This window comes from Roseateles sp. FW305-36 (assembly GCF_058787015.1).
Map to the genome: position 1 here is coordinate 659239 of NZ_JBYSZK010000001.1, position 55820 is coordinate 715058.

Consider the following 55820-nt stretch of genomic DNA (forward strand, 5'->3'; position numbering starts at 1 on the left):
ACCGCGTGCTGGAACGCATCTACCACGGCGAGGGCAGGGCAGAGGACATCGACCTGCTGAACTCCGTGGCCGACAACATCCAGGGCCGCACGATCTGCGCGCTGGGCGACGCCGCCGCGATGCCTGTGCGCGCCATGATCAAGAACTTCAAGCACGAGTTCTTGCACCTGATTGAACACAAGAAGCCCCTGGTGGCTCCGACCTGAGCTGCCCAAGGGAAACACCACCATGGTTGAAATCGAACTCGACGGTCAGAAGGTCTCGGTCCAGGAAGGCAGCATGGTCATGCATGCCGCGGAGAAGGCCGGCACCTACATCCCGCACTTCTGCTATCACAAGAAGCTCAGCATCGCGGCCAACTGCCGCATGTGCCTGGTGGACGTGGAGAAGGCGCCCAAGCCCATGCCGGCCTGCGCCACGCCCGTCACGCAGGGCATGATCGTCCGCACCAAGAGCGACAAGGCGATCAAGGCCCAGCAGGGCGTCATGGAATTCCTGCTGATCAATCACCCGCTGGATTGCCCCATCTGCGACCAGGGCGGTGAATGCCAGCTGCAGGACCTGGCCGTCGGCTACGGCGCTGGCAAGAGCCGCTACACCGAAGAGAAGCGCGTCGTCTTCCACAAGAACGTGGGCCCGCTGATCTCGATGGAAGAGATGAGCCGCTGCATCCACTGCACCCGCTGCGTGCGCTTCGGCCAGGAAATCGCCGGCGTCATGGAGCTGGGCATGGCCCACCGCGGCGAGCACAGCGAGATCCAGACCTTTGTCGGCCGCACGGTGGACTCCGAGCTGTCGGGCAACATGATCGACATCTGCCCGGTCGGTGCCCTCACCAGCAAGCCCTTCCGCTACAGCGCCCGCACCTGGGAACTGTCGCGCCGCAAGAGCGTCAGCCCCCACGATTCGACCGGTGCCAACCTGATCGTCCAGGTCAAGAACCACCAGGTCCTGCGCGTCGTTCCGCTCGAGAACGAAGACGTCAACGAATGCTGGATCGCCGACCGCGACCGCTTCAGCTACGAGGCCCTGAACAGCGATCAGCGCCTGACAGCGCCCATGATCAAGCAGGGGGGCGCCTGGAAGCAGGTCGACTGGACGACGGCCCTCGAGTACGTCGCCAACGGCCTCAAGGTCATCAAGGCTGACCACGGTGCTGCCGCCGTCGGCGCGCTGGGTTCGGCCCACAGCACGGTGGAAGAACTGCATCTGCTGGCGCAAGTGGTGCGCGGCCTGGGCAGCGACAACATCGACCACCGCCTGCGCCACAGCGACTTCGGCAATGCCGCGGCTGCCGGCCAGGCCCGTTGGCTGGGCACCAGCATTGCCAGCCTGTCCGAACTGGACCGTGCCCTCGTCGTCGGCTCCAACCTGCGCAAGGACCACCCGCTGTTCGCCGCCCGCCTGCGCCACGCCGCGCGCCGCGGTGCCGCGGTCAGCCGCGTCGGCGTCAGCAATGACGACTGGCTGATGCCCCTCGCCGCCTCGGCCTCGGTGGCGCCCTCGGGCTGGGTGCAAGCCCTGGCCGACGTGGCCGCCGCCATCGGCGCCGGTGCACCGCTGGCCGGCAACGCCACGGATGAGGCCAAGGCCATCGCCGCCAGCCTGCAGTCGGGCCAGCGCAAGGCCATCCTGCTGGGCAACGCCGCTGCCGAGCACCCGCAGGCCGCCAGCCTGCTGGCGCTGGCACAGTGGATGGGCCAGCAGACCGGCGCGAGCGTCGGCTATCTGAGCGCTGCGGCCAACAGCGTCGGCGCCCAGCTGGTGAAGGCCCAGCCCGTCTCCGGCGGCCTGAACGCCGGCCAGATGCTGAACGGCACCTCGCTGAAGGCCGTGGTGCTGCTGAACACCGACCCGGTGCTCGACGCCGCCAACGCCGCCGCGGCCGCCAAGGCGCTGGACGCGGCCGAGATGGTCGTCGTGCTGAGCCCGTTCAAGTCGGGTCTCGAGTACGCCGACGTGCTGCTGCCGATCGCGCCCTTCACCGAGACCTCGGGCAGCTTCGTCAACGCCGAGGGTCGCCTGCAGAGCTTCGTCGGCGTCGTCAAGCCGCTGGCCGAGACGCGTCCGGCCTGGAAGGTGCTGCGCGTGCTGGGCAATCTGCTCGGCCTCGACGGCTTCAACCAGGACAGCTCCGAGCAGGTCCGCGAGCAGGCCCTGGGTGGCGACTTCAGCGGCCGTCTGTCGAACGCTACGTCTGCCGCGCCGCAAGCCGGCACGAAGGGCGAGGGCGTCGAGCGCTTCGCCAACCTGCCCATCTACGCGACCGATGCGCTGGTGCGCAATTCGACCTCGCTGCAGCTGACCACCGACGGCCGCGAAGCCGCCACGGTCGGCCTGCCGAGCAGCCTGTGGGCCCAGCTCGGCCTGGCCGAAGGCGACCAGGTTCGCGTCGTGCAGGACGGCGGCGCCGCTCAACTGCCCGCCCGCCTGGAAGCCGGCCTGCCTGAGGGCGTAGCCCGCGTGCCGGCCGGCCTGGCCCAAACCGCTGCTCTGGGTGCCGCCTTCGGCACGCTGAGTATCAGCAAGGTCTGAGGGAGCCTGAATAAATGATCGACACCCTCTTCGGTTACCTGCTGCAGTTCTGGCACTTCTGGTTGAACAACCCGGTGACCTGGAGCCTGACGAAAATCGTCGCGGTGCTCCTGCCGCTGCTGGGTTGCGTGGCCTACCTGACGCTGTGGGAGCGCAAGGCCATCGGCTGGTCGCAGATCCGCCCGGGCCCGAATCGCGTCGGCCCCTACGGCCTGCTGACCCCCATCGCCGACGCGGTCAAGCTGATCTTCAAGGAGATCATCAAGCCCGCCGCCGCGAGCAAGGGCCTGTTCTTCCTCGGCCCCGTCATGACCATCATGCCGGCCCTGGCCGCCTGGGCCGTCGTGCCCTTCGGCCCGGACGCCGCCGTGGCCAACGTCAATGCCGGCCTGCTGTTCCTGATGGCCATCACCTCGCTCGAGGTCTACGGCGTCATCATCGCCGGCTGGGCGTCCAACTCGAAGTACGCCTTCCTGGGCGCGCTGCGCGCCTCGGCCCAGATGGTCAGCTACGAAATCGCCATGGGCTTCGCCCTCGTCGTCGTGCTGATGGTGACGGGCAGCCTGAACATGACCACCGTCGTGCAGGTGCAGGAAAAAGGCATCTTTGCCAGCTACGGCGTGAACTTCCTGTCCTGGAACTGGCTGCCGCTGTTCCCGATCTTCATCGTCTACTTCATCTCGGGTCTGGCTGAAACCAACCGCCACCCCTTCGACGTCGTCGAAGGGGAATCCGAGATCGTGGCCGGTCACATGATCGAGTACTCGGGCATGTCGTTCGCGATGTTCTTCCTGGCCGAGTACGCCAACATGATCCTGGTGTCGGCCCTGGCCGTCGTCATGTTCCTGGGCGGCTGGAGCGCACCGATCTCCTGGAGCCTGTTCGGCATGGACGTGCCGGGCTTCTTCCAGCACACCATGGCGTTCTGGAACTGGTTCTGGCTGTTCGCCAAGACCTTCTTCGTCGTCACGATGTTCCTGTGGGTGCGTGCCACGTTCCCGCGCTTCCGCTACGACCAGATCATGCGTCTGGGCTGGAAGATCTTCATTCCCATCACGCTGATCTGGCTGGTCGTTGTCGGTGCCTGGATGCAATTGCCGGCTCCGTACAACATCTGGAAGTGAGGCGGCGCTCATGACTGCAATCACGAACTTCGTCAAAACCTTCTTCCTGCTGGAGTTGCTCCGCGGGATGAAGCTGACCGGGCGCCACTTCCTGTCGCGCAACATCACCATCCAGTTCCCGGAAGAGAAGACGCCGCTTTCGCCGCGCTTCCGCGGCCTGCATGCGCTGCGTCGCTACGAGAACGGTGAAGAGCGCTGCATCGCCTGCAAGCTCTGCGAGGCCGTCTGCCCCGCGATGGCCATCACCATCGAGAGCGACGTGCGCGCCGACGGCAGCCGCCGTACGACGCGCTACGACATCGACCTGACCAAGTGCATCTTCTGCGGCTTCTGCGAAGAGAGCTGCCCGGTGGACTCCATCGTCGAGACCAGCATCTTCGAATACCACGGCGAGAAGCGCGGCGACCTCTACTTCACCAAGGACATGCTGCTGGCGGTCGGTGACAAGTACGAGCCCCAGATCGCAGCCCAGAAGGAGGCCGACGCCAAGTACCGCTGATCGCTGCCGCGCCGTCAGGCGCGCAGTGGTCCGGCTCAGCTGGCCTGGATACGTATGGACATCACGACCATCCTCTTCTACGTCTTCTCCGGCATCCTGCTGGTGAGTTCGTTCCGTGTCATCACGGCGCGCAGCACCGTGCATGCCGCGCTCTTCCTCATCCTGTCCTTCTTCACGGCCTCCTGCATCTGGATGCTGCTGAAGGCCGAGTTCCTGGCCATCGCCCTGGTCCTCGTCTACATCGGCGCCGTCATGGTGCTGTTCCTGTTCGTCGTCATGATGCTCGACCTGAACACGGACAGCATGCGCGAGGGCTTCTGGAAGCATCTGCCGGTGGCCGCCGTCATCGGCGCGCTGATCGCCTTCGAGATGGGCATCGTGCTGATGGGCGGCTTCCAGCTGGCCGATGCACCGGTTGCCACCGCGGCCCAGGTTAGCCAAGGCAACACCAAGCTGTTGGGCATCGAGATCTACACCAGCTACCTCTACCCGCTGCAGATCGCGGCCGTGCTGCTGCTGGTCGCCATCGTCGCCGCCATCGCGCTGACGCTGCGCCGCCGCAAGGACTCGCGCGCCATGGATGCCTCCGAGCAGGTCAAGGTCACCAAGGCCCAGCGCCTGAAGATCATCAAGATGGCCCCGACCGTCGCCGCGCCGCCGGCGCCCCCCGCCGCACCCACCGAAGGAGGCCAGGCATGACCGCGATTACCGGACTGGGCGGCCTGACGCTTGGCCACTTCCTGACGCTGGGCGCGATGCTGTTCGCGCTGTCGGTGATCGGCATCTTCCTGAACCGCAAGAACCTGATCGTGCTGCTGATGGCCATCGAGCTGATGCTGCTGGCGGTCAACCTGAACTTCGTCGCCTTCTCCCATTACCTCGGGAATATGGACGGCCAGGTCTTCGTGTTCTTCATCCTGACCGTCGCGGCGGCCGAGTCGGCCATCGGCCTGGCCATCCTGGTCGTGCTGTTCCGCAACCGCGCCAGCATCAACGTCGAAGAGCTCGACGCGCTCAAGGGCTAAGGGCACCCAGATGTCTGCACAACTCTCACAGAACCTGCTGCTGACGGTGCCGCTGGCGCCGCTGGTGGGCGCCATCGTGGCCGGTTTCTTCGGCAAGACGGTGGGCCGCCGCGGCTCGCACATGGTCACCATCCTCGGTGTCCTCGTCGCCTTCATCATCTCGGCCATGACGCTGTACAGCGTCGCCGTCGACGGTGCGCGCTTCAACGCCACCCTTTACGAGTGGATGAACCTCGGCACGCTGAAGATGGAAGTTGGCTTCCTCATCGACGGCCTGACGGCCATGATGATGGTGGTCGTGACCTTCGTGTCGCTGATGGTGCACATCTACACCATCGGCTACATGGAAGAGGACGACGGCTACCAGCGCTTCTTCTCCTACATCTCGCTGTTCACCTTCAGCATGCTGATGCTCGTCATGAGCAACAACATGCTCCAGCTTTTCTTCGGCTGGGAAGCGGTGGGCCTGGTGTCCTATCTGCTGATCGGCTTCTGGTACAAGAAGCCGACCGCCATCTTCGCCAACATGAAGGCCTTCCTGGTGAACCGGGTCGGTGACTTCGGCTTCATCCTCGGCATCGGCCTGCTGGTGGCCTTCGGCGGTTCGCTGAACTACGCCGAGACCTTCGCCAAGTCCGAGTTGCTGTCGCAGATGGTCTTCCCGGGCACGGACTGGTCGCTGATGACCGTCGCCTGCATCTGCCTCTTCATCGGAGCCATGGGCAAGAGCGCGCAGTTCCCGCTGCACGTCTGGCTGCCCGACTCCATGGAAGGCCCGACGCCCATCTCCGCGCTGATCCACGCCGCCACGATGGTGACGGCCGGCATCTTCATGGTGGCGCGCATGTCGCCGCTGTTCGAGCTGAGCGACACGGCGCTGAACTTCGTCATGGTGATCGGTGCCATCACGGCCCTGTTCATGGGCTTCCTCGGCATCATCCAGAACGACATCAAGCGCGTCGTGGCCTACTCGACGCTGTCGCAGCTGGGCTATATGACCGTCGCCCTGGGCGCCTCGGCCTACTCGGTTGCCGTCTTCCACCTGATGACGCACGCCTTCTTCAAGGCCCTGCTGTTCCTCGGTGCCGGCTCGGTCATCATGGGCATGCACCATGACCAGGACATCCGCAACATGGGCGGCCTGCGCAAGTACATGCCCATCACCTGGATCACGTCGCTGCTGGGTTCGCTCGCGCTGATCGGCACGCCGCTGTTCTCGGGTTTCTACTCCAAGGACTCGATCATCGAGGCCGTGCACGCCAGCCATCTGCCGGGTGCGCAGTTCGCCTACTTCGCCGTCATCGTCGGCGTGTTCGTGACGGCCTTCTACTCGTTCCGGATGTACTTCCTGGTCTTCCACGGCAAGGAGCACTTCCACCACAAGCCCTTCCCGGGCGAGCACGACCACCACGACGATGACCATGGCCACGGCCATGACCACACGCCGCACGAGTCGCCCTGGGTCGTCACCGCGCCGCTGGTGCTGCTGGCCATCCCGTCGGTCGTCATCGGCTTCATGACCATCCAGCCGATGCTGTTCGGCGACTTCTTCAAGGACGCCATCCTCGTCAACGGGCATCTGCACCCGGCGATGGAGGAACTGGCTGAAGAGTTCCATGGCGCCGCCGCCATGGCCCTGCACGGCCTGACCTCGCTGCCGTTCTGGCTGGCGCTGTCGGGTGTCGTGACCGCCTATGTGTTCTACATGGTCGCCCCGAGCATCCCCGCCACGCTGGCCAAGGTGCTGCGTCCCGTGATCATCGTCCTGGAGAACAAGTACTTCATGGACTGGATCAACGAGAACATCCTGGCCCGTGCCGCCCGTCTGATCGGTGTCGGCCTGTGGAAGGGTGGCGATGCCGGCCTCATCGACGGCGTCATCATCAACGGCTCCGCCCGGACCGTCGGCGGCATCGCGGGCCTGGTGCGCCGCTTCCAGACCGGTTATCTCTACTGGTACGCCCTCGTCATGATCCTCGGCGTCATGGGTCTGATGACCTGGCAGCTCTGGCCCTATATCAAGCCCCAGTTCAGTTCCCTGTTCGGGTTCTGAGCGACGAGGCGGAGAACAAGAATGTTGCTGAGTCTTGCGATTTTTCTGCCCATCGCCTGCGGCGCCGTGCTGCTGGCGCTGGGGCGTGACGAACAGGCGAATGCCGTGCGCTGGATGGCGCTGGTCGCTGCCGTGGCGAGCTTCCTTGTCACGCTGCCGCTGATCACCGGCTTCGACACGACGACGGCTGCCATGCAGTTCGTCGAGACGCATCCCTGGATCGAGCGTTTCGCCATCCAGTACCACCTCGGCGTGGACGGCATCTCGATGTGGTTCGTGCCGCTGACGGCCTTCATCACCATCATCGTCGTCATCTCGGCCTGGGAAGTCATCGAGACGCGCGTCAACCAGTACATGGGCGCCTTCCTGATCCTGTCGGGCCTCATGGTGGGCGTGTTCAGCGCGCTGGATGGCATGCTGTTCTACGTGTTCTTCGAGGCCACGCTGATCCCGATGTACATCATCATCGGCGTCTGGGGCGGCCCGAACCGCGTCTACGCGGCCTTCAAGTTCTTCCTGTACACGCTGGCCGGTTCGCTGCTGATGCTGATCGCGCTGCTCTACCTGTACTACCAGTCCAACGTCATCAACGGCGCCGGTTCCTTCGACATCCAGACCTGGCACAAGCTGCCGCTGACGGGCGGCGCCCAGACCTATCTCTTCTTCGCCTTCCTGGCCGCCTTCTCGGTCAAGGTGCCGATGTGGCCGGTGCACACCTGGCTGCCCGACGCCCACGTCGAGGCGCCCACCGGCGGCTCCGTCGTGCTGGCGGCCATCATGCTGAAGCTGGGCTGCTACGGCTTCCTGCGCTTCTCGCTGCCCATCGCCCCCGACGCCGCGCGTGAATGGGCCTGGCTCATCATCGCGATGTCGCTGATCGCCGTCGTCTACATCGGTCTCGTGGCCCTGGTGCAGAAGGACATGAAGAAGCTGGTGGCCTACTCGTCCATCGCCCACATGGGCTTCGTGACCCTGGGTTTCTTCATCTTCAACGAGCTGGGCGTCTCCGGCGGCCTGGTGCAGATGATTTCCCACGGCTTCGTGTCGGGCGCGATGTTCCTGTGCATCGGCGTGCTCTACGACCGCGTGCACTCGCGTGAGATCGCCTCCTACGGTGGCGTCGTCAACACCATGCCCACCTTCGCCGCCTTTGCCGTCTTCTTCGGCATGGCCAATTGCGGCCTGCCCGCGACGGCCGGCTTCGTCGGCGAGTGGATGGTCATCCTCGGCACCGTCAAGGCCAACTTCTGGCTGGGCGGCATCGCCGCGACGGCCCTGGTCTTCGGTGCGGCCTACACGCTGTGGATGATCAAGCGCGTCTACTTCGGCGACATCGCCAATGACGACGTGCGCGCGCTGACCGACATCAACCGCCGCGAGTTCGTCATGCTCGGCCTGCTGGCCGTGGCGACGCTCTATATGGGCCTGTATCCCAAGCCCTTCACCGACGTCATGCACAACTCGGTCGTCGAGTTGCTCAAGCACGTGGCGCTCAGCAAGATCCCCGCCTGATCCGAGCAGAGGCAAGAACAATGAACGACATGAACTGGCTCGCGATCTGTCCTGAAATCCTGCTGCTGGCGATGGGCTGCATCGTCGCCCTGGTGGACCTCTGGGTCACCGACGAGCAGCGCCGCCCGACCTACTGGCTGACGCAGCTGACGCTGGCGGTCGTGGCCGGCCTGCACTTCTCCTATTTCGATGCCGGCCTCACCACCTATGCCATGCAGGGCATGGTCGTGTCCGACTCGATGGGCCATCTGCTGGCCGCCTTCGCCTGCATCGCGACGCTGATCGCCCTGGTCTATGCACGCCCCTATGCCGGCGTGCGCGAGATGCTCAAGGGTGAGCTCTTCATCCTCAGCCTGTTCGCGCTGCTCGGCATCAGCGTCATGCTGTCGGCCAACAACTTCCTGGTCATCTACCTCGGCCTGGAGCTGATGAGCCTGTCGCTGTACGCCCTCGTCGCACTGCGCCGCGACCATGCCGTGTCGACCGAAGCCGCGATGAAGTACTTCGTCCTTGGCGCCCTGGCCAGCGGCTTCCTGCTCTACGGCCTGTCGATGATGTACGGTGCCACCGGCTCGCTGAGCATCCCCGAGGTCTTCGACGTCATCTCCAAGGGCATCCCGAACAAGTCGGTGCTGGTCTTCGGCGTGGTCTTCGTCGTTGCCGGCCTGGCCTTCAAGCTCGGCGCCGCTCCCTTCCACATGTGGGTGCCCGACGTCTACCAGGGCGCGCCCACTGCCATCACGCTGCTGATCGGTGCCGCACCCAAGCTGGCCGCCTTCGCCATCACCATGCGCCTGCTCGTCGAGGGCATGATCGGCCTGGCCGCCGACTGGCAGCAGATGCTGATGGTGCTGTCCATCATGTCCCTGCTGGTGGGCAACCTGGCGGCCATAGCCCAAAGCAATCTGAAGCGCATGCTGGCCTACTCGACCATCGCCAACATGGGCTTCATGCTGCTGGGCATGACGGCCGGCGTCGTCAACGAGAGCACCAAGTGGGGCGACAACGCCTACAGCGCGGCCATGTTCTACGTCGTCACCTATGTGCTGACGACGCTGGGCACCTTCGGCATGGTCATCCTGCTGTCGCGCCAGGGCCATGAGGCCGAGGAGATCAAGGACCTGGCCGGCCTGGGCAAGCGCAGCCCCTGGTTCGCCTTGGTCATGACCCTGTTCATGTTCTCGCTGGCCGGCGTGCCGCCCACGGTCGGCTTCTACGCCAAGCTGGCCGTGCTGCAGGCGTTGGTGTCGACCAGTGTGACGGGCTACCTCTACCTGTCGGTCTTCGCCGTCGTGGTGTCGCTGATCGGTGCCTTCTACTACCTGCGCATCGTCAAGGTCATGTTCTTCGATGAGCCGACCGACACCGCCCCCATCGCCGCACCGACCGATGTGCGCCTCGTCATGTCGCTGAATGGTGCCGCGGTGCTGGTCTTCGGCCTGCTGCCCGGCGGCCTGATGGCCCTGTGCGGCCAGGCCATCGTGAAGGCCCTGTCGACTTGAAGCCCCTCGCCCAGCCTGGCGCCGCTGCACGCGGGCCCGTCCGGTCGGTTCCTCGAGGGGACGGCGATGCTTGCGGCATGAAGCCGCAAGCACATCGCCAGAGCGGGCCGGCTAGGGAGCGGCCCGGCGCTCGGCCCGCAAGCTGATGGACCAGTCCGCCGCCGTCTGGCTGGTCCTGGTTGTGGCCGTCGTCGCCGCCAACCTGCCTTACTTCAACGAGCGCATCCTGCTGGTCGGCCCGCGCCAGGCGCCCAAGAGCGTCTGGTGGCGGCTGCTGGAACTGGTCTTGATGGCCGTGCTGACCTTTGCCCTGGGCTCCGCGCTGGAAGCCCGCATCGGCCAGCGCCAGAGCCAGGGCTGGGAGTTTTACGCCGCGGCCGCCTGCCTCTTCATCACTCTGGGTTTCCCCGGCTTCGTCTGGAGATATCTGCGCCGTGGCCGAGGCTGACGACGACCCTCTGGTCGAGCGACTGCTCGAAGGCAGCCAGGTCTACCAGGGCCATTTCCTGGATGTGCGCCGCGACCGTGTGGCGCTGCCGGACGGCCGCGCAGCCCACCGCGAGTACATCCGCCATCCCGGTGCCGTCATGATCATCCCCCTGCTGGATGACGGCCGGCTGTTGATGGAGCGCCAGTTCCGCTACCCGATGGGCCGCGTGATGCTGGAGTTCCCGGCTGGCAAGCTCGACGCCGGTGAATCGCCGCTGTTTTGCGGGCAGCGTGAGCTGCTGGAAGAGACCGGCTACAGCGCCGCCGAATGGGCCTATGCCGGCGTGCTGCACAACGCCATCGCCTACTCGGACGAAGGCATCCACATCTACTTTGCGCGCGGCCTGAACAAGGGCGAGCAACAACTGGATGAAGGCGAGTTTCTCGAACTCGTCACGCACACGGTCGAGGATCTCGACCGCATGGCGGCCAGCGGCGAGCTGACCGATGCCAAGACGCTGATCGGCCTGCTGTGGCTGCAGCGCTGGCAGCAGGGCGCCTGGCTCCTGCCATGGCAACCGGCCTGATTACGTCCGAAAACATTTCGTGCATGACCTCTGGCGAGTTGTTGCCAGACCGTTAAGCTCAGGCGTTTAAGCCGCCCGAAAACCTTTCCATCCGCAGAAAGCTGCTCTCCATGACGCGTGCAACGCTGACCCTGACCGCATTGACCTTGGCCCTGACCCTGGCCCTGACCGCCTGCAACAAGGGTGGCAAGCCGGATGACAAGGCGGCCGCGGACAAGCCTTCGGCCCCGCTGTTGCTGGCGCCCGAGGACGTGCGCCAGGTCAGCCAGAGCGGCCTGATCGGCTCTCCCGTCATCACCGGTGCCATCCAGCCGGCCCGGCGCGCCGACCTGCGCGCCGAGGTGGCCGCTGTGGTGCTGCAGATCGCCAAGGACAACGGTGAGCGCGTGCGTGCGGGTGATCTCATCATCCGCATCGACCCGACCTCCATCCGCGACGCGGCCTCGTCCGCCGATGAGGGTCTGCGTGCCGCGCAGCAGAGCTTCGAGCAGACGGAACGCGTGCTGGCCCGCCAGCGCACGCTGAACCAGCAGGGCATGATCTCCACGCAGGCCCTGGAAGACGCCGAAGTGCGCCGCAACGCGGCCCAGAGCGAGCTGGCCGCCGCCAAGGCCCGCATGGTCACGGCCCGCCAGCAGGTCTCGCGCACCGAGGTCCGCGCGCCGTTTGACGGCGTCGTCAGCGAGCGCAAGGTCTCGGTCGGCGACACGGTGCAGGTCGGCCGCGAACTGATCAAGGTCATCGACCCCGCCTCCATGCGCTTCGAGGGCCAGGTCTCGGCCGACCGCCTGGGTGAGCTCAAGCTCGGCCAGCGCGTGGCCTTCCGCATCAACGGCTTCGGCGATGACGAGTTCCACGGCAAGCTGGCGCGCATCGATGCTTCCGCCAACGCGACGACCCGCCAGGTCGAGCTGATTGCCAACTTCGAGGACGCCTCCAAGGCGCCGCAGGTGGCCGGCCTCTACGCCGAGGGCCGCGTCGAGAGCACCGACCGCCGCGCCCTGGTGCTGGCCGAAGGGTCCGTGCTGCGCGAGGGCGACACCGCTTTTGTGTGGAAGCTGGCCGGCGACAAGCTCAAGAAGACCACCGTGACGCTGGGCGAGCGCGACGACCGTCGCGGCGAGATCGTCATCGTCACGGGCCTGGCCCTGGGCGACGAAGTGCTGCGCAACCCCAGCAGCAACCTGAAGGACGGCGCACCGCTGCAGCGCGTCAAGCCCGGCGCCGGCGCCGCATCGGCTGTCGCGGCAGCACCGGCCCCGGCGGCCAGCAAGTAAGCAGGAGGTCGCGAGATGTTCCTCTCCAACTTCAGTATCAGCCGGCCGGTCGCGACCGTCGTGATGGTCATCGGCCTCATGCTGATGGGCCTCATCGCGCTGTCCAAGTTGCGCGTCAACCAGTTCCCGGACGTCGAGCCGCCGGTGCTGGTCATCAACATCCCATACCCCGGCGCCTCACCCGAGACGGTGGAGCGTGAGGTCGTCAACCGCATCGAGAAGGCGCTGCAAAGCATCTCGGGCGTGGACCGCTCCAACTCCACGTCGCGCGAGGGCAGCGCCACCATCGTGCTGGTCTTCGACTTCTCGAAGAACATGATCGAGGCCGCCGACGAGGTGCGCAATTCGATCAACTCGGTGCGCTACAAGCTGCCGACCGAGATCCGCGAGCCCATCATCACGCGCGCCGACCCCGGCGCCCAGCCCATCCTGCAGCTGTCGCTGTCCAGCTCGACGCTGACCCATGCCCAGATCAGCCGCATGGCCGAGGACAAGCTGGCCGAGCGCTTCCGCGGCATCGCTGGCGTGTCGGTCGTCACCGTCAACGGCTCCCTGCAGCGCGAGCTGTCCATCCTGCTGCGCGCCGAGAAACTGCGCGAGTTCGGCGTCTCGGTCACCGAAGTGCTCGGCGCCGTGCGTGCCCAGAACACGACGGCGCCCGTCGGCAAGGTGCGGGGCGCGCTTGAAGACCAGAGCATCCGCCTGCTCGGCCGCCTGGCCTCGCCCAGCGAGTTCGAGCAGATGATCATCAAGCGCACGGGCAGCAACGTCATCCGCCTGGGCCAGATCGCCGAGGTCAAGGACGGCTTCGCCGAGATGAGCGGCTACTCGCTGCGCAACGGCCGCCCCAACGTCGGCATCTCCATCACGCGCTCGCGCGATGCGTCCACCGTCAGCGTCGCCAATGACGCGCGCAAGCTGGTCGACGAGATCAAGAAGGATCTGCCGGCCGGCACCACGCTGGAGGTGACGCAAGACGGCGGCAAGGACGCCGAGAACAGCCTGCACAACGTCACCGACGCCCTGGTCTTCGGCGCCGGCCTGACCATCTTCGTCGTCTACGCCTTCCTGAACAGCTGGCGCTCGACGCTGATCACCGCGCTGTCCCTGCCCACCTCGGTGCTGGCCGCCTTCATCGCCGTCTGGGTGATGGGCTTCTCGCTGAACTTCATGAGCCTGCTGGGCCTGTCGCTGGCCATCGGCGTGCTCATCGACGATGCCATCGTCGTGCGGGAGAACATCGTGCGGCATATGGAGCGCGGCAGCGACCGCGTGACGGCGGCGCGCGAGGGCACGGCCGAGATCGGCCTGGCTGTCGCGGCGACCACCTTCGCCATCATTGCCGTCTTCGTGCCCGTCGCCTTCATGGGCAACGGCCCCGGCCAGTGGTTCAAGCCCTTCGCGCTGACCGTCGTCGCCTCGGTCGCCGTGTCGCTGATCATCAGCTTCACGCTGGACCCGATGCTGTCGGCCTACTGGGGCGACCCCCCGGGCTATCACGAGCAGCCCAAGACCGGCTTCGGCAAGGTGCTGCAAGGCTTCAACCACTGGTTCGATGGTGTCGCCAACGGCTATGGCCACGTCATCGCCTGGGCCCTGCACCACCGTCGCTGGATGGCAGCCTTCGCCGTGGTCAGCTTCGTCGGCGCCATCGCGCTTCAGGCCACGGTCGGTGGCTCCAGCTTCCTGCCGCAGGCCGACGCCGGCTTCCTGGCCGTCGACGTGCGCAGCCCCGCCTCCAGCAGCCTGGACTACTCCAAGCTCAAGCTGGACGCCGCCGCGGCGCTTGCGTCGACGATGAAGGAAACCAAGGCCACCATGGCCTACCCGAACGCCAGTGGCGGCCGCATCTATATCGACATCGGCAAGAGCACGGAACGTCAGCGGTCTGCGGCCCTGATCGCCAAGGAACTGCGCGAGAAGGTCGCTCGTCTCGTCGGCGCCGAATACGTCGTGCTGGACGACCTGAACAACGGCGCGCAGAAGCCGGTGCAGATCCGCTTCTACGGCACCGACACGCGCAAGCTGCAGCAGATCACGCAGGACTTCCAGAAGACCATGCAGGGCATCAAGGGTGCCGTCGACGTTGGCTACTCGGAGCAGGACCCGCAGAACGAGTTGCAGATCGAGCTCGACCGCGGGCTGGCCAACCAGCTCGGCATCTCGGTCAACGACGCCGCGCAATCGCTGCGCGTCGCCTTCGCCGGCGTCGAGGCCGGCGACTGGGTCGACCCGACCGGCGAGACGCGTGACGTGGCCATCCGCCTGCACCCGAGCGACCGCGTCGATGCGGCCAATATCGAGCGCCTGCCCATCGCCGTCTCCGGCACCAACCGCATGGTGCCGCTGGACCAGATCGCCACCGTCACCATGGGCAAAGGCCCGGGCCAGATCACGCACGGTGACGGCAAGCGCACCATCACCGTCAGCGCCAACGCCCAGGGCCGCTCGCCCGGCGAGATCACGACCGAGGCCGTCAAGCTGGCCAAGGCCATCAACTTCCCGCCCGGCTTCGGCATCGAACTGGCCGGCTCGGCACGCGACCAGCAGGTCGTGTTCACGGCCATGATCACGGCGCTGCTGTCCGGCATCGCGCTGATGTACTTCGTGCTCGTCATCCAGTTCAACAGCTTCACGGCGCCGCTGGGCGTCATGCTGTCGCTGCCGCTCTCGCTGATCGGTGTCGTGCTGGCACTGATCCTGACCGGTGGCACGCTGAACCTGATGAGCCTCATCGGCGTCATCATGCTGATGGGCCTGGTGGCCAAGAACGCCATCCTGCTGCTGGACGCCACGCGCCAGGAGGAGAGGGCGGGCGTCGACCGCGAGGAGGCGCTGATGCATGCGGGCCGCAAGCGCTTCCGGCCCATCCTGATGACGACGCTGGCGCTGATCGCCGGCATGATGCCGGTGGCCATCGGCGTGGGTGAGGGCGGCGAGTTCTACCGCCCCATGGCCGTGGCCATCATCGGCGGCACCATCACGTCCACGCTGCTGACCCTGCTGATCGTGCCGACCTTCTACGACAGCATCGAGATCGCCCGCGATCATGCGCTGGCCAAGTTCCATCGCCGCGTGCCGCGCTTCACGATGGTGGGTGCCTTCCTGCTGACGCTGCTGGAAGCCCTGCTGGCCCTGGTGCTGGTGCGCTTCGTGTTCCGCCTGATCGTCAAGCTTGGCCGTCTGGTGACGGGCCGCCGCGTGACGGTTACACCAGCCGCCCAGGGTTGAGAAGATCGAGCGGGTCCAGGGCCCGCTTGATCGCCCGCATCAGCGCCAGGGCTGTCGGGTCCTTGCGTGCGGCGAGCTCCTCGCGCTTGAGCCGGCCGATGCCATGCTCGGCCGAGATCGAGCCGCCGCGCTGCTGCACGGCGTCGTAGACCCGTTCGTTGATGGCCGCCTCGTGCGTGGCCAGGAACTCGGCCGGCGCCACGCCCCTCGGCGCCTGCACGTTGTAGTGCAGATTGCCGTCGCCCAGATGGCCGAAGTCGATCACTTCGATGCCGGGCAGCCAGGCCGCCAGGGTCACGTCCATCTCCGCGACGAAGCCGGGAATGGCCGACACCGGCAGCGAGATGTCGTGCTTGATGTTCAGCCCCGCCTGCGCCTGGGCCAGCGGGATGGACTCGCGCAGATGCCAGAAAGACCGGGCCTGCTGCAGGTTCTGCGCAATGGCGGCGTCCTGCACGCAGCCGCCCTCGACGGCGGCCTCCAGCAGGCCTTCAAAGACGCCGCGGGCATGCTCGGCGCTCTCGGCGTCGGACAACTCCAGCAGCACTGTCCATTCGGCCGGCCCCAGCGGTTGAGCGAGTTGGGGCAGTTCACGAGCTACCAGAGCGAGCGCTGCTCGGTTCATCACCTCGAAGCCGGTCAGCGCATCGCCGGCGCGCTCGCGTGCCAAGCCCAGCAGGGAGACTGCATCGTCCAGCGACGCGCAGGCTGCCAGCGCGGTCAGGCGTTCCTTCGGCTGCGGATAGAGCTTCATCGTCGCCGCCGTGATGATGCCCAGCGTGCCTTCGCTGCCAATGAAGAGGTCGCGCAGGTCATAGCCGGTGTTGTCCTTGCGCAGGCCCGACAGGCCCTGCCAGACCTCGCCGGTCGCGGTGACGACTTCCAGCCCCAGGCAGAGCTCGCGCGCATTGCCATAGCGCAGCACCTGGGTGCCGCCGGCATTGGTCGCCAGGTTGCCGCCCAGCGTGCAGGAACCCTCGGCCGCCAGGCTGAGCGGAAAGAGCATCCCGGCACCAGCAGCGGCGGCCTGCACCTCGGCCAGCACGCAGCCGGCCTCGGCCGTCAGGCTGGCATTGGCGACGTCGATGCCGCGGATGCGCTTCATGCGCGACAGATTCAGCACCAGCTGGCCACCGCTGTCGTCGGGGGTCGAGCCCCCGACCAGGCCGGTGTTGCCGCCCTGGGGCACGACGGCGACGCGATGCTGATGGCAGAGCCGCATCACCGCCGCGACCTCCTCGGTCGAGGAGGGGCGTGCCACCGCCAGCGCCTTGCCGGTGTAGCGCTTGCGCCAGTCGTTCTCGTAGGCGGCCAGATCGCCGCCCACCCGCAAACCCGCCTCGCCGAGCCGCTCGCGCAGCGCGTCGAGAAAGGCGCTCATGCGAGCTTGGCCGCCGCCAGGCGCCGGCGGATCTGCGCGGTGCAGGCGGTGAAGATGACGACGCTCAACACCACCTCGCCAACGGCCAGCCATTGGCCCGACCCGCTCTCACTGGTCGAGCGCACCAGGCCTTCCAGCACATAGAGCCAGATGGCCAGGGCCAGCCAGCGGTAGGTGTACATGCGATAGCGCCACAGGCCGACGGGGGCCGCCAGCAGCGGCAGCACCTTCACGGCCAGGGTGCCGCGGCCGGTGGGCGCCAGCCACAGCTCCCAGGCCAGACACAGCAGGATCAGGGCCAGGGTGGCGCCGAACGACAGATTGCGTGTCAGCCGCTCGACGGCGGTAGGTTCGGTTCCTTCGAGGGCAGGGGACATAGCTGCGGCATCATAGAAGGCATGCCCGAGACGCCCGTTCCGCCCGCAGCGCCCGACAACAACCCGGACGCGCCGCTGGCCCGCAACCCCATCGCCTTCGCCAGTGACTTCATCACCGAGCTGCTGGCCTGGCCCTGGCTGCAGACCCTGCACACCTTCCGCCAGCGCTTCCGCGAGGAGAAGCTGGGCCTGACCGCCGGCAGCCTGACCTTCACGACGCTGATCTCGCTGGTGCCGCTGCTGACGGTGATGCTGGCCATCTTCACGGCCTTCCCGATGTTCTCCAGTTTCCAGGCGGCGCTGGAGCAGTATTTCCTGAAGAGCCTGATCCCGCCCAATATTGCCAAGCCGGTGCTGGCGTCCCTCACGCAGTTCGCGGCCAAGGCCAACAAGCTGGGCGTCGTCGGCCTGGTGGCCCTGGGCGTCACGGCCCTGGCCCTGATGCTGACCATCGACCGCACGCTGAACGCCATCTGGCGCGTCAAGCGGCCCCGGCCCATGGCCCAGCGCGTCCTCGTCTACTGGGCGGCCCTGACCCTGGGCCCGCTGCTGCTGGGCGGCAGCCTGACGCTGACGAGCTATGCCATCAGCGTCGGCCAGGGTTATCTCACGGCCATGCCGGCCAGCATGTCGACGGCCCTGGGCAGTGCCGACGTGGTGCTGTTCGGCCTGGCCATGGCCGGGCTTTTCCACTACGTGCCCAACACCCATGTGCGCTGGCGCCATGCCCTCATCGGCGGCGCCTTCGTCTCCATCGGCTTCTCGCTGGCCAAGTCGCTGCTGGCCTGGTACGTCAAGCAGGTGCCGACCTATTCGACGCTGTACGGCGCCTTCGCCACCGTGCCCATCTTCCTGATCTGGATCTACCTCGGCTGGGTCATCGTGCTGCTGGGGGCCATCCTGGCGGCCAACACGCCCAGCCTGACGGGCCGCCTGCATCTGCGCCCCGACACGCCGGGCCAGCCGATGGCCCTGGCGCTGGAAGTGCTGCGCGAGCTCTGGCGCGTGCGCGAGGCCGGCCAGCAGGGCCTGTCCTATCTGAGCCTGGCCGTTGCGCTGCGCGTCGACCCGCTGCAGCTCAGCCCCGTCATCGACAAGCTGCTGGCCATGGACTGGATAGGCCGCCTGGAAGAAGAGGGCGCCCAGCGCCTGGTGCTGCTGTGCTCACCCGAGAAGGCGCTGGCCGAGCCGCTGGTGGCCGCCTTCCTGGCCGAGCGTCAGGGCCTGCTCGGCAATCTCTGGGCGCAGGGTGATTGGTCCAAGCTGACCTTGGACCGCCTGCTCGTCACTGCGGCTGGAAGCCCCCGGCCTTGATGATCTTGGCCCAGGCCGCCGCGTAGGCGCGCTCGCGGGTGGCCAACTGGGTCGAGCTCATCATGCCCACCGACAGGCCCAGCTCGGTCAGCCTGGCCTTCACCCCCGGCTGGTTGATGACGCCGGCCAGTGCATTCGAGAAGCGTTCGACAACAGCCGGCGGCGTGCCGGCCGGCGCGAACAGGCCGTAATAGGGCAGGTCCTCGAAGCCGGCGATGCCCAGCTCGGCAAAGGTCGGCACCTCGGGCAGCACGCCCTGGCGCTGCTGGCCCATGACGGCGACGATCTTCAGCTTCTTCTGCTGGTGGTTGACGATGAGGTCGGGCACCGAGCCGACGCCGGCGCTGATCTGGTTGCCCAGCATGTCGGCGATCATGGGCGCGCTGCCACGGTAGGGCACGCTGAGCAGGTTGAGGCCATTCTTCTCGCCCAGCAGCTTGACGAGGAACTCCGGCACCGAGGCCGGCGCCGGGATGCCGACGCTGGCCTGGCCGTTGTGCTGCTTCTTCACCCAGGCGAGGTAGTCCGGCAGGCTGCCAACCGGCGTGCCGCCCGAGAGGGCAAAGGCGTTGGCGAAGGTGGCAAAACCCGCCACCGGCACGAAGTCCTTGGCCGGGTCGAAGCCCGGGTTCTTCATGACCAGGGGCAGGATGGAGATGGTGTGGTCGTGGCTGACGAAGAAGGTCGTGCCGTCGGGCGCAGCCGCCTTCAGCGCCTGGGCCGCGATCTGGCCGCCGGCGCCGGGCTTGTTCTCGACCAGCACCGTCGTGCCCAGCGAAGCCTGCAAGGCCTCGCCCAGCAGCCGCGCGATCGCATCGGTGCCGCCGCCGGCGGGGAAGCCGACCAGCAGCCGGATCGGCTTGTCCTGGGCTTGCGCCGTGAAGGGCAGGGCGGCCAGCGTGGCCAGGGTCGCGCGACGGGTGAATTGCATGCATGCCTCCTTGTGCGGAGGCTGCAGTCTACGGATGAAGCACCACCAGCAGCGCAGTCGCCGCCGACTTGGCGTTGTTGCGGATGGCATGCGGCCCGTCCACCGCATAACGCGCCGTCTCGCCGGCCTTGAGCTTGCTCGTCACGCCCTGGGCACTGACTTCCAGGCTGCCGGTCAGCACGCTGAGGTGCTCGCGCGAGCCGGGCTCGTGGGCCTGGCTGTCCAGCACGCCGCCGGGCTGCACCGTCAGCTCGTACCACTCGAACTGGCCGGCCAGCTCGATGGGGCCGAGGATGCGCAGCTTGCACAGACCGTCCGGGCTGGTCAGCCCTGGCGTGGCGTGGGCCGGCACCGTTTCGATGGCCGGCGTGGCGGCGCGTTCGCCGCCCAGCAGCTCACCCATGTCCACGCCCAGGGCATTCGCCAGCCGCCACACCACGGCCACCGTGGGATTGGCCTGGTTGCGCTCGATCTGCGACAACATCGACTTGCTCACGCCGGCCCGCTTGGAGAGATCATCCAGCGACAGGCCACGGCTGCTGCGCAGCGCCTGCAGGGCAGCGCCGACGCGCGGGGGTTCGGTGTCCATGTTCATGCTTGACGGCAATAGACGTTTTTCAGATACTGCACGAAAGTTCGATATATCGAACAAGTTCACTTTACTGAATTGTGCATCAGGAGCAGCGCCATGAGCCAGGCTTTCTATCAACATCTGCAGACCGAACTGGACGGCATCCGTGCCGCCGGCCTCTTCAAGGCCGAGCGCATCATCACGACGCCCCAGGGTGCGGTCGTCAAGACGACCGATGGCCGCGAGGTCATCAACCTCTGCGCCAACAACTACCTCGGCCTGTCGTCGCATCCGAAGGTCATCGAAGCGGCCCACGAGGCCCTGCGCACCCACGGCTTCGGCCTGTCCTCGGTGCGCTTCATCTGCGGCACCCAGGATCTGCACAAGGAGCTGGAGGGCCGCATCGCCCGCTTCGTCGGCTGTGAGGACGCCATCCTCTACGCCGCGGCCTTCGACGCCAACGGTGGCCTCTTCGAGCCCCTGCTGGGCGAGCAGGACGCCATCATCAGCGACGCGCTCAACCACGCCTCCATCATCGACGGCATCCGCCTGTGCAAGGCCCAGCGCTACCGCTACGAGCACAACAACCTCGAGGACCTCGAGCGTTGCCTGAAGGAAGCCAAGGAGAAGGGCGCCCGCTTCACGCTGGTCTTCACCGACGGCGTGTTCTCCATGGACGGCACCATCGCCCAGCTCGACAAGATCCGCGCCCTGTGCGACCAATACGACGCGCTGCTGGGCATCGACGAATGCCACGCCAGCGGCTTCATGGGCAAGACCGGCCGCGGCACGGCCGAGCACCGCGGCGTGTTCGGCAAGATCGACATCATCACCGGCACCTTCGGCAAGGCCCTGGGCGGCGCCTCGGGCGGCTTCACGGCCGCGCGCAAGGAAGTGGTCGAGCTGCTGCGCCAGCGCTCGCGCCCCTATCTGTTCAGCAACACCCTGGCGCCCAGCATCGCCGGCGCGTCGCTGGCCGTGCTGGACCTGCTGGAGGGCTCGACCGCCCTGCGCGACAAGCTGGAAGCCAACACCGCCTACTTCCGCGCGGCCATCCAGGCGGCCGGCTTCGAGATCAAGCCCGGCACCCACCCCATCGTGCCCATCATGGTCTACGACGCGGTCAAGGCCCAGGAACTGAGCAAGCGCATCCTGGAGCTGGGCATCTACGCCGTCGGCTTCTTCTTCCCCGTCGTGCCCAAGGGCCAGGCCCGCATCCGCGTGCAGGTCTCGGCCGTGCACGAGCGCGAGCACCTGGAGAAGGCCGTCGCCGCCTTCACCCAGGCCGGCAAGGAACTGGGGATCCTGAAATGAGCACCCCGCGCATCCTCATCATCGGCGCCAACGGCCAGATCGGCACCGAGCTGGCGACCGAACTCGCCAAGCTGCACGGCAACGATGCCGTCATCACCAGCGACCTGAGCCCCCAGGGCCGCGTGCCCACGCTCAAGCACGAGATGCTGGACGTGACGGACGCCGGCGGCCTGACGACCATCGTAAAGCGCCACAAGATCACCCAGATCTACCACCTCGCCGCCGCCCTGTCGGCCAACGGCGAGAAGCACCCAATGTGGGCCTGGGACCTGAACATGAAGGGCCTGCTCAATGTGCTGGAACTGGCCCGGCACGAGAAGCTGGACAAGATCTTCTGGCCCAGCTCCATCGCTGCCTTCGGCCCCAACACGCCGGCAGTCGACACGCCGCAGACCACGGTCATGGACCCGACGACGGTCTACGGCATCTCCAAGCTGGCCGGCGAGCGCTGGTGCGCCTGGTACCACGCCAAGCATGGTGTCGACGTCCGCAGCCTGCGCTACCCCGGCCTCATCAGCTGGAAGACGCCGCCCGGCGGCGGCACGACCGACTACGCCGTCGAGATCTTCCACTCCGCCATCAAGGAAGGCCGCTACACCTGCTTCCTGAAGGAAGACCAGGCCCTGCCGATGATGTACATGCCCGATGCGCTGCGCGCCACCATCGAGCTCATGAACGCGCCGGCCGAAAGCGTGAAGCAGCGCGGCAGCTACAACCTCGCCGGCGTCAGCTTCACGCCCGAGCTGATCGCCGCTTCCATCCGCCGCCGCATCCCCGGCTTCACGATGGACTGCGTGCCCGACTTCCGCCAGGCCATCGCCGCCAGCTGGCCGCAGCGCATCGAAGACAGCACGGCCCAGGCCGACTGGGGTTGGAAGCTGCAGTACGACCTGGACGCCATGGTCGACGACATGCTGTCGAACCTGACGCGTGAACTGAAGCTGGCCTGACAGTCCAGGGACAGTCCGGGCTGCTAGGCTGGCGGCATGAAGTCAGTCGTAGCCGTCCTCGCCGGGGCCCTGGCCCTGCCCGTCCTCGCCCAGCAGGCTGAACAGGAGCCGGAAGGCCAGCCGGCCCGCTATCTGCTCGGCGCCTCGGTGGCCAGCCGGCCCGAATATGACGGCGCCACGACGCGCCAGACCAAGCTCAGGCCGCTGTGGGCCGTGCAGTGGGGGCGCTGGCGAATCAGCACCTCGGGGGGCAGCGCCATCCTCGGCTTCGGCCGCGACGCCGGCGGGGCCGGCGCCAGCACCTTGCTGATCGACAGCAGCAGGCTGCGCCTGGGCGTGGCCCTGCGGGTGGACAGCGGCCGCAACAGCGGCGACTCCAGCACCACCCAGGGCCTGCCCGACGTCAAGCGCACGCTGCGCGCCCGGCTTTACGCCAACTACAGCCTGGCGCCCGACTTGAACCTCGGCGCCAACCTCTCGCAGGACCTGCTCGGCCACAAGGGCGGGCTGACGGCGGGCGTGGACCTGGGCTGGCGCTTCTACCGCAGCCCGACGCTGGAATGGGCCAGCGGCATCGGCGTCTCGGCCGGCGACGCCACCAATATGCGCAGCTACTTCGGCGTCCCCGAGTCGGCCACCGCCGCCAGCGGCAAACCCGCTTACGAGCCCGGTGCCGGCCTGCGCGACGTGCATGCCGGCGTGAGCTTCACGCGGCCGCTGTCCAAGCACTGGTTCGCCTTCGGCGGCGCCGGCGGCAGCTACCTGCTGGGGCCGGCGGCGGACAGCCCGCTCACGCAGCAGCGCAAAGGGACTTACGCGAACCTCGGCATCGCCTGGCGCAACTAGAGCTTGACCTTGCCGCGCCAGATGTCGGCGTACATCACCCAGTCGCCCATGAAGCTGAACAGCGGGTATTTGAAGGTTGCCGGCCGGTTCTTCTCGAAGAAGAAATGCCCGATCCAGGCGAAGCCATAACCGCACAACAGGCCGTACAGCAGCCAGACCAGGGCACCGGTCGCCAGCAGCTGGAAGAGACAGAGCAGCACCAGCGTCGAGCCGACGAAGTGCAGGCGGCGGCAGACGCTGTTGCTGTGCTCGCTGAGGTAGAAGGGATAGAAGTCGGCGAAGCGGGTGAAGCGGTCGGTGCTCATGATGGGCATGCTGACACTGCGGCAGTAGGCCTTAGATTCAATCGCGGGTTGGGCCCGAGCGGCAAGCGGGCTTGCCCTGGCAACAATGAATCGATGCGCCCGTCACCCGCCACCGAATTCGAAGCCGTCATCCTCGGCGCCGGCATGTCCGGGCTGTGCATGGCCATCCAGCTGCAGCGCGCCGGCCTCCAGGACTTCCTCATCGTCGAGAAGTCCACCGGCATCGGCGGCACCTGGTGGGACAACCGCTACCCGGGCGCCCAGGTCGACATCCCGGCGCCGGCCTACAGCTTCAGCTTCGCGCCCAATCCGCACTGGACGCACCGCTTCGCCGACGCGCCCGAGATCCAGCGCTACCAGCAGCGCCTGGCCGAGAGCCACGACCTGCTGCCGCGCATGCGCCTGGGCCGCGCCATCGTCGATGCGAGCTTCGACGAACCGGCGGGGCGGTGGCATCTGAACCTGGACGACGGCAGCCGCATCACGGCGCGCTTCTTCGTCTGCAGCACCGGCCAGCTCAGCATTGCGCGCTGGCCCGACATCCCCGGGCTGGCTGATTTCCAGGGCCGCCTGCTGCACACCGGCCGCTGGCCCGCCGATGCCGACCTGGCCGGCAAGCGCATCGGTGTCATCGGCACCGGCTCGACGGCGGCTCAGCTGGTGCCGGCACTGGTGCCCACGGCGGGTCAATTGAAGGTCTTCCAGCGCACCCCGAACTGGGTGCTGCCGCGCCTGGACCGGCGCTACGGACGACTGGACCGCTGGCTGATGCGCGTGCCGGGCTATGCCGCGTTGACGCACAAGGCTTTCTGCGCCGCTCTGGACCTGGGGCGGCATGGCTTCGACGACGGCACTCTGGCCCGTCGCGCGGCCGTGGCGGTGGCCGATCGGCATCGCCGCCGAGTGAGCGACCCGGCCTTGCGCGAGGCCCTGACGCCGCGCTATCCGCTGGGCTGCAAGCGCATCATCTATTCCAACGACTACTACCCGGCCCTGCAGTTGCCGCAGTCCGAACTGGTCACGGCCGGCATCGAACGCATCACGCCCGCCGGAGTGCTGACGGCCGATGGTCGCGAGCGCGCACTGGATGCGCTGGTCTGCGCAACCGGCTACGACACCACCCACCCCTTGTCGGGCCTGCCGGTGCGCGGCCGGGGTGGGCGGCTGCTCAGCGACGCCTGGGCCGGCGGGCCGCAGGCCTATCTGGGTGTCAGCGTGCCGGACTTTCCCAACTTCTTCCTGATGTTGGGGCCGAACACGCTGACGGGGCACACCTCGGCCCTGTTGTCGCTGGAGCCCCAGGTCGAGCATGCCATCGCCTGCATGCAGCGCTTGCGGGGCGAGGGCGGCCGCTGGATTGCCGTGAAGGCCCAGGCGGCCCAGGCCCAGGACGCTGCATTGCAGAAGCGGCTGTCGACCTCGGTCTGGGCCCATTGCAATTCCTGGTACCGCGCCGAGGGCGGACGCATCGTCGCCATCTGGCCCGGCTTTGCGCGCGACTATGCCCGCGCGGTCCGCCGGCCCGACGCGGCCGCCTACGAGCTGGGCTGAAGCGCTGCCCTCAACGCCGCCAGCATGGCGTCGGGCGCCTCGGCCATCAGTGCATGGCCGGCCGGCAGCTTGTGGATGCGCGGCTTCAGCAGGCCGCCCAGCACCACGTTCTGCTTGGGTGAAGTCATCTGGTCGAGCGCGCCGAGGACGAAGTGCACCGGGCAGCTCACGCGTGCCGCGGCCGCTTCGCCACCGGCATAGCGGTCGCAGACCTGGAAGTCGTTCTCGAACAGGTTGACGGCCGTCTGGCGCGACTGCAGCCGCTTCATCAGCGCCATCGAGCCGCCGCGCAGCCAACTGCCGGGGCCCGGGTAGCCGGGCTTGGCGCTGGCCAGGGAATGCGAGAAGGCGGTGACCATGGCCATGGCCGCCTCGGGCTGGTCGCGTGCCGTCGTCAGCAGGGCTTCCGAGACCTTCATCGGATAGGCCGTGCCCACCATGACCAGGGTGCTGGCCCGCACTGCGGCTTCAAGCGCAATCAGTGAGCCCATGCTGTGGCCGACCAGGGTCGCCTTCTGCACGCCGGCGGCGTCCAGCAGCCGGTGCAGCCAGGACGCGATGTCCTCGACGCTCTTCAAGGGCATACCGCCGCTGCGGCCGTGACCAGGCAGGTCGACGGCCAGCACGCCATAGCCGTGATGGGCGCACCAGCGGGCCAGCAGGGTCCAGACGCTGTGGTCGTTCAGCGCGCCGTGGATGAAGACGACGCAGGGCAGGGCGGGGTCGAAGGGCTTGCCGCCGGTGTAGGCATAGGCCTCGTGGGAGTCGACCGTCAGCTTCATGACTTGCTCGCCACTTTGAGCGCCCGCTTCAGGTCGTCGATGAGGTCGGCCGGATCTTCCAGGCCGATGGACAGACGGATGGTGCCGGGGCCGATGCCGGCACTCTTCAGCGCGGCGTCGTCCATGCGGAAGTGGGTGGTGCTGGCCGGATGGATGACCAGGGACTTGGCGTCGCCGACATTGGCGAGGTGGGAAAAGATCTTCAGCGCCTCGATGAAGGCGCGCCCCTGCTCGCGGCTGCCCTTGAGGTCGAAGGAGAAGACCGCGCCGGCACCGCGCGGCATCAGCTTCTGGGCCAGGGCGTGGTCGGGGTGGGAGGCGAGGCCGGGGTAGGCCACCTTGTCGACGAGGTCGTGGGCTTGGAGGAACTCGGCCACCGCCTGTGCATTGGCGACGTGCCGGGCCATGCGCAGCGGCAGGGTCTCCAGCCCCTGCAGCATCAGCCAGGCGGTGTGCGGGCTCATGCAGGCGCCGAAGTCGCGCAGGCCCTCGCGGCGGGCGCGCAGCAAAAAGGCGCCGACGGTGCTCTCCTCGCTGAAGACCATGCCGTGGAAGCCCTCATACGGCTCACACAGCGTGTCGAACTTGCCGTGACGGTCGTGGGCGGCTTGCCAGTCGAACGAGCCGGCATCGACGAGTACGCCGCCAATGACGGTGCCATGGCCGCACAGGAATTTGGTGGCCGAGTGGTAGACCAGGTCGGCGCCCAGCTCGGCCGGTCGCTGCAGATAGGGCGTGGCGAAGGTGGCATCCACCAGCAGCGGCAGACCGGCCTCATGGGCAAGCGCCGAGACGGCCGGGATGTCCAGCACGTCCAGCCCCGGGTTGCCCAGCGACTCGCCGAACAGCAGCCGGGTCTCGGGCCGGATGGCCGCGCGCCAGGCGTCGAGGTCGCGCGGATTCACGAAGGTCGTTTCGATACCGAAACGCTTCAGCGTGTAGTGCAACAGGTTGTGGCTGCCGCCATACAGGGCCGTGCTGGCGACGATGTGGCCGCCGGCGCCCATCAGCGTGCAGATGGCCAGGTGCAGGGCCGCCTGGCCGCTGGCCGTGGCGATCGCGCCGACGCCGCCGTCCAGGGCCGCCATGCGCTCCTCGAAGACGGCCGTCGTCGGGTTGGAGAGCCGGCTGTAGACATGGCCTGCCCTCTCCATGTTGAACAGCGAGGCGGCGTGCTCGCTGCTCTCGAAGACGAAGGAGGCGCTCAAGTGCAGCGGCGTCGCCCGCGCGCCGGTGCCCGGATCGGGCGTGGCGCCGGCATGCAAAGCTAGGGTGTCGAAGCCCGGCATGGTGTTTTCTATGGTGTGGATGCGCGGGGATTGTGTGCTATGTTGCCCATGAGTTTTTGCCACGGAGGTTCCCATGAAAGTCGTCGATATCCTGCGTGTCAAAGGCGGCACCCTGTTCACCGTCACGCCCGACGAGCCGCTGAAGGATTCCCTCGCCGTCATGGCCGAGCGCGACATCGGCTCGCTGGTGGTCATGGAGCATGGCGACCTGGTGGGCATGCTGACCTTTCGCGAGGTCATCTCGGCGGTCGTCAAGAACAACGGCGCCGTCGGCACGACCATCGTGCGTTCGGTCATGGACGATGCGCCGCTGACCTGCACGCCCGAGACCGAGATCGACGAGGTGCGCCGCATGATGCTGGGCCGCCACGCCCGCTACATGCCGGTCATGAACGGCAAGACGCTGATGGGGGTCATCTCCCTGTACGACGTGGCTAAGGCCGTGGTGGACAGCCAGGACTTCGAGAACCGCATGCTCAAGGCCTATATCCGCGACTGGCCGGTCGAGGAAGGCACGGCCGAGGCCGAGCCCAAGCTCTAGTTCGCAACGCATGAAGGCGGCCTTTTCGGGCCGCTTTTGCTTTTGGGCGCCGCCTAAAATCGGTGGCATATGTCAGGCAGCACCTTCGGCGAACTCTTCCGCGTCACCAACTTCGGCGAAAGCCATGGCCCGGCCATCGGCTGCGTCATCGACGGCTGCCCCCCGGGCATGGCCCTCAGCGAGGCCGACATCCAGCCCGAGCTGGATCGTCGCCGCCCCGGCACCAGCCGGCACGTGACCCAGCGCAACGAGCCGGACGCGGTCAAGATCCTGTCCGGCGTCTACGAGGGCGTCACCACCGGCACGCCCATCTGCCTGCTGATCGAGAACACCGACCAGCGCAGCAAGGACTACGGCAACATCCTCGACACCTTCCGCCCCGGCCACGCCGACTACACCTACTGGCGCAAATACGGTGTACGCGATCCGCGCGGTGGCGGCCGCGCGTCGGCCCGGCTGACCGCGCCCATGGTCGGCGCCGGTGCCGTGGCCCGCAAATGGCTGCGCGAGAAGTACGGCACCGAGTTCCGCGGCTGCATGACCCAGCTGGGCGAGATCGAGATTCCCTTCGAAGGCTGGGAACACGTGGGGCAGAACCCCTTCTTCGCCGCCAACGCCAGCAAGATCGCGGCGCTGGAGGACTATATGGACGCTCTGCGCAAGGCCGGTGACTCGGTCGGCGCGCGCATCCGCGTCGAGGCCACCGGCGTGCCGGTGGGCCTGGGCGAGCCGCTGTTCGACAAGCTCGATGCCGACGTCGCCTACGCCATGATGGGCATCAATGCCGTCAAGGGTGTCGAGATCGGCGCCGGCTTCGCGGTCGTGGCCCAGAAGGGCACCGAGCATGGCGACGAGCTGAGTCGCGAAGGTTTTGCCAGCAACAACTCCGGCGGCATGCTGGGCGGCATCTCCACGGGCCAGGACATCGTCGCCAGCATCGCCATCAAGCCCACCAGCTCCATCCGCAGCCCCAAGGCCAGCATCGACCGCGCCGGCAACCCGTCGGTGGTGGAGACCTTCGGCCGCCACGACCCCTGCGTGGGCATCCGCGCCACGCCCATCGCCGAGGCCATGCTGGCCCTGGTGCTGATGGACCATGCCCTTCGTCATAGGGCGCAATGCGGCGACGTGAGGCTGCCCATCGACCCGATTCCGGCAACTCGTCCGGCCTGATCCGCAGTTCGTCGCCCGAAAGCCGCCGGCCTGATCGCCAGCCGGTGCAGCTCAGCCCCCGCAAACCGCGTTTCGTCACAAGCCCGCTGCGCCCCGACGCTCTCATTTCTAGACTGCAAAGGTCTGTATCAGAGAGCGTACTGGGGGAGCCATGCGTAAGTCGTTCAAGTTGGGTGCCGTTGCAGCTGTCGTGCTGCTGGTGGGCGGAGCCGGTGTGGCCGTCATGGCGAGCAAGGGCGATGGCCCGAAGAAGCCGGGTGACGATGCCAAGGCCAAGCCGGCCCTGGAGTTCGTCGCCAGTGAAGTCGTCAAGCCGACGCTGGCCGCCATGCCGGCCCAGATCGAGTTCAGCGGTCCGCTGGTGGCGCCGGGCACGGCCATGGTGCGCGCCAAGTCCAACGGCACCCTGCTGAACCTCGCCGTCGGCGAAGGCAGCCGCGTCAAGGCCGGCCAGGCTCTGGGCCAGGTCGACCTGGAAGAGCTGCGCTATCGCATCGCCGAGCGCGGCGCCAGCGTCGAGGCCATGCGGGCCCAGATGGAACAGGCCGAGCGCAGCTACAAGGCCAACGAAGGCCTGGCCGCCAAGAATTTCATCGCCCAGACGGCCCTGGACACCTCCCGCGCCGCCTACGAGTCGGCCCGCGCCAACTGGAATGCTGCCAAGGCCCAGCTGGACACCAGCCAGGTGACTATGCGTCAGGCAGCGCTGGTCGCGCCCATCAACGGCGTGGTCTCCAAGCGCCATGTGGTGCCTGGCGAAAAGGTGGCCGCCGAGCAGCAGATCCTGACCATCGTCGACCTGTCGCGGCTGGAACTGGCCGGCCTGGTCGGCACGCATGAAGTCAGCCGCCTCAAGCCCGGCATGACGGTGCAGGTCAAGGTGGAAGGCGTGGACGAGCCGGTCGAAGCCAAGATCGACCGCATCGCCCCCAGCGCCGAGCCGGGCACCCGCTCCATCGGCGTGACCCTGGTGCTGAGCAACCCCAAGGAGCTCTACCGCGCCGGCCAGTACGCCGTCGCCAAGGTGGTGCTGCCCGACGACACCCAGCGCCTGACGGTGCCCATCGCCGCCATCAGCCGCAACTCCGGCCAGGAGCAGGTCTGGATGATCGAGAGCGGGGCCCTGGTGCGCCGCATCGTGACGACAGGGCGCAGCGATGCCCGCGACGGCCGTGTCGAGATCCTGAACGGCCTCAAGCCCGAGGCCCAGGTGCTGGCGGCCCGCTTCGACAATCTGCGCGAAGGCGACAAGGCGACCATCGTGGCCGCCAAGTCAGCCAAGGTCGCCAGCGCGGCGGCTTCGGCCACCGCTCAACAGTGAGGGCCACACCATGTGGATGACCCGCGTTTCCATCCAGAACCCGGTCTTCGCGACCATGGTGATGGTGGCCCTGTGCGTGCTGGGCCTGTTCTCCTACGCCAAGCTGGGCGTCGAGCAGATGCCCGACATCTCCCTGCCCGGCGCCTGGATCGACATCCGCTACCCCGGCGCCTCGCCCGAGGCCGTCGAGCGTGAAGTCGCCAAGCCGCTGGAAGAGGCGCTGAACAGCATCGCCGGCGTCGACCGCATCCAGTCGCGCAGCTTCGAAGGCCGCGTGCAGGCCAGCGTCGAGTTCAGCCTGAGCACCGACATGAGCCGCGCCATGCAGGACCTGCGTGACCGCGTCGCCGCCGCCCAGGCTGCCTTCCCCAAGGACGTCAAGCCGCCGACAGTGTCGCGCTTCCAGGCCGACAACGCCCAGCCCGTCGTCGTCATGGCCCTGCTGAGCCTCACGCGCGGTGCGCGCGAGCTGTCCATGATGGCCGACCTGATGGTCTCCAAGCGTCTGGGGCGCGTCGAAGGCGTGGCCAAGGTCGACGTCGGCGGCATGGTGACCCGCGAGGTGCGCATCGACCTCGACCCCATGCGCCTGCGCGCCTACGGCGTGACGCCGGCCGAGATCTCCAAGGCCCTGGCCGACGCCAACAGCGACCAGCCCGTGGGCCTGCTGTCCGACTCCAACTCCGACGCCATCCTGCGCGTCGAAGGCCGCGTCAAGGACCCCAAGCAGTTCTCGCAGATGGTCGTCGCCCGCCGCGGCAACCTGGCACTGACGCTGAACGACCTGGGCACCCTGGTCGAGCGTGAGCGCGAGGTCGACAGCATCGCCCGCATCAACGGCCAGCCGGCCGTCAGCTTCAACGTCTTCAAGCAGCAGGACGCCAACATCGTGGCGACCGGCGATGCCATCAAGGACGCGATGGAGGAACTGCGCAAGGTGTTGCCCAAGGATGTCGAGCTGCGCCTGATCTACGCCAACTCCGATTTCGTCAAGGGCTCGCTGACCGGCCTGAAGCACACGCTGATCGAAGGCGCCCTGCTGACCGTGGCCATCGTCTTCCTGTTCCTGCACAGCTGGCGCTCGACCATCATCACCGGCCTGACCCTGCCCATCGCCGTCATCTCCAGCTTCATCGCCGTGCAGGCCTTCGGCTTCACGCTGAACTTCATGACGATGATGGCGCTCTCGCTGTGCATCGGCCTGCTGATCGACGACGCCATCGTCGTGCGCGAGAACATCGTGCGCCACGTGGCCATGGGCAAGGACCATCACACCGCGGCCGCCGACGGCACCAACGAGATCGGCCTGGCGGTGATGGCCACCACCTTCGCCATCTGCGCCGTGTTCGTGCCCGTCGCCTTCATGGGCGGCATCATCGGCAAGTTCTTCTATCCCTTCGGCATCACCGTCGCGGTGGCCGTGCTGGTCAGCCTGTTCGTCAGCTTCACGCTCGACCCCATGCTGTCCTCGGTCTGGCACGACCCGGTCAACACGCGCATCAAGCACTGGCCCGTCATCGGCCACGCCATCCGCGCCACCGACTGGAGCATGGAGCATCTGCACGACGGCTACGAGCGCCTGATCAAGTGGGCCTTCTCCGGCCGCCGCTACCGCGTCTTCGTGCCGCCCATCCCCGCCTACGGCCATCCCTTCGACGCCAATGGCAAGCGCGACAAGGCCGCCAGGCGCGTGTTCCGCTTCGCCACGCTGACGCCGCGCGGCCTGGTGATGTGGGGCGCCGTCGCCAGCTTCGTCATCGCGCTGATGCTGGCACCCATGGTGGGCAGCGAGTTCGTACCCGAGACCGACAACGGCTTCACGCAGGTCAATCTGCGCATGCCGGTGGCGTCGAGCGTCGAGCGCGGCAGTGCCAAGGTCGCGCAGATCGAGGAGATCCTCAAGAACTACCCCGAGATCAAGACCGTCTCGACGGTGGTCGGCAGCACCGGTGAAGGCCTGGCGACGGGCCGCAACCAGGCGGCGCTGAACATCTCCCTGAGCGACCGCAGCGAGCGCAAGCGCACGCAGAAGGAGATCGAGGACGCCATCCGCGCCGACATCGCCAAGATTCCCGGCATCGAGGTCAGCGTCGGCTTCAACCGCCCCATCTGGGTCACCATCCTCGGCACCGACCCCGAAGTGCTGACCCAGGTCGCCAAGGACTTCGCCGAGAACCTGAAGAAGATCCCCGGCGCCGTCGACGTCGACCTGACCGTCAAGCCCGGCCTGCCCGCCTTCGCCGTGCGCCTGAAGGACTCGGCCATCCGCGAGCTCGGCCTGACCGCGCCGCAGATCGCATCAAGCTTGCGCGCCTACGTCAACGGCGACGTGGCGACCTATTGGACGACGCCGGACGGCAACCAGGTCGAGGTGCTGCTGCGCCTGCCGCGCGACCAGCGCGAGCGCATCGAGCAGATGAGCAAGCTGCCGGTGGCCTTCTCCAAGGACGGCGCGCCCATCACGCTGGACCAGGTTGCCACCATCGAGCCGGTGTTCAACCCCGAGGTGATCCGCCGCGAGAACCTGCAGCGCCGCGAGGCCGTGTTCGCCGGCGTCCAGGGCCGCCCGGGCGGCGACGTCAACGCCGATGTGCAGAAGCTCATCAAGAACACCCAGTTGCCCCCGGGCATCAGCTTCAAGGTGGACGGCGCCGGCAAGCAGCAGGCCGAGGCCTTCAACGGCCTGCTGGCAGCCATGGGCCTGGCGGTGATCTTCATCTACATCGTGCTGGCCAGCCAGTTCGGCAGCTTCCTGCAGCCCATCGCCATCATGGCCTCGCTGCCTCTGGCCCTGATCGGCGTCATGCTGGCCCTGCTGCTGTGGAGGTCGACGCTGAACGTCTTCTCGATGATCGGCCTGGTGATGCTGATGGGCCTGGTGACCAAGAACGCCATCCTGCTGGTGGACTTCGCCAACCATGCCCGCAAGGCCGGGGCGACGATTGCCGACGCGTTGCTGCAGGCCGGCCTGATCCGCATGCGCCCCATCATCATGACGACGGCCGCCATGGTCTTCGGCATGCTGCCCATGGCCATCGCGCTGAACGACGGCGGCGAAATCCAGGCACCCATGGGCCGCGCCATCATCGGCGGCGTCATCACCTCGACGCTGCTGACCCTGGTGGTGGTGCCGGTGCTCTACAGCTATCTGGTGCGGGAAAAGAAGCCCGCCAAGAAGGCCGCGGAGCAGGGTGGCGCCACGGCACTGCCGCTGCACGGCATGCCCGGCGCGATGCCGGCAGACAAGGAATAAGCAACGATCTCCCTCGAGCGCGCTCCAGCGCTGGGCCGGCCACTTCGGTGGTCGGCCTTTTTTTGCGGGCCCTGCCGGGTTGCAATGTCGGCCAGACCCGCTAAGTTCTGCCCTGGGGAAGCCGATAAGAACCCTGGAAAGCCTCCACTCTCTCCACATGGCCAGCATTGAACGCCTGAACGGCACGTCTTCGGCAAGCCCCGCGAGCGCAGCCGCGCCACGAGCGCCGGCCACGGCCGGCAGCGAGCTTGCAAAGCTCGAAACCCAGCTCTCCGACTGGGTTCACTGCCCGTCCTGCAAGACGCCGGCCGGCAAGGCCAAGATCGCCGAAATCACCGACAAGATCGATGCCATCAAGGCCCAGGTCAAGACGGCCGAAGACGCCAAGGCGGCTGCGGTGCGCGGCCACCAAGCCATGGAGTCGTCGAAGGCCGCAGTGCCGGGCGTGCGATTCGATGGCCAGGGCGGCTGGCTGAACGAACTGGCCTAGACGGCGGCCTCAGCCCGAACAGACCTCCCGCACACGGCCGCGCAGCCAACGGTGGGCGGCGTCGCCATCCATGCGTGGATGCCACAGCAGCGAGACGGTGAAGGCCTCCATCGCCAGCGGCAGATCGAAGCTCAGCAGACCGTCCCGCAGCTGACCCGTATGCCGCTCCGGCACCGTCGCAATCAGGTCGGTGCCGCGAGCGATGGCCAGGGCCTCGGAGAAGCCGGCCACGGTGATGGCGAAGCCGCGGCTCAGGCCCAGGCCTGAGAGCGCGTCGTCCACATGCCCCGGCCTGCTGCCGCGGCGGGCAATGGCGATGTGTTGTCCCGCGGCGTAGCGCTGGGCCGTGAGCTTGCCGCGCGCGAGCGGGTGGCCGGCGCGGACGACACCCACGAAGCGATCGCGGAACAGCGCCTGGGCGCGCAGTTCCGGTCCCGTGTTGGAGCCGACCACGCCGGTCTCGAGGTCCACGCTGCCGTCGCGCAGCGGTCCGCTGTCCCGGTCCGGCTTGGGCACGAAGCGCAGCCGCACGCCCGGCGCTTCACTCGCGACTCGTTGGAGCAACGCCGCGCCGAAGTTCTCGACAAAGCCTTCGCGCGTGCGCAGCGTGAACTCGCGCTGCAATTTGGCGAGATCCAGTTCCGCCGCCGGCCGCAGCGCCGCCTGGACCTCCTGCAGCAGCGGGCCGACCCGTTCACGCAACTCCAGCGCGCGCGGGGAGGGCACCAGCCCTCGCCCGGCGCGCACCAGCAGCGGGTCGCCGGTCGCTTCGCGCAGCCGGGCCAGGGACCGACTCATGGCCGACGGGCTGAGCCGCAGCCGCCTGGCGGCGCCCGCGACGCTGCCTTCGGCCAGCAGGGCGTCCAGCGTCAGCAAGAGGTTGAGGTCGGCGTCGGACATGGCGTCTCGTGCAGGTATGAAGTGCAAATGATGCGTCTTCCGCCATGCATCGCCAAGGCCTAAGGTCTGGGCATGACATCCGCCGCCACCCAATCCGCCCCTCCCGTCGCCGCTGCGGCGCCCGTTGCCGTGCTCACCAGCCTGGCCCTGGGCATGCTGCTGCCGGCCCTGGCCATCAGCAGCGCCAACGTCGCGCTGCCGACGCTGGCCGAGGCCTTCGGCGCCCGCTTCGCCGAGGTGCAATGGGTGGTGCTGGCCTATCTGCTGGCGACGACGACGCTGATCGTCGGGGCCGGCCGTCTCGGTGATCTGTTCGGCCGCCGGCGCCTGCTGCTGGGCGGTATCGCGCTGTTCTCGGCCGCATCCGCTGGGGCGGCACTGGCTCCCGGCCTCGGCTGGCTGATCGCCGCGCGTGCCGTGCAGGGCCTGGGTGCCGCGGCCATGATGGCCCTGACCCTGGCCTTTGTCGGTGAGACGGTGCCCAAGGCCCGCACCGGCAGCGCGATGGGACTGCTGGGCACCATGTCGGCCGTCGGCACGGCCCTCGGTCCCTCGATGGGCGGGCTGTTGATCGCCGCCACGGGCTGGCGGGCGATCTTCGCGGTCAACCTGCCGCTGGGCCTGCTGGCCCTCCTGCTGGCCTGGCGTTGCCTGCCGGCCGACCAACCCCGGCGGGGTGCACCGCGCTTCGACATCCTCGGCACGGTGTTGCTCGCGCTGACCCTCGCTGCCTATGCCCTCGGCATGACCCGGCACCCGGGCCTGCTGATGGCATCGGCCGCTGGCCTGGTGCTCTTCATCGGCGTCGAGTCCCGTGTTGCCGCGCCGCTGTTGAAGCTCGAGCAATTCCGTGATCAGGCGTTGAGCGCCAGCCTGGCGATGAACGCCCTGGTCTCGACCGTCATGATGGCGACGCTGGTCGTCGGCCCCTTTCACCTCGGGCAGGGTCTGGGTCTCGGGGCCGCGGCCGTCGGCGCGCTGATGTCCATCGGTCCCATCGTGTCGGCCTTCAGCGGCGTGCCGGCCGGGCGCCTCGTCGACCGCTTCGGCGCTCGCCCGATGGCCCGTGTCGGCCTGGCCGCGATGACGCTGGGCTGCGCCCTCATCGGCCTGCTGCCGGCTGCGCTCGGTGCCCTGGGCTATGTCGGGCCGCTGGTCATCGTCACGCCGGGCTATGCGCTTTTCCAGGCTGCCAACAACACGGCCGTCATGGCCGATGTGGCGCCCGATCAGCGCGGCGTCGTCTCCGCGCTGCTGACGCTGTCCCGTAATCTCGGCCTCGTCACCGGGGCTGCCGCGCTGGGTGCTGTCTTCGCGGCTGCAGGCTTGCAAGTCGCCTTCGCGATTGCGACAGGCCTGGTTCTCATGGCGCTCGCCCTTGCCAAGCTCGCCCGTTGACCCGCACAATCGCCCCCGCTCCGGGGTGCCCGGGCTTGCTCAAGCAGGCTCGACGCTGAGACGGTCACCGAAGACCGAACCCGTGAACTTGAACCGGCTAGTACCGGCGTAAGGAGAGCGCATGCCTTGAAGCATGCAGGCGAGGGCCGTCCGTCCTCGCCCTGCGTCCACAGGCGGCCACGGAGCAACCGAACCCAACGCTCCAGGAGTCCGCCGCCGTGAATGCCCCCGAAAAGAATCTCTCCCTCGATGAGCGCCTGTCGCTGACACGCGAGCCCTTTCCCGCGTCCACCAAGACCTATGTGACCGGCAACCGGCCCGATGTGTGCGTGCCCATGCGCGAGATCGCGCTGACCAACGGCGAGACCGTCGTCGTGCACGACACCTCCGGCCCCTACACCGACCCGAAGGCGCAGATCGACGTGCGCCGCGGCCTGCCGGCCGTGCGTTCCAGCTGGGTCTCGGACCGCGGCGACACCGAGGCCTACGCCGGCCGCCAGCGCGTGGCCCTGGACGACGGCGGCAAACATGAGGACAACGAGCGCATTGCCCAGTTGCGCGCCGAGGCCGCCGCGCTGCAGCGCCAGCCGCGCCGGGCCACGCCGGGTGGCAACGTCAGCCAGCTGCACTACGCCCGCCGCGGCATCATCACGCCGGAGATGGAGTTCGTCGCCCTGCGCGAGAACGGCAAGCGCGAGTGGATGCGCGACTACCTGGGCGATGCCGAGCGCGAGCAGCGCCTGCGCGGCGACCCGCTGGGCGCCTTCATCCCCGACATCATCACGCCCGAATTCGTGCGCCAGGAAGTGGCCCGCGGCCGTGCCGTCATCCCGGCCAACATCAACCACACCGAGCTCGAGCCGACCATCATCGGCCGCAACTTCCTCGTCAAGGTCAATGCCAACATCGGCAATTCGGCCGTCACCTCCAGCATCGAGGAGGAGGTCGAGAAGCTGGTGTGGAGCATCCGCTGGGGTGCGGACACGGTGATGGACCTCTCCACCGGCCGCAACATCCACACGACGCGCGACTGGATCGTGCGCAACTCGCCGGTGCCCATCGGCACCGTGCCCATCTACCAGGCGCTGGAGAAGGTCGGCGGCGTGGCCGAGGACCTGAGCTGGGCCGTCTTCCGCGACACGCTGATCGAACAGGCCGAGCAGGGCGTCGACTACTTCACCATCCACGCCGGCCTGCGCCTGCCCTTCATCCCGATGACCACCAAGCGCCGCACCGGCATCGTGTCGCGCGGCGGCTCCATCCTGGCCAAGTGGTGCATCACCCACCACCGCGAGAACTTCCTGTACACGCACTTCGAAGAGATCTGCGAAATCATGAAGGCCTATGACGTGACCTTCTCGCTGGGCGACGGCCTGCGCCCCGGCAGCGGCGCCGACGCCAACGACGAGGCCCAGTTCGCCGAGCTGCGCACCCTGGGCGAATTGACGCAGGTGGCTTGGAAGCATGACGTGCAGACCATGATCGAAGGCCCGGGCCATGTGCCCATGCACCTCATCCAGGCCAACATGGCCGAGCAGCTGAAGCACTGCCACGAAGCGCCGTTCTACACCCTGGGCCCGCTGACCATCGACATCGCGCCGGGCTATGACCACATCGCCTCGGCCATAGGCGCCGCCATGATCGGCTGGATGGGTACGGCCATGCTCTGCTATGTGACGCCCAAGGAGCACCTGGGCCTGCCCGACCGCGACGACGTCAAGCAGGGGCTGATCGCCTACAAGATCGCCGCCCATGCCGCCGACATCGCCAAGGGCCACCCCGGTGCCCGAGCGCGTGACGACGCGATGAGCAAGGCGCGCTTCGAGTTCCGCTGGAACGATCAGTTCGCCCTCGGCCTGGACCCCGACACGGCGCGCGACTATCACGACGAGACCCTGCCCAAGGACTCGTCAAAGGAGGCCCACTTCTGCTCGATGTGCGGCCCCAAGTTCTGCTCGATGAAGATCACCCAGGACGTGCGCGAGTACGCCGCAGCCAAAGGCTTGGAGGCCGCCGAAGTGGTGGCCGACGGCATGGCGCAGAAATCGGCCGAGTTCAAGGCCGGCGGCGGCGAGTTCTACATCCCCATCAAGCCGCAAGCCTGATGGCCAGCATCGCCATTGCGGGTGCCGGCGTCCTGGGCCGGCTGCTGGCCTGGCAGCTCGCGCGGGCCGGGCACCGCGTCAGCGTCGTCGATCCTGCCGAAGGGCCGGCTCAACCCGGCGCGGCGGGCTTCGCGGCCGCGGGCATGCTGAGCCCGCTGGCCGAGCGCGAGCATGCCGAGCCCGAGGTCGTCGAGCTGGGCTGGCGATCGCTGCAGCTGTGGCCGCAGATCGCTGCGGCCCTCGGCCGGCCCGAGTTGGTGAAGACCGAGGGCAGCCTGCTGCTGGCGCATGGCTGCGATCTGGGCGCTGCGCTTCGGGTGCTGGCGCGGCTGCAGGGCGAGCCCGAGCCGCTGAACCGTGCCGCGCTGCAGATGCTGGAACCCGCGCTCGCGCCGGACCTCAAGGCCTGGTGGCTGCCGGGCGAGGGCCAGTTGCTGCCGCGTGAGCTCCTGGTCGCCTTGGCGGATCAGGCAGGCAGCGTGGATTGGCACTGGGGGCGCCGCGCCGTGGCCGTGCGGCCGCATCGTCTCGAACTGGACGACGGCCACCGGCTCGACGCCGATCTCGTCATCGACACCCGCGGACTCGGCGCCAAGGCGGACATGCCGGGCCTGCGCGGCGTGCGTGGCGAAATCCTGTGGCTGCACGCGCCGGGCGTGGCCCTGCAAAGGCCGGTGCGGCTGATGCACCCGCGCCATCGTGTCTACCTCGTGCCGCGGCCGGGCGATGTCATCGTGGTCGGCGCCTCGGAAGTCGAAAGCGAGGACCGCTCGCCCGTCAGCCTGCGCAGCGCCGTCGAGCTGATGGCTGCCGCCCACAGCGTCATGCCGGCGTTGGCGGAAGCGCGCATCGCGCACATGGAAACCCATCTGCGCCCGGCGCTGCCCGACCACAAGCCGCGCATGGATCACGAGCCCGGCCTGCTGCGCATCAACGGCCTGTTCCGCCATGGCTGGTTGCTGGCACCGGCGCTGGCCGAGAAAGCACTCGAGCATGTCTGAGTTCACCCTCAACCAACAACCCCAGCCTTGGCGCGAAGGCCTCAACGTCGCCGCGCTGCTGGCCGAGCAGGGCAGGGCGGCCGACGCCGTCGCCACCGCCATCAACGGGGTCTTCGTGCCGCGCCTGCGCCGTGAAGCGACGCTGATCCAGCCCGGCGACGAGCTGACCTTGATCCAACCCATCACCGGAGGCTAGGCATGTCTTGGACCCTCTACGGCCGCCTACTGACGAGCCGCTTCCTGCTCGGCACCGCCGGCTACCCCTCGCCCGATGTGCTGCGCCAGGCCGTCGTCGCCAGCGGCACCCAGGTGCTGACCGTCGGCTTGAAGCGCACGCTGGCCGCGGCCGGCGACAACGGCTTCGTGGCCGCCATCCGCGCGACGCTGCGCGAGACCGGCGGCCATCTGCTGCCCAACACCGCCGGCTGCCGCACCGCGCAGGAGGCCATCACGCTCGCCCAGATGGCGCGCGAGCTCTACGCCACGGCATGGATCAAGCTCGAGGTCGTCGGCGACGAGTACACCTTGCAGCCCGACCCCTGGGAGCTGGTCGCCGCCGCCGAGGCCCTGGTCAAGGATGGCTTCCAGGTCTTTCCCTACTGCACCGACGACCTCATCACCTGCCGCCGCCTGCTCGACGTCGGCTGCGAAGTGCTGATGCCCTGGGGCGCGCCCATAGGCTCGGGCCAGGGCCTGCTCAACCCGTTCGCGCTGCGCACGCTGCGCGAACGACTGCCCGGCGTGCCGCTGATCGTCGATGCCGGCATCGGCGCTCCCTCACACGCCGCTCAGGCCATGGAGCTGGGCTATGACGGCGTGCTGCTGAACTCGGCCGTCGCCCAGGCGGGGGACCCCATCCGCATGGCCGCGGCGTTCGGCCAGGCCATTGCGGCCGGGCGGCTCGGTTTCGAAGCGGGTGTCATGGCCAGACAGGACATGGCGGTCGCGAGCACGCCGGTGGGTGGGCGGCCCTTCCTGATCTCATGAACAACAGCAAGCCCCCCATCCTCTGGAGCATTGCCGGCCTGGACAGCGGCGGCGGCGCGGGCCTGTCGGCCGACCAGCGCGCGGCCGACGCGGCCGGCGTCCATCTATGCCCCGTTGCGGCGGCTTTGACGGCGCAAAACAGCGTCGCCGTCCAGGCGGTCTTTCCGGTGTCGGCCGAACGCCTGGACGCGCAACTGGCGGCGTTGGAGGAGGATCTGCCTCCCGCGGCGGTCAAGACCGGCCTGCTCGGCGGTGTCGAGCAACTGCGCGTCGTCGTGCGCTGGATCGACCGCCTGCGTGAACGCGGCCCCGTTGCCCTCGTCGTTGACCCGGTGCTGCGCGCGTCCACCGGCGCCAACCTGGCCAACGCGGCCTTGCTGCGGGCCTATCGCGAGGAACTGCTGCCGCGCGCCGACGCCGTCACGCCCAACCGCAGCGAAGCGGCCCGACTCGTGGGCGAGGCCAGCCCTGCGGAACAGGCCCGTGCGCTGCGGGGCCTCGGCACGAGCGCGGTCTGCATCACCGGCGGCGACGAGTCGGGTGATCTCGCCCTCGACTGGCTGGACGCCGAACACGCGACAGGCTGGCTGGCCCTGCCGCGGCGGCAGTCGCGGGACAACCATGGCACGGGTTGCACCTTCGCGACCGCCCTGGCTGCCGCCCTGGCGCGCGGCTTTGTCGCAGCGGATGCCGCCGTCATCGCCAAGATGCTGACGACATCGGGGCTCGGTGCGAACCTTCAGGCGCCCGGAGCCAGCGCCGGGCCGGTGCGGCCTCGCCCCGACTTCATCCGCGATGCCCAGCTGTTGCCGGCCCTGTTCGACGATGAATCGCCGCCGACGGCCTGGCCCGCGTCATGCGGCGGCCCCCCGGCCGTCGAAGGCGTCTATGCGATCACCGACATCGGCGCCCATGCAGCCCGCCTGTTCGACGCCGGCCTGCAAACCGTCCAACTGCGCGTCAAGCGCGGCGCCGACGAGGCTCAGGCCGATTGGCAGGCGCGCTTGCAGGCCGAGATCGGGGCCGCGCGCCGAAGCGGCGGGACGCTCATCGTCAACGACCATTGGCGTGAGGCGCTGGCCGCGGGCGTCGATTTCGTCCACCTCGGCCAGGAGGACCTGCTGGCGCTGTCCGCCGCCGATCGCCGTGACCTCGCCGCGGCGCGCGAGCGGGGGTTGCGCCTGGGCCTGAGTTCGCACAGCCTTTGGGAGCTGGCGCGTGCCCGGGCCTGGGGGCCTGACTACGTCGCCTGCGGCCCGGTGTGGCCGACCCTGACCAAGGCCATGCCCTGGCGGCCTCAGGGCCTGGTCAACCTGGCCTGGTGGGTGGCCGTCGCGCCGGCGCCGGTGGTGGGCATAGGCGGCGTGCTGGAACCCGGGCAGTTGGCCGATATCGCGGCCTGCGGTGCGGGTGCTGGCTGCGTGGTGCGTGGACTCGAAGCCGACAGCGCGCACTCGCCGCAAGCCTGGCAGAAGGCTTGGCAGCGAGGGCGTGACGCGGTGCCGTCCCGGGCGCCGGCATGGCCATGCCCCAGCCTGCCCGTCAAGCCCCGTTGAGGGGTTCGCCCCCGATCCGGGTGTCGGCGGGCTTTACAGCGCCAGTTACAACTACTTGGGGTTTCATAGGAGAAACCAGGGTTGGCCTGGAGATTGCTTCAAGCCTTCTGATTGCCTGGAGAACAAGATGAACTTCCGTACCGTCCTTGCCGGTGTCGCCCTCGCGGCCTCGGCGCTGGCCGCCCAAGCCAACCCCGTCCTCGTCATGCGCGCCGTGGGCGGCATTGATCTGAACAACCTGCTCATCGGTCAGAGCTTCCAGGTCGAAGTGATCATCCATGGCGATACGCAAGGTGAGGTGGACGCCGGTTCGGGAGGCGGTGCCTTTGATGATGGGTCGCCGTTCCTCGCAGCACCGGGCTCCGCGTTTGGCACGGTGAAGAACGGTGTCGATTGGACGCTGGATCCTTCGCTGTTCATCATCGACTACCAAGCCCAGCAGGCTGGCAGCGGTGCCATCTTCACTCAATCCAGCTGCCTGGTTTCCAACCTCCAGAACTATGGCTGCGGCTTCGCCAGCGGCCCGCTGAGCTTCACGGTGCGTGATCCCAAGCGCCTGCCGGAGCCGGCCAGTCTGGCCCTCGTGGGTCTGACGTTGCTGGGCCTGGGCGTCGCTCGCCGCCGCGCCTGAACCCCGCGGCCGCCGTGCCGCTCAACTCGCGACCAGGGCCCCGCAGCGGGCCCTGATGCTTTCTGCGAGCCGCCGCAGAGCCGGTGTCAGGCGGTGCCGCCCCACCGCCATCCAATGCAGCGGTGCCGGCTCGCCCAGCCAGCCGGGCAGCAGCGGCAGCAGGCGTCCCGCGGCCAGATCGGCGGCGACGTCCAGCCGGCTCTTGTAGGCGATCCCCAGCCCCGCCACCGCCCATTCGCGCACCAGGCTGCCGTCGTCGGCGATGCGGCTGCCGCCCACTTCGATGGCCGTTGTCTCCCCCTCGGGCGAGGTGAAGCGCCAGCGGCCATGCAGGGTCTCTCCCAGGCCCCAGCGCAGGCAGTCGTGAGCCCTGAGCTCGGTCGGCGTGCGGGGCTGGCCGTGGCGGGCGATGTAGGCCGGGCTGGCGCACAGCACGCGGCGGTTGTCGGGTGCCAGTGGCAGGGCGACCAGGCTGGAGTCCGGCGGTTCGCCGTAGCGCACCGCATAGTCCACCGGGTCCTGCACCAGGTCGGCGAGGCGATCGCTCAGCCGCAGTTCCAGTGCCAGCCGTGGCCCGGCCTCGGTGGCGATGAAGTCCTCGATCCAGCGCCACAGATGCTGCCGGCCGACGTCGCTCGGCAGGCTCACGCGCAACCGGCCGCTGAGCGGCTGCTCCACGCCCGTCGCTTCGCGCAGCGCGGCCTGACCGTCTTCCCAGGTGGCGACCAGTTGGCGCGCATGCGGCAGCCATTGCTCACCGGCATCGGTCAGGCGCAGGCGCCGCGTCGAGCGCTCGAACAGGCGCACGCCCAGCTCGCGCTCCAGCCGCGCAATCGTGGCGCTGGCCTGCACCGGGCCCAGGTCGAGCCGCCTCGCCGCGGCCGAGAAGCTGCCGGCGTCGGCCGCCGCAATGAAGAGCTGCAGGGGTGAAAGTCGATCCATCTTCACTTGTTTGATGAAACTGATTCACCAATCCTAGGCTTTATGAAAGGAATTTGCGGCGCCACCATGACGGCCATCGTTGAATCACCTGGAAAGAGCGCCCATGAAAGCCGTCGGCTATCTGCAATCCCTGCCCATCGACCACCCCGAATCCCTGGTGGACCTGGAACTGCCGGCACCCACGCCGGGCCCGCTGGACCTGCTGGTTCGCGTGGCCGCGGTCTCGGTCAATCCGGTCGACACCAAGGTGCGCCGCAACCGCGCGCCGCAGGCCGGCCAGCCCGAGGTGCTGGGATGGGACGCGGTCGGCCGCGTCGAGGCCCTGGGTCGCAACGTCACCGGCTTCGCCGTCGGTGACCGCATCTACTACGCCGGCGGCATCAACCGCCCCGGTTCCAACGCCGAACTGCAGCTCGTCGACCACCGCATCGCCGCCCATGCACCGCGGAGCCTGAGCGATGCCGAAGCCGCGGCCCTGCCGCTGACGGCCATCACGGCCTGGGAACTGCTGTTCGATCGCCTGGGCGTGACTGAGGGCGGGGGCGCGGGCCAGAGCCTGCTCGTCGTCGGCGCGGCCGGCGGCGTCGGATCCATCCTCTTGCAACTGGCGCGTCGCCTGACGAAGTTGCGCGTCATCGGCACCGCCAGCCGCCCGCAGACCCAGGCCTGGGCCCGGGAACTCGGCGCGCACGCCGTCATCGACCACAGCCAGCCCTGGCGGCCCCAGCTGGTTGCGGCCGGGGTGGCCGAAGTCGAATTCGTCGCCAGCCTGACCCACACCGAACAGCATTGGGACGCCATCGTCGACATCGCGGCGCCGCAGGGCCGCGTCGGTCTCATCGACGACCTGTCGGGCCCCATCGACGTGATGACGCTCAAGCGCAAGGCCCTGTCCCTGCATTGGGAAATGATGTTCACGCGGCCGCTGTTCGGCACGGCCGACATTGCCGAGCAGGGACGGCTGCTGGCGCGCGTCGCCACGCTGGTGGACGAAGGCCAGCTGCGCACCACGGTCAGCGAGGCGCTGAGCCCCATCAATGCGCACAACCTGCGCCGGGCGCATGAACTGGTCGAATCCGGCCGCATGCGAGGAAAGATCGTGCTCAGCGGCTTCTGACCGTCGGATTGCAAGGGCGCGTATCTGCGTCCTTCTCCGACGCATCCGCCACCCGCGCCTGTCTAGGCTGCGGAGCATGACGATCTTCATCGGCACCGCGGACTGGGCCCTGGGGGCCGACGGCGCGGCGGCCTTCCAGGCCGAGTGCTTCGACCTGCAGCGCTTTGCAGGCCTGATGGACTGCGTGGAGATCAATTCGTGCTTCTATCGCAGCCACCGGCCCCGCGTCTACGAGCGCTGGGCCGAGTGCACGCCCGCTGATTTCCGCTTCGCCGTCAAATGCCCCAAGCTGATCTCGCATGGATGCCGGCTCGAAGCCGCGCGGGAGCCGCTACAACGCTTCGTGGACGCCGCCGCCGCTCTCGGACCGAAGTGGTGTGTGCTGCTGGTGCAGCTGCCGACGTCACTGGCCTACGACGACCGCCTGGCAGGGCGCTTCTTCGAGCAGGCGCATGCCTGCTTCGGCGCTGCCATCGTCTGCGAGCCGCGGCACCCGAGCTGGTTCACGCCGCCGGCCGAGCGCCTGCTGCGTGAGCTTGAGGTGTCGCGGGCTGCCATCGATCCCGCCAAATGGCCGCAGGCGGCCGAGCCAGGGGGATGGGCCCAGGCCATCGCGATGGACCACGCGCCGACGCTGTACAGCCGCTGGCACGGCGCGCCGCGAGAGTACTGGTCGGACTATGACGAGAGCTGGCTGCGCGAACGCGCGCAGTGGCTGCAATCGCAATCCGGCGACCAGCCCTGCTGGGGCATCTTCGGCAACACGGCCGGCGGCAAGGCGGTGCGCAATGCGCTGCGCCTGAAGGCCATGCTGCGGGATGATGCCGGCGTCGGCGCGGCCTGGCCCCATGGCGCTGGCGACGGAGCCCGGCTGCAGGTCCGGTCGCTGCGTTGAAGGCGAGCATCGCGCCCCGTCACCATTTGCAGCCCTTGCCCCGCGCCGCATCCACGGCCAGCGGCAAGGCCGCCAGGATGCCGGCATTGGCGTAGGCCTTGCGGCAATCCTTGTTGGCGGCGTCCTCGATGGACTGCTCGAGCTTGGACTTGCGTTCCGGCGGCTGGGGCAGCATGTCGACGAGGCCGGGACCTTTGCGGGAAGCGATGTCGCCGCGCGGCAGCGACAGGTTCAGCGGCGTGCGCGGCGCGCTGGCGGCCACCGACGGCGGCAGGGGCAGGTCCGGTCCCAGGTGCGAACCGGCGTCGGGCGAGCCGGCGGCCGCCTTGGGCGCCGCGTAGGGATTGGCATTCGGGTCGCCGCGGGCGGGGCCTGCAGGCGCAGAGACCTCGCCCGGCAGGCTGCCCGACAGCTCGCTCACGGCTGCGGCACCTGGCGCCACGCTGGCAGCACGCGGGCTGGCCGTCCGCTGCAGCGGCGCGACCGTGGCACCGCCGTCGGCCGATTCCAGGCGACGGACCTGGGAAGGCAGATCCTGGGCGTTGAGCGTCGACGCGGCATTGGCCGCCTCCGCGGGCGCACGCAATTCGCTGGAGCGCGTCAGTGGCGTGACCGCGCCGCCGGGGGCCGTCGGCGCCTCCAGCCTCTGCACGGCCGAGGGCAGGACCGTGCTCGGCGCGCTCTGCACGGCGGCGGCGGACGGTGCCGTGCGCAGCTCGGCCGCGCGGGGCAGGGCCGTGCTCGCGCCGGTGGCCTCGGTCGGGGCCTCGAGGCGGCGCACCGCTGCCGGCAGTTCGGTGCTGGGCGCGGCCAGGGTGGTTGCAGGCGCGGGCAGATTGCGCAGTTCGGCCGGGCGCTGCAGCGGCGAGCTGACGCTGGCTTCCGCGGGCGCTTCGAGGCGGCGCACGGCGGCCGGCAATTCCGCGCTCGGCGTGACACTGGGCGCCGGCGGCAGGGTGCGCAGCTCGGTCGGACGGGGCAGCGCTGGCGCGGGCGCCGCGGGCGTGGCGTCGAGTCGGCGCACCGCCGCCGGCAGGTCGGTGGGCAGGCTGGGTAGCTCGCTGGGACGATTCGGGGTGCGCAGGCTGGCGGCCGGGGGCAGCGCAGTGGCGGTGGTTTCCGGCCGGGCCTCCAGGCGATTGACGGCCGCGGGCAGCTCGGTCGCCGGTGCCTGCAGCGGCGCGGTGCGCGGCAGGGCGCTGAGGTTCTCGCGTTCCAGCGGCTTGAAGCCTTCGGGCAGCTCCAGCGTCGCGGTGCTGGGCGGCGCGGTCGAGGCTTCCTCGGTGCGGGCCGCTTCGGGCGGCACCTCCCGCGGATTGCTGCGCCCCAGCTTCGCGGCACCGGCCTCGGTCGCAGGGTCAGCCTGCTGGCCGCCGGACCCCGAGGGGCTGGCGTCGCCGGGCGGTGCGTCGGCCTGGCTGCCGCTGCGGCCCAGCAGCTTGACGGTCAGGCTGCCCCAGACACCCTGGCCCGGCGCCGCCGTGCCGCTGGCATTGCCGAAGACAAGGACGAGCCAGACGTGCAGCAGCACCGCCAGCAGCAGGCAGCGCTGCAACTGGCGGGGGTCGGGCGGCTGGCGGGGGTGGGCGTTGAGGACGGCTGCGGTCACGACCGGGCCATTGTGGCTTGAGGTCGGTACGGACTTGTTACCGCAGCGAAGCCTCGAATGCGGGGTCGTTCACGGCCGCGAACCGGAAGCCCTCGGCGAGCAGCCGCGTGATCAGCGTGTCGAGCTGGACCAGCGTGTGCGGATGGATCTCGTGCATCAGCACGATGCCGCCCTTGCGCGCCTTCACGGCGGCGACGACGTGGTCGATGAAGTGCTCCCGGTTGGCCTTGTCCACGCCGCAGATCTTGGCCTCGTGGGCGTCGATGCTGCCGGTCTTGTCGAAGGCCCAGTCGCAGCTGTCGACATGCCAGCCGACGATGCGGTAGCCGCGTTGCTGCAATTCGGCATTGGCGTCGCAGCTCGAATTGCCGTAGGGATAGCGGAAGAGCTTGGGTGTCTCCAGCGCGGCGAGCGCCGTGTCGCTGCGCTCGACCTCGCTGGCGCGCTGGGCCGGCGCGATGTCGTGGAAGTTGGGATGCGACCAGGAATGGTTGCCGACCAGGGCACGCGGGTGCGCCTTCACGAGGGCGGCGAGTTCGGGGTGGCGCTCGGCCTTGGCCGCGATGAGGAAGAAGCTGGCCGGGATCTGGTGCTTGTCGAGCAGGGCGAGGATGGCCTCGGTGGCGCCGGGCTCGGGGCCGTCGTCGAAGCTCAGCGACACGATGCCGGGCGGCGGCGGCGTGGTGATGTCGGACTCGAAGCGGCAGCTCTGCTTCAGCGTCTCGGTTGGCAGATTCATCTGCTCGGCCAGGCCGCGCACCCGGGCGCTGCGGATGGCGGCCGTGTGGTTGTGGTGGGGTGCCGAGGCAGCGGGGGCAGGGGCGGGCGCGGTCTGCGCCTGGGCGCCGCCCAGGGCAAGAGCCAGCAGGAGGTAGGAGAGCAACTTCACGGCGGCATTGTTGCCGCCACCTCAGAAGATGGTTTGCGCGAAGGTGTCGCGCCCGGCGGCCTTGGCGCGGTAGAGGGCACGGTCGGCACGCTCGAGCAGGTCTTGCGCGCCCTCGCCGACGCCGCCCCAGCAGGCCATGCCGACACTGGTCGTCACGTGGATCTCACCGCCGGCCGGCAGGGAAATGGGGGGACGGATGGCATCGACGAGCTTGGCGGCCACCCGCGAGGCCTCGGCGTCGTTCTGCAGGCCTTCCAGGATGACGACAAACTCGTCGCCGGCCAGGCGCGCCGCGGTATCGGTGCTGCGCACGGCGCGGCGGATGCGGGTGGCGAATTCCTTCAGCACGGCGTCGCCGGCCGCATGGCCATGGCCGTCGTTGATGCGCTTGAAGTGGTCGACGTCCATGTAGATGACGGCCATGGCCTTCTGGGCGCGGCGGCTGCGTGCCAGCGCCAGGGTCAGCCTCTCCTCGAACTCGCGGCGGTTGGGCAGTCGGGTCAGCGGGTCGATGCGGGCCAGCTCCTGCAGGCGGCGCTCGACGTCCTTGGTGGCCGTGATGTCGGTGGACAGGGTGTAGACGCCCGCGATGTTGCCGTCGGCGCGTCGGTCGGGGATGTAGACGGTGTGCAGATGCCGCGTCTGGCCCGGGGCCGGGGAGACGACCTCGAATTCGACGCGCTCGCCGCGCAGGGCCTGTTCCAGGGACTCGTGGCGCTGGGCATAGAGCTCGGGACCGATCAGCGCCTTCAGGTGGCTGCCGACGGCCAGCTCGGGGTCGACGCCCATCCACTCCTCGAAAGTCTTGTTGACGAAGGTCAGCCGGTGATGGCGGTCGATATAGGAGATCAGCACCGGCAGGTTGTCGGCGATGGCCTTGAGATGGGCCTGGGCGTCGCTGAGGCGCTGCTGGACCAGCTTGCGCTCGGTGATGTCGAAGGTGACGGCGAAGACGCCGATGACGCTGCCGGCGCCATCGAACTCGGGCACATAGGTCTGCTGGTATTTGCGCGTCTCGCCATCGCGCGGCCCCGTCTCGGATTCGAAGACCACGGTCTGGCCGCCCATGGCCTTGTCCAGCCAGGGCTTGATCTGCTCGACATAGTCCGCGTCGCGCACCTCGTCGATGCGTTGGCCGATCAGCCGGTCGGGCTTGAGGTCCAGCAGGGTCTGGAACTGGCCGTTGGCGAAGAGGTAGCGGCCGTCGGCGTCGAGGTGGGAGATCAGGGCGGGCAGGCTGTCGGTGATGGAGCGCAGCCGCCGCTCGCTGCGCTCCTGCTGCAGCTGGGCACTGCGCAGGGCCGTGATGTCGAAGGTCATCAGGTAGAAGCCGTTGACCGCGTCGGTCTGCGCGTCGCGCATGGGCACCAGGTGGATCTGGAAATAGCCGGTGCCGTCGCGCCAGGGCAGGGAGCCTTCGAAGGTCTGGCGTCGACCCTGCAGCACCGCCTTCACATGGGCCTCGTGCAGGGCATAACTGGCTTCGCCCAGGCCCTCGCGCATGGGCATGCCGATGGCGTTGTCGCGCCCGAGCTGGTGCACCTTGAGGGCCAGGTCGTTGGCGAAGACGCAGCGTTCCTGGGCATCGAAGACGCCGACCATGGCGGGGATGGCATTGGTGACGTCGCGCATGCGCTGCTCGCTGGCGGCGAGCTGGCGGGCGGCGGCCTTGCGCTGGCTGACGTCGCGCACGAAGGCGTGGGCCGCGAAGCCATCGGCCGTGGACAGGCTCGCAACGGACAGCTCCACCTCCAGCTGCCGTCCATCGCGATGCTGGGCGATGACCTCGACCCGCTGGTTGACGACGCGGCCCTGGCCCGTGCGGCGGAATCGCTCCATGCCGGCCTCGTGCGCCGCCCGTGTCAGCGGCGGGATGATGAGCTCCGACAGCCGACACCCCATCGCCTCGGCGGCGGTGTAGCCGAACAGGCGCTCGGCCTGCAGGTTCCAGTCGGTGACATGCCCGTAGCCATCCATGCCGATGAAGGCGTCGTTGGAGTGGTCCAGGATGGCGCGGCAGCGCGCCTGCTCGCCGGCCAACTGCTTCACCAGCGGCCGCACATGCTGCCTGAGCACCCAGGTGCCGAACAGGGTCAGCGCTGTCAGCAGCAGGGCCAGCCAGCCCAGACGCTGGCGGATGACGGCGAAGACGGCCTCGATGTCGGCCTTGACGACCATGGCAAGACCGGTGCGGCCGAGAGGCACATAGGCGGCGACGACGGGCACGCCGCGCAGGTCGGGTGTCAGCAGGACGCCGCTTTCGCCCTGCAGGGCGCGGCTGATCGGCAGGTTGACGTTGCCGTTCGCCTCGGACATCGGGATGGTGAACGGCTTGGGGTGGAGCTTGGACGGTACGCAGGACGCGACCTGGTCGGCGCGGTTGCAGATCAGCACGTCGGAAGAGGCGTCGGCGTCGCGGATGCGCATGACGAGGCGGTCCATCAGCGCCAGGTGCTGCTCGCTGTGCAGTCGGCCCACCAGCGCGCCCTTGTCCATGACCGGGATGTCCGTGGCCAGAATGAAGCCGCTGGCCCAGACCAGGCGGCTGGTGGCGGCGTAGTCGCGGGCCAGGGCCAGCGACGGCGTGTCGGCCTGGGCCGCGAAGCTCCCCGCCTCGGCCAGGGTCGCGCCCGCCACGTCGACGAAGCGGGCCGCGGTGACGCCCGCCGTCAGCAGGCTGCGCGTGATGTTGCGCAGGCGTTCGCGACGGGCGCTTTCCTGCGGGTTGGCCGCCAGGGCGGCAAGCTGCTCGACGACGACGGGGCGGGTGGCGATGGTCTGGGCCAGCCAGACGCCGCTGTCCACGGCGCTGACCAGGGCTTCGCCGGTGACGACGGCTGTCGAGTGCACATCCTCCCTGCGCGCGCGCTCGAATTCGGACTCCAGCGCCGCGAAGCCACCGGCGCCGGCCGCGATGGCAATGAGGGCCAACACGGCCAGCGAGCGGCGGGTGATGCGCTGCTCGTGCAGGTCCAGGCGCTCGCGCACGCCGGTCCAGCGCAGGCGGGTCTCCCACAGCGACAGCGACAGCAGGGCCAGCGCGGCGGCGGTCGGCAGCGTGAGGCGGTTGAAGCTTCCCCAGTGGTAGAGCTGCTCCAGGTTCAGCAGATAGCCGAGGATGCCGACGCCGGCGATCAAGGCCGCGACCGCGATGCCGGTCGAACTCAGGCGCCGGGCCAGCATGCCCGGAGCCCCGGCAAGCAGGCCCTGGCAGCCGGACAACAGCATCAGCGCCACGCAGGCGTTGGGCGAGATCCGGCCCGGATGCGGGTTCAGCGGACCGGGCAGCGTGCCGGTGCGGGCGATGTCGATGTCCAGCGACATGCCGCTGACGGCCTCGATCAGCATCAGTGCCGGCGGCAGCGCGGTCAGCAGCGCCAGGCCCTGCACGGCAAGCCGTGCCGACGCATCCGGCGCCTTTCCACCCGGCCAGCCCGCCATGACCCAGGCCGCCGCGCCGCCGAGCAGCAACAGCACGGATGAAGTGATGCCGACCTCGGCCAGTCCGGGCAGCAAGCGACCGACATCCAGTTGCAGGCTCCAGCGCGCGGCAGCGAAGGCGGCGATCAGCATGCAAGCCAGCGCGGCCCAGCGGGCAGTGGACAGGCGCAACGGTCGGGTCATCGGGCGGCGGAAAGCAGCGACGCCCGCCTGTATAGCAGCTCGGGGAGCCCTTGGTTCAGGGCCAGTGGGTCATTTCGTGATGGACGGGCGCCAGCCAGTCACCCTCGGCCGTGATGCTGCGCTCAATGACGTGGGTAGCGCCACTGGCTTCGCGGACCAGCACGGTGGCGCAGCGGGTGCCATAGAGGGCCGTGCCGGGTCTTGCCGGGTCGGGCATGCGCACGAAGCGCGGCGACAGCAGGCGCTCGCGGGCAAGGCCGACGCCGGTATCGGGCAGGGCGTCGTCCGCCGCCGGGCGGGAGTCGGCCAGGGCGATGAAGAGCCGTTCGGCCAGTTGCTCTGCGCTGGTGGCTGCCGCCAGGGCCTCGGCCATGGCGGCCTGCAGTCCCGTGGTCTTGGGCCAGGGAGTGTCCAGCGCGGCGTTGGACAACGCATGGATGCCGGACCGCAGGGCCTGCGGCAAGGGCGCGCGATTGCTGATCCAGTGCCAGTCGTCACTGCGCAGATCGGCCGTGATCAGGTTGAAGCCGTTGTAGCCGGGTTGCCTGCGGCGGGCGAAGGCGGCGGCGTCCTCCGCGCCGGCCAGCCAGTCGATGACAAGGGTGCCGCGCGTCGGGGCGGTCGGATCGTTGCGCGCAGGTTCCCGGATATTGGTCAACAGGGCCAGCCGCCCGGCGCGCGTCAGGCCGAACCAGGTGCCGCCGGCGGACAGGTCGCGGCCGGCGAGCAGTTCGATGCCCCCTGATCGCCACCAGGCCATGGGCGCTGCCTCGCGTGCGAAGAATTCGTCGCGGTTGGCGGCGATGACCAGAGGGAAGCGGGCATGGGCCCCGAGGGCGAAGGCGGCCAGACACATGGCTTACGAAGTTGCATCGGCATCGCCGAGCGCCACCCGCAGCCAGGCCCTGGCCTTGAGCCAGTCCCGTCGCACGGTGCGGTCGCTCAGGCCCAGCGCCGCGGCCGTTTCCTCGTCGCTGTAGCCCCCGAAGAAGCGGCACTCGACGACGTCCGCCCAACGCGGGCTGAGTGCGCGCAGGCGCTCCAGGGCCTGGTCCACCTCCACCAGTTGCTGTGCCGCGGCCTGCGGCATCTGCGGCAGGTCGGCTTCCTCGTCCAGCGGCAGGTGGACGGCCTGTGCACCGTGCTTGTCGCTGGCCGCCGAGCGCGCCAGGTTGATCAGGATGTGGCGCATGGCCAGTGCCGCGGCCCGCATGAAATGCTGGCGGTCGCTGAAGCCGTCGCTGCCGTGCAGCTTCAGGAAGGCTTCGTGCACCAGGGCCGTGGTCTGCAGGGTCTCGCCGGCCGAGACCCGCCAGCGGCTGCGGTGCGCCAGGCGTCGCAGTTCGGGGTAGAGCAGCGGCAGCAGGCTTGCGGCGGTGTATTGAAGGCGTGCGGCGGGGTCGGCTTGCATGGCCGACCCAGTATCCGGGGCTCAGTCGCGTTTGGGCAAGCGCCGGTGGGTCCAGGCTCCCAGCGCCAGCAGTCCGCAGAGCGCGAGCCAGGCGCTTGCCGGCTCGGGTACCGCGGCCGTGGCGTAGTTGTAGCCACTGACGCCAATGGTGTTGGCGCCCGGCGTGACGGCGTCAAGGTAGACGTGGACGGTGCCGCTGTAGTCGGCGGTGCCGGAGGCCGTCTGGAAGGCGAAGGCGTTCACGCCCGACGTCACCTCCAAGGTGGAACGCATCTGGAAGGAGGCACCGGTGTTGAGCGTGAAGCTGCCGCTGTAGGTGGTGGAGCTGCCCTTGGGGCCGCTGGACTCGGAGTCCCAATTGGCGATGACACCGGCATCGCCGCAGCCCGCGGCGGGGCAGCCGAAGGGGCTGGTGTTGAAGTCGACGGCCACGAGACCGCGAGCCAGGGGAAACAGCCCGATGACCCCCACCTGGGGTGAGAGGCTGCCGTTCACGACCACCGTGTATTTGTAGGTGTTGCTGCTGGCGCCCTGGCTGTTGGTGACGGCGATGACGTCCGACATGTCCGCGCTGGCCTTGCTCTGCGTGTTGCGGAACAGCGGCGAGGTGCCGGGGTTGTTGGTGGTGGCGTAGGCCTTCAGCGTGCCCAGGGCGGCAATGCCCCAGGCGCTGGTGATGACGCCGTCGGCGAAGCTGGTGTTGCTGTTGCCGCTGGCCGCCGACCCCGCGACGGCCGCCGACACGCTGTCGTTGCTGGCGCAGAAGCGCAGGTCGTTGCCAATGTGGGCGCCGAGATTGCAGATGGCGACGTCGTTGGCGGTGTCGCCCGCAAAGCTGCCGACTTGCAAGCTGGCCGTGGCGGCGCTGGTCGACGCAGCACCGAAGAGAAGGCTGCAGGCCCAGGCGAGAGTGCAGAGATAGTGTTTCATGAAGCCTCCTGGCTGGTTCGTGAGAAAACGGTTCGGGCGGCGATGCCCAGCAAGCCCAGCAGCATCAGCAGCAGGCTCGCGGGCTCGGGCACGGCGGTGGCGTAGTTGAAGCCGCTGGCACCCAGGGTGTTGGCGCCGGGCGTGATGCCGTCGATGTGCAGGGTGACCGTGTGCCCAAAGTCCGCCAGTTCGGTCACGGGCGTGCCGGCCGGCACCGCCGCATAGGTCCAGACGTCCAGACCGAGGCCGATCTCGAACTTGACGCCCGTGGGCACGCTGAAGCTGCCGCCGTAGCTGAAGTTGCTGAGGCCCAGGGCCGGGCTGCGGTTGTCCACCACGTTGTTGCAGGCAAAGCAGATCGGCGAGGCGAAGAAGTTCACATAGGCGCTGGTGCGCCCGACGTCGGAGCCGGCGAGCGTCAACCAGGGCGACAGCGTGCCGTGCACGGTGACGGTGTAGCTGTAGACCGTCATCGGTGTCCCGCCGGAATTGCCCGCGGTGATGAAGTCCACCATCGACGCGGCACCGCGGCTCTGGGTATTGCGGTCGTCGGTGACGCCGGGGTTGGTGGTCTCGGCAAAGGCCTTCAGGCTGCCGAAGGCGGCCGTGGCCCAGGCCTGGCTGTCGATGCCGTTGGCCCAGACCGCATGGCCCACGCCGTGCAGCGTGGTGCCGGCCGTCGCCGGGGTGGAGTCGATGGCGCCCGAGCAACCGCGCACGTCGCCGAAGGGGTGGGTGCCATTCAGGCAGGTGGCGGGATCGGCGACCGACTCACCCGCGTTGGCATAGTTGATCTGCAGCGACTGCGCGCCCGCGGAGGCACTCAGCGCCAGCATCAAGCCGGCCAGCGGGGCGGATGAGGTTCTGCTGGCGTTCACGACGTGCCCCCGTGCTTGCGTTGGCGCGCGGCCGCCCGGCAGGCGAGAGCGAACATCCCGCCCAGAAGCAGCAGCGCAGACGCGGGCTCGGGCACGGCGGCCGCGCTGACTTCCATGAGCTGCATGCCGTTCAGATTGGCTTCGGGGAAGGCGCCAAGCTTGAGGCTGTCCTCCACGCGGGACATGACCACCGTGATCTGCCCGAAGCGGCTCGCCGTCAGCGTCCAGTCGGCGTAGTTGGCGCCTTCGACAAAGCTGGTCTCTCCGGCCTGCCGCACCACCTCGCTGCGCTGGCCGTCGCTGGCGGTGAAGCGCGTGCCGCGGCCCGGCGTGTCGGCCACCGAATACAGGATGAGGTGGTAGCTCTTGCTGGGTGCCAGGCCGCTGAAGGTGAGCACGCCCGGGCCCGTGCTGCTGCCAGCGATCTCGGTGTCGCCGAAGAGGTAGGAGGTCATCAGGGCGTCATAAGCGCTGCCCGTGAAGGGACTGGAGAAATGCGCTCCAGAGCCCGGCGTGTAGTAGCTCAGGCTGACGCCGGTGGCGGCCCCGCTGCTGTCGTGCAGCGCCACATCGCTGGCGCCATGGGAGCCGGCGCCCGTCATCGGCAGGGTGAGCAGATTCCATTGATCGCCCGCGCCGCCCAGCACCGCGCCGCCGCTGTAGGCGGTCGTCGGCGTCAGGAAATTGCCCGAGGTTCCGAACTGGACATCGATCAGGGCGTCGGCCCGGGCGCCCGCGGCGAGGGCGGCCAGCGCCAGCGCGACCGCTGCGGAGATGACGCGGC

Annotated in this window: 49 protein-coding genes and 1 riboswitch (2 of these 50 only partly in view); of the genes, 32 read left to right on the forward strand and 17 right to left on the reverse strand. The window is 68.5% G+C overall.

Annotated elements, in window-relative coordinates; all coding sequences use genetic code 11:
• From nuoF to AC3WOE_RS03105, 13 genes are all read left to right on the forward strand, one after another.
• Window positions 1–206, forward strand: the end of a protein-coding gene (gene nuoF / locus AC3WOE_RS03045; RefSeq protein WP_492688166.1) for an NADH-quinone oxidoreductase subunit NuoF. It extends 1135 nt beyond the left edge of the window; only the last 206 of its 1341 coding nucleotides appear in the window; the start codon falls outside the window, past its left edge; its stop codon occupies window positions 204–206.
• 22 nt (window positions 207–228) lie between these two features.
• The gene (gene nuoG / locus AC3WOE_RS03050) at window positions 229–2535 is read left to right on the forward strand and encodes an NADH-quinone oxidoreductase subunit NuoG (protein ID WP_492688168.1); all 2307 of its coding nucleotides are present in this window, start codon (window positions 229–231) and stop codon (window positions 2533–2535) included.
• A 14-nt stretch (window positions 2536–2549) separates the two neighbouring features.
• Window positions 2550–3659 (forward strand): NADH-quinone oxidoreductase subunit NuoH, encoded by a 1110-nt coding sequence (gene nuoH / locus AC3WOE_RS03055; protein ID WP_492688170.1) that lies wholly within the window; start codon window positions 2550–2552, stop codon window positions 3657–3659.
• A 10-nt stretch (window positions 3660–3669) separates the two neighbouring features.
• The gene (gene nuoI, locus AC3WOE_RS03060; RefSeq protein WP_492688171.1) at window positions 3670–4158 is read left to right on the forward strand and encodes an NADH-quinone oxidoreductase subunit NuoI; all 489 of its coding nucleotides are present in this window, start codon (window positions 3670–3672) and stop codon (window positions 4156–4158) included.
• 54 nt (window positions 4159–4212) lie between these two features.
• On the forward strand, window positions 4213–4857 hold the full coding sequence (locus AC3WOE_RS03065) for an NADH-quinone oxidoreductase subunit J (protein WP_492688173.1): 645 nt from the start codon (window positions 4213–4215) through the stop codon (window positions 4855–4857).
• The gene (gene nuoK / locus AC3WOE_RS03070; protein WP_492688175.1) at window positions 4854–5183 is read left to right on the forward strand and encodes an NADH-quinone oxidoreductase subunit NuoK; all 330 of its coding nucleotides are present in this window, start codon (window positions 4854–4856) and stop codon (window positions 5181–5183) included. Before AC3WOE_RS03065 ends, nuoK begins: the two co-directional genes overlap by 4 nt.
• Before the next feature lie 10 nt (window positions 5184–5193).
• The gene (gene nuoL / locus AC3WOE_RS03075) at window positions 5194–7236 is read left to right on the forward strand and encodes an NADH-quinone oxidoreductase subunit L (RefSeq protein WP_492688176.1); all 2043 of its coding nucleotides are present in this window, start codon (window positions 5194–5196) and stop codon (window positions 7234–7236) included.
• A 21-nt stretch (window positions 7237–7257) separates the two neighbouring features.
• Window positions 7258–8748, forward strand: coding sequence for an NADH-quinone oxidoreductase subunit M (locus AC3WOE_RS03080; protein WP_492688178.1), 1491 nt, complete (start codon window positions 7258–7260; stop codon window positions 8746–8748).
• Window positions 8749–8768: 20 nt separating this feature from the next.
• A complete protein-coding gene (gene nuoN / locus AC3WOE_RS03085; protein WP_492688180.1) occupies window positions 8769–10250 on the forward strand; it encodes an NADH-quinone oxidoreductase subunit NuoN in 1482 nt (493 codons plus the stop codon).
• Between the two features lie 145 nt (window positions 10251–10395).
• Window positions 10396–10698 carry a DUF2818 family protein gene (locus AC3WOE_RS03090; protein WP_492688182.1) on the forward strand — a complete coding sequence of 101 codons (303 nt, stop codon included), beginning with the start codon at window positions 10396–10398 and terminating at the stop codon, window positions 10696–10698.
• The gene (locus AC3WOE_RS03095) at window positions 10685–11266 is read left to right on the forward strand and encodes an NUDIX domain-containing protein (RefSeq protein ID WP_492688183.1); all 582 of its coding nucleotides are present in this window, start codon (window positions 10685–10687) and stop codon (window positions 11264–11266) included. The genes AC3WOE_RS03090 and AC3WOE_RS03095 overlap by 14 nt, the downstream gene beginning before the upstream one ends.
• A 110-nt stretch (window positions 11267–11376) precedes the next feature.
• On the forward strand, window positions 11377–12543 hold the full coding sequence (locus AC3WOE_RS03100; protein WP_492688185.1) for an efflux RND transporter periplasmic adaptor subunit: 1167 nt from the start codon (window positions 11377–11379) through the stop codon (window positions 12541–12543).
• A gap of 15 nt (window positions 12544–12558) precedes the next feature.
• Window positions 12559–15774, forward strand: coding sequence for an efflux RND transporter permease subunit (locus AC3WOE_RS03105; RefSeq protein ID WP_492688187.1), 3216 nt, complete (start codon window positions 12559–12561; stop codon window positions 15772–15774).
• Here the strand turns inward: AC3WOE_RS03105 and AC3WOE_RS03110 are convergent.
• Window positions 15752–17155, reverse strand: a complete 1404-nt coding sequence (locus AC3WOE_RS03110) for an FAD-binding oxidoreductase (RefSeq protein ID WP_492688189.1) — start codon at window positions 17153–17155, stop codon at window positions 15752–15754. The genes AC3WOE_RS03105 and AC3WOE_RS03110 overlap by 23 nt on opposite strands.
• Complete coding sequence (locus AC3WOE_RS03115) at window positions 17152–17532, reverse strand: DUF2069 domain-containing protein (protein WP_492688191.1); 381 nt, start codon at window positions 17530–17532, stop codon at window positions 17152–17154. The genes AC3WOE_RS03110 and AC3WOE_RS03115 overlap by 4 nt, the downstream gene beginning before the upstream one ends.
• Before the next feature lie 21 nt (window positions 17533–17553).
• On the opposite strand from AC3WOE_RS03115, the gene AC3WOE_RS03120 reads away from it, so the two are divergent.
• Window positions 17554–18846: a YihY family inner membrane protein gene (locus AC3WOE_RS03120; protein WP_492688193.1), complete on the forward strand. Its 1293-nt coding sequence runs from the start codon at window positions 17554–17556 to the stop codon at window positions 18844–18846.
• On the opposite strand, the gene AC3WOE_RS03125 is transcribed toward AC3WOE_RS03120, so the two are convergent.
• Both AC3WOE_RS03125 and AC3WOE_RS03130 read right to left on the reverse strand, forming a co-directional pair.
• A complete protein-coding gene (locus AC3WOE_RS03125; protein ID WP_492688195.1) occupies window positions 18818–19777 on the reverse strand; it encodes a Bug family tripartite tricarboxylate transporter substrate binding protein in 960 nt (319 codons plus the stop codon). The two genes, AC3WOE_RS03120 and AC3WOE_RS03125, sit on opposite strands and share 29 nt — an antisense overlap.
• Before the next feature lie 28 nt (window positions 19778–19805).
• The gene (locus AC3WOE_RS03130) at window positions 19806–20366 is read right to left on the reverse strand and encodes a helix-turn-helix domain-containing protein (protein ID WP_492688197.1); all 561 of its coding nucleotides are present in this window, start codon (window positions 20364–20366) and stop codon (window positions 19806–19808) included.
• 99 nt (window positions 20367–20465) lie between these two features.
• Here AC3WOE_RS03130 and kbl point away from each other — a divergent pair, with 99 nt between their 5' ends.
• The 3 genes from kbl to AC3WOE_RS03145 are packed head-to-tail and all read left to right on the forward strand — an operon-like array spanning window position 20466 to window position 23458.
• Complete coding sequence (gene kbl / locus AC3WOE_RS03135; RefSeq protein WP_492688199.1) at window positions 20466–21662, forward strand: glycine C-acetyltransferase; 1197 nt, start codon at window positions 20466–20468, stop codon at window positions 21660–21662.
• Complete coding sequence (locus tag AC3WOE_RS03140; protein WP_492688200.1) at window positions 21659–22612, forward strand: NAD-dependent epimerase/dehydratase family protein; 954 nt, start codon at window positions 21659–21661, stop codon at window positions 22610–22612. Before kbl ends, AC3WOE_RS03140 begins: the two co-directional genes overlap by 4 nt.
• Window positions 22613–22648: 36 nt before the next feature.
• The gene (locus tag AC3WOE_RS03145) at window positions 22649–23458 is read left to right on the forward strand and encodes a MipA/OmpV family protein (protein ID WP_492688201.1); all 810 of its coding nucleotides are present in this window, start codon (window positions 22649–22651) and stop codon (window positions 23456–23458) included.
• Here the strand turns inward: AC3WOE_RS03145 and AC3WOE_RS03150 are convergent.
• Window positions 23455–23772, reverse strand: a complete 318-nt coding sequence (locus AC3WOE_RS03150) for an Mpo1-like protein (RefSeq protein ID WP_492688202.1) — start codon at window positions 23770–23772, stop codon at window positions 23455–23457. The genes AC3WOE_RS03145 and AC3WOE_RS03150 overlap by 4 nt on opposite strands.
• Window positions 23773–23856: 84 nt before the next feature.
• On the opposite strand from AC3WOE_RS03150, the gene AC3WOE_RS03155 reads away from it, so the two are divergent.
• On the forward strand, window positions 23857–25314 hold the full coding sequence (locus AC3WOE_RS03155; protein WP_492688204.1) for a flavin-containing monooxygenase: 1458 nt from the start codon (window positions 23857–23859) through the stop codon (window positions 25312–25314).
• On the opposite strand, the gene AC3WOE_RS03160 is transcribed toward AC3WOE_RS03155, so the two are convergent.
• Complete coding sequence (locus AC3WOE_RS03160; protein ID WP_492688206.1) at window positions 25299–26096, reverse strand: alpha/beta fold hydrolase; 798 nt, start codon at window positions 26094–26096, stop codon at window positions 25299–25301. The two genes, AC3WOE_RS03155 and AC3WOE_RS03160, sit on opposite strands and share 16 nt — an antisense overlap.
• Window positions 26093–27385 (reverse strand): O-acetylhomoserine aminocarboxypropyltransferase, encoded by a 1293-nt coding sequence (locus AC3WOE_RS03165; RefSeq protein ID WP_492688208.1) that lies wholly within the window; start codon window positions 27383–27385, stop codon window positions 26093–26095. The genes AC3WOE_RS03160 and AC3WOE_RS03165 overlap by 4 nt, the downstream gene beginning before the upstream one ends.
• Window positions 27386–27458: 73 nt before the next feature.
• Between AC3WOE_RS03165 and AC3WOE_RS03170 the strand changes: the two genes are divergently transcribed.
• From AC3WOE_RS03170 to AC3WOE_RS03190, 5 genes are all read left to right on the forward strand, one after another.
• A complete protein-coding gene (locus tag AC3WOE_RS03170) occupies window positions 27459–27926 on the forward strand; it encodes a CBS domain-containing protein (RefSeq protein WP_492688209.1) in 468 nt (155 codons plus the stop codon).
• Window positions 27927–27995: 69 nt separating this feature from the next.
• Window positions 27996–29099 carry a chorismate synthase gene (gene aroC / locus AC3WOE_RS03175; protein WP_492688211.1) on the forward strand — a complete coding sequence of 368 codons (1104 nt, stop codon included), beginning with the start codon at window positions 27996–27998 and terminating at the stop codon, window positions 29097–29099.
• 151 nt (window positions 29100–29250) lie between these two features.
• On the forward strand, window positions 29251–30420 hold the full coding sequence (locus AC3WOE_RS03180; RefSeq protein WP_492688212.1) for an efflux RND transporter periplasmic adaptor subunit: 1170 nt from the start codon (window positions 29251–29253) through the stop codon (window positions 30418–30420).
• Window positions 30421–30436: 16 nt separating this feature from the next.
• Window positions 30437–33673 (forward strand): efflux RND transporter permease subunit, encoded by a 3237-nt coding sequence (locus AC3WOE_RS03185; RefSeq protein WP_492688214.1) that lies wholly within the window; start codon window positions 30437–30439, stop codon window positions 33671–33673.
• Between the two features lie 157 nt (window positions 33674–33830).
• Window positions 33831–34163 carry a hypothetical protein gene (locus tag AC3WOE_RS03190; RefSeq protein ID WP_492688216.1) on the forward strand — a complete coding sequence of 111 codons (333 nt, stop codon included), beginning with the start codon at window positions 33831–33833 and terminating at the stop codon, window positions 34161–34163.
• 9 nt (window positions 34164–34172) lie between these two features.
• Here AC3WOE_RS03190 and AC3WOE_RS03195 read toward each other — a convergent pair whose 3' ends face one another.
• Window positions 34173–35063, reverse strand: coding sequence for a LysR family transcriptional regulator (locus AC3WOE_RS03195; RefSeq protein ID WP_492688217.1), 891 nt, complete (start codon window positions 35061–35063; stop codon window positions 34173–34175).
• A gap of 72 nt (window positions 35064–35135) precedes the next feature.
• Here AC3WOE_RS03195 and AC3WOE_RS03200 point away from each other — a divergent pair, with 72 nt between their 5' ends.
• The 7 genes from AC3WOE_RS03200 (at window position 35136) to AC3WOE_RS03230 (ending at window position 42741) form a co-directional block, all read left to right on the forward strand.
• Window positions 35136–36461, forward strand: a complete 1326-nt coding sequence (locus AC3WOE_RS03200; protein ID WP_492688219.1) for an MFS transporter — start codon at window positions 35136–35138, stop codon at window positions 36459–36461.
• An 11-nt stretch (window positions 36462–36472) separates the two neighbouring features.
• Window positions 36473–36593, forward strand: a riboswitch (TPP riboswitch).
• Window positions 36594–36679: 86 nt separating this feature from the next.
• A complete protein-coding gene (thiC, locus tag AC3WOE_RS03205) occupies window positions 36680–38566 on the forward strand; it encodes a phosphomethylpyrimidine synthase ThiC (RefSeq protein WP_492688221.1) in 1887 nt (628 codons plus the stop codon).
• Window positions 38566–39567 (forward strand): FAD-dependent oxidoreductase, encoded by a 1002-nt coding sequence (locus tag AC3WOE_RS03210; RefSeq protein WP_492688223.1) that lies wholly within the window; start codon window positions 38566–38568, stop codon window positions 39565–39567. Before thiC ends, AC3WOE_RS03210 begins: the two co-directional genes overlap by 1 nt.
• Window positions 39560–39763, forward strand: a complete 204-nt coding sequence (gene thiS / locus AC3WOE_RS03215; RefSeq protein ID WP_492688225.1) for a sulfur carrier protein ThiS — start codon at window positions 39560–39562, stop codon at window positions 39761–39763. The genes AC3WOE_RS03210 and thiS overlap by 8 nt, the downstream gene beginning before the upstream one ends.
• 2 nt (window positions 39764–39765) lie before the next feature.
• On the forward strand, window positions 39766–40554 hold the full coding sequence (locus AC3WOE_RS03220) for a thiazole synthase (RefSeq protein ID WP_492688227.1): 789 nt from the start codon (window positions 39766–39768) through the stop codon (window positions 40552–40554).
• Window positions 40551–42110 carry a PfkB family carbohydrate kinase gene (locus tag AC3WOE_RS03225; RefSeq protein WP_492688228.1) on the forward strand — a complete coding sequence of 520 codons (1560 nt, stop codon included), beginning with the start codon at window positions 40551–40553 and terminating at the stop codon, window positions 42108–42110. The genes AC3WOE_RS03220 and AC3WOE_RS03225 overlap by 4 nt, the downstream gene beginning before the upstream one ends.
• A 127-nt stretch (window positions 42111–42237) precedes the next feature.
• Window positions 42238–42741, forward strand: a complete 504-nt coding sequence (locus AC3WOE_RS03230) for a PEP-CTERM sorting domain-containing protein (protein WP_492688230.1) — start codon at window positions 42238–42240, stop codon at window positions 42739–42741.
• A 21-nt stretch (window positions 42742–42762) separates the two neighbouring features.
• Here AC3WOE_RS03230 and AC3WOE_RS03235 read toward each other — a convergent pair whose 3' ends face one another.
• A complete protein-coding gene (locus AC3WOE_RS03235) occupies window positions 42763–43683 on the reverse strand; it encodes a LysR family transcriptional regulator (protein ID WP_492688232.1) in 921 nt (306 codons plus the stop codon).
• A 103-nt stretch (window positions 43684–43786) separates the two neighbouring features.
• On the opposite strand from AC3WOE_RS03235, the gene AC3WOE_RS03240 reads away from it, so the two are divergent.
• Together AC3WOE_RS03240 and AC3WOE_RS03245 are read left to right on the forward strand one after the other, a co-directional pair.
• A complete protein-coding gene (locus tag AC3WOE_RS03240) occupies window positions 43787–44800 on the forward strand; it encodes a zinc-binding alcohol dehydrogenase family protein (protein ID WP_492688233.1) in 1014 nt (337 codons plus the stop codon).
• A 76-nt stretch (window positions 44801–44876) separates the two neighbouring features.
• A complete protein-coding gene (locus tag AC3WOE_RS03245; protein ID WP_492688234.1) occupies window positions 44877–45695 on the forward strand; it encodes a DUF72 domain-containing protein in 819 nt (272 codons plus the stop codon).
• Between the two features lie 19 nt (window positions 45696–45714).
• Here the strand turns inward: AC3WOE_RS03245 and AC3WOE_RS03250 are convergent, their stop codons facing one another.
• The 8 genes in view from AC3WOE_RS03250 to AC3WOE_RS03285 are tightly spaced (at most 55 nt apart) and all read right to left on the reverse strand, a layout consistent with a single transcriptional unit that may run on beyond the window.
• The gene (locus tag AC3WOE_RS03250; protein ID WP_492688235.1) at window positions 45715–47304 is read right to left on the reverse strand and encodes a hypothetical protein; all 1590 of its coding nucleotides are present in this window, start codon (window positions 47302–47304) and stop codon (window positions 45715–45717) included.
• Between the two features lie 37 nt (window positions 47305–47341).
• Window positions 47342–48193, reverse strand: coding sequence for a polysaccharide deacetylase family protein (locus tag AC3WOE_RS03255; RefSeq protein ID WP_492688236.1), 852 nt, complete (start codon window positions 48191–48193; stop codon window positions 47342–47344).
• A gap of 21 nt (window positions 48194–48214) precedes the next feature.
• Window positions 48215–51817: a PAS domain-containing protein gene (locus tag AC3WOE_RS03260; RefSeq protein ID WP_492688237.1), complete on the reverse strand. Its 3603-nt coding sequence runs from the start codon at window positions 51815–51817 to the stop codon at window positions 48215–48217.
• A 55-nt stretch (window positions 51818–51872) separates the two neighbouring features.
• The gene (locus AC3WOE_RS03265) at window positions 51873–52673 is read right to left on the reverse strand and encodes an NRDE family protein (RefSeq protein ID WP_492688238.1); all 801 of its coding nucleotides are present in this window, start codon (window positions 52671–52673) and stop codon (window positions 51873–51875) included.
• A 3-nt stretch (window positions 52674–52676) separates the two neighbouring features.
• Window positions 52677–53228 (reverse strand): ECF-type sigma factor, encoded by a 552-nt coding sequence (locus tag AC3WOE_RS03270; protein WP_492688240.1) that lies wholly within the window; start codon window positions 53226–53228, stop codon window positions 52677–52679.
• 21 nt (window positions 53229–53249) lie between these two features.
• The gene (locus tag AC3WOE_RS03275; RefSeq protein ID WP_492688241.1) at window positions 53250–54158 is read right to left on the reverse strand and encodes a hypothetical protein; all 909 of its coding nucleotides are present in this window, start codon (window positions 54156–54158) and stop codon (window positions 53250–53252) included.
• Window positions 54155–55036, reverse strand: a complete 882-nt coding sequence (locus AC3WOE_RS03280) for a PEP-CTERM sorting domain-containing protein (RefSeq protein ID WP_492688243.1) — start codon at window positions 55034–55036, stop codon at window positions 54155–54157. Before AC3WOE_RS03280 ends, AC3WOE_RS03275 begins: the two co-directional genes overlap by 4 nt.
• Window positions 55033–55820: the 3' portion of a hypothetical protein gene (locus AC3WOE_RS03285; protein ID WP_492688245.1), read on the reverse strand. 4 nt of this gene lie beyond the right edge of the window; 788 of the gene's 792 nt are visible here — the last part of the coding sequence; its start codon lies beyond the right edge, outside the window; the stop codon is at window positions 55033–55035. The genes AC3WOE_RS03280 and AC3WOE_RS03285 overlap by 4 nt, the downstream gene beginning before the upstream one ends.

Excerpts from the sequence above, each read along its gene's own strand:
- AC3WOE_RS03240 (WP_492688233.1), top strand. The coding sequence starts at position 43,787 with ATGAAAGCCGTCGGCTATCTGCAATCCCTGCCCATCGACCACCCCGAA.
- AC3WOE_RS03265 (WP_492688238.1), bottom strand. The coding sequence starts at position 52,673 with ATGTGTCTGGCCGCCTTCGCCCTCGGGGCCCATGCCCGCTTCCCTCTG.
- AC3WOE_RS03160 (WP_492688206.1), bottom strand. The coding sequence starts at position 26,096 with ATGAAGCTGACGGTCGACTCCCACGAGGCCTATGCCTACACCGGCGGC.
- nuoG (WP_492688168.1), top strand. The coding sequence starts at position 229 with ATGGTTGAAATCGAACTCGACGGTCAGAAGGTCTCGGTCCAGGAAGGC.
- AC3WOE_RS03200 (WP_492688219.1), top strand. The coding sequence starts at position 35,136 with ATGACATCCGCCGCCACCCAATCCGCCCCTCCCGTCGCCGCTGCGGCG.
- AC3WOE_RS03065 (WP_492688173.1), top strand. The coding sequence starts at position 4,213 with ATGGACATCACGACCATCCTCTTCTACGTCTTCTCCGGCATCCTGCTG.
- AC3WOE_RS03165 (WP_492688208.1), bottom strand. The coding sequence starts at position 27,385 with ATGCCGGGCTTCGACACCCTAGCTTTGCATGCCGGCGCCACGCCCGAT.
- AC3WOE_RS03105 (WP_492688187.1), top strand. The coding sequence starts at position 12,559 with ATGTTCCTCTCCAACTTCAGTATCAGCCGGCCGGTCGCGACCGTCGTG.
- AC3WOE_RS03270 (WP_492688240.1), bottom strand. The coding sequence starts at position 53,228 with ATGCAAGCCGACCCCGCCGCACGCCTTCAATACACCGCCGCAAGCCTG.
- AC3WOE_RS03100 (WP_492688185.1), top strand. The coding sequence starts at position 11,377 with ATGACGCGTGCAACGCTGACCCTGACCGCATTGACCTTGGCCCTGACC.
- AC3WOE_RS03235 (WP_492688232.1), bottom strand. The coding sequence starts at position 43,683 with ATGGATCGACTTTCACCCCTGCAGCTCTTCATTGCGGCGGCCGACGCC.
- AC3WOE_RS03180 (WP_492688212.1), top strand. The coding sequence starts at position 29,251 with ATGCGTAAGTCGTTCAAGTTGGGTGCCGTTGCAGCTGTCGTGCTGCTG.
- AC3WOE_RS03225 (WP_492688228.1), top strand. The coding sequence starts at position 40,551 with ATGAACAACAGCAAGCCCCCCATCCTCTGGAGCATTGCCGGCCTGGAC.
- AC3WOE_RS03210 (WP_492688223.1), top strand. The coding sequence starts at position 38,566 with ATGGCCAGCATCGCCATTGCGGGTGCCGGCGTCCTGGGCCGGCTGCTG.
- AC3WOE_RS03190 (WP_492688216.1), top strand. The coding sequence starts at position 33,831 with ATGGCCAGCATTGAACGCCTGAACGGCACGTCTTCGGCAAGCCCCGCG.
- AC3WOE_RS03170 (WP_492688209.1), top strand. The coding sequence starts at position 27,459 with ATGAAAGTCGTCGATATCCTGCGTGTCAAAGGCGGCACCCTGTTCACC.
- thiS (WP_492688225.1), top strand. The coding sequence starts at position 39,560 with ATGTCTGAGTTCACCCTCAACCAACAACCCCAGCCTTGGCGCGAAGGC.
- AC3WOE_RS03260 (WP_492688237.1), bottom strand. The coding sequence starts at position 51,817 with ATGACCCGACCGTTGCGCCTGTCCACTGCCCGCTGGGCCGCGCTGGCT.
- AC3WOE_RS03195 (WP_492688217.1), bottom strand. The coding sequence starts at position 35,063 with ATGTCCGACGCCGACCTCAACCTCTTGCTGACGCTGGACGCCCTGCTG.
- nuoI (WP_492688171.1), top strand. The coding sequence starts at position 3,670 with ATGACTGCAATCACGAACTTCGTCAAAACCTTCTTCCTGCTGGAGTTG.
- AC3WOE_RS03115 (WP_492688191.1), bottom strand. The coding sequence starts at position 17,532 with ATGTCCCCTGCCCTCGAAGGAACCGAACCTACCGCCGTCGAGCGGCTG.
- kbl (WP_492688199.1), top strand. The coding sequence starts at position 20,466 with ATGAGCCAGGCTTTCTATCAACATCTGCAGACCGAACTGGACGGCATC.
- AC3WOE_RS03230 (WP_492688230.1), top strand. The coding sequence starts at position 42,238 with ATGAACTTCCGTACCGTCCTTGCCGGTGTCGCCCTCGCGGCCTCGGCG.
- AC3WOE_RS03140 (WP_492688200.1), top strand. The coding sequence starts at position 21,659 with ATGAGCACCCCGCGCATCCTCATCATCGGCGCCAACGGCCAGATCGGC.
- nuoK (WP_492688175.1), top strand. The coding sequence starts at position 4,854 with ATGACCGCGATTACCGGACTGGGCGGCCTGACGCTTGGCCACTTCCTG.
- AC3WOE_RS03150 (WP_492688202.1), bottom strand. The coding sequence starts at position 23,772 with ATGCCCATCATGAGCACCGACCGCTTCACCCGCTTCGCCGACTTCTAT.
- nuoN (WP_492688180.1), top strand. The coding sequence starts at position 8,769 with ATGAACGACATGAACTGGCTCGCGATCTGTCCTGAAATCCTGCTGCTG.
- AC3WOE_RS03125 (WP_492688195.1), bottom strand. The coding sequence starts at position 19,777 with ATGCAATTCACCCGTCGCGCGACCCTGGCCACGCTGGCCGCCCTGCCC.
- nuoH (WP_492688170.1), top strand. The coding sequence starts at position 2,550 with ATGATCGACACCCTCTTCGGTTACCTGCTGCAGTTCTGGCACTTCTGG.
- AC3WOE_RS03185 (WP_492688214.1), top strand. The coding sequence starts at position 30,437 with ATGACCCGCGTTTCCATCCAGAACCCGGTCTTCGCGACCATGGTGATG.
- aroC (WP_492688211.1), top strand. The coding sequence starts at position 27,996 with ATGTCAGGCAGCACCTTCGGCGAACTCTTCCGCGTCACCAACTTCGGC.
- AC3WOE_RS03220 (WP_492688227.1), top strand. The coding sequence starts at position 39,766 with ATGTCTTGGACCCTCTACGGCCGCCTACTGACGAGCCGCTTCCTGCTC.
- AC3WOE_RS03145 (WP_492688201.1), top strand. The coding sequence starts at position 22,649 with ATGAAGTCAGTCGTAGCCGTCCTCGCCGGGGCCCTGGCCCTGCCCGTC.
- AC3WOE_RS03110 (WP_492688189.1), bottom strand. The coding sequence starts at position 17,155 with ATGAGCGCCTTTCTCGACGCGCTGCGCGAGCGGCTCGGCGAGGCGGGT.
- AC3WOE_RS03275 (WP_492688241.1), bottom strand. The coding sequence starts at position 54,158 with ATGAAACACTATCTCTGCACTCTCGCCTGGGCCTGCAGCCTTCTCTTC.
- AC3WOE_RS03090 (WP_492688182.1), top strand. The coding sequence starts at position 10,396 with ATGGACCAGTCCGCCGCCGTCTGGCTGGTCCTGGTTGTGGCCGTCGTC.
- AC3WOE_RS03245 (WP_492688234.1), top strand. The coding sequence starts at position 44,877 with ATGACGATCTTCATCGGCACCGCGGACTGGGCCCTGGGGGCCGACGGC.
- AC3WOE_RS03130 (WP_492688197.1), bottom strand. The coding sequence starts at position 20,366 with ATGGACACCGAACCCCCGCGCGTCGGCGCTGCCCTGCAGGCGCTGCGC.
- nuoL (WP_492688176.1), top strand. The coding sequence starts at position 5,194 with ATGTCTGCACAACTCTCACAGAACCTGCTGCTGACGGTGCCGCTGGCG.
- AC3WOE_RS03155 (WP_492688204.1), top strand. The coding sequence starts at position 23,857 with ATGCGCCCGTCACCCGCCACCGAATTCGAAGCCGTCATCCTCGGCGCC.
- AC3WOE_RS03120 (WP_492688193.1), top strand. The coding sequence starts at position 17,554 with ATGCCCGAGACGCCCGTTCCGCCCGCAGCGCCCGACAACAACCCGGAC.
- AC3WOE_RS03080 (WP_492688178.1), top strand. The coding sequence starts at position 7,258 with ATGTTGCTGAGTCTTGCGATTTTTCTGCCCATCGCCTGCGGCGCCGTG.